This is a genomic window from uncultured Mobiluncus sp. (assembly GCF_947254095.1).
Classification (GTDB): Bacteria; Actinomycetota; Actinomycetes; order Actinomycetales; family Actinomycetaceae; genus Mobiluncus.
In genome coordinates this window covers 57,672-115,342 of the sequence record NZ_CAMYBV010000003.1, presented here as the reverse complement: position 1 = coordinate 115,342, position 57,671 = coordinate 57,672, and the positions used below count along the sequence as shown (strand labels likewise).

The 57,671-nt window shown below is 59.5% G+C and carries 49 protein-coding genes (2 of these 49 cut by a window edge); 32 read left to right on the top strand and 17 right to left on the bottom strand.

What is annotated here, in order from left to right:
• The 7 genes from smc to Q0X47_RS01780 form a co-directional block, all read left to right on the top strand.
• Positions 1-1,612: the final stretch of a chromosome segregation protein SMC gene (gene smc, locus Q0X47_RS01810; protein WP_297722132.1), read on the top strand. It extends 1,976 nt beyond the left edge of the window; the window shows 1,612 of its 3,588 coding nt (coding positions 1,977-3,588); the start codon falls outside the window, past its left edge; the stop codon is at positions 1,610-1,612.
• Positions 1,613-2,341: 729 nt separating this feature from the next.
• Entirely contained in the window at positions 2,342-3,460 is a 1,119-nt protein-coding gene (ftsY, locus tag Q0X47_RS01805) for a signal recognition particle-docking protein FtsY (RefSeq protein WP_297722168.1), read from the top strand.
• Between the two features lie 125 nt (positions 3,461-3,585).
• Positions 3,586-5,262, top strand: coding sequence for a signal recognition particle protein (gene ffh, locus Q0X47_RS01800; RefSeq protein ID WP_297722129.1), 1,677 nt, complete (start codon positions 3,586-3,588; stop codon positions 5,260-5,262).
• A complete protein-coding gene (locus Q0X47_RS01795) occupies positions 5,262-6,464 on the top strand; it encodes an amidohydrolase family protein (RefSeq protein WP_297722126.1) in 1,203 nt (400 codons plus the stop codon). Before ffh ends, Q0X47_RS01795 begins: the two co-directional genes overlap by 1 nt.
• Positions 6,457-7,485, top strand: a complete 1,029-nt coding sequence (locus Q0X47_RS01790; protein WP_297722123.1) for an Fpg/Nei family DNA glycosylase — start codon at positions 6,457-6,459, stop codon at positions 7,483-7,485. Before Q0X47_RS01795 ends, Q0X47_RS01790 begins: the two co-directional genes overlap by 8 nt.
• A 149-nt stretch (positions 7,486-7,634) precedes the next feature.
• Positions 7,635-8,774: a flavodoxin-dependent (E)-4-hydroxy-3-methylbut-2-enyl-diphosphate synthase gene (ispG, locus tag Q0X47_RS01785; RefSeq protein ID WP_297722165.1), complete on the top strand. Its 1,140-nt coding sequence runs from the start codon at positions 7,635-7,637 to the stop codon at positions 8,772-8,774.
• Between the two features lie 201 nt (positions 8,775-8,975).
• Entirely contained in the window at positions 8,976-10,085 is a 1,110-nt protein-coding gene (locus tag Q0X47_RS01780) for a Dyp-type peroxidase (RefSeq protein ID WP_297722120.1), read from the top strand.
• 10 nt (positions 10,086-10,095) lie between these two features.
• Here the strand turns inward: Q0X47_RS01780 and Q0X47_RS01775 are convergent, their stop codons facing one another.
• Positions 10,096-10,650, bottom strand: coding sequence for a hypothetical protein (locus Q0X47_RS01775; RefSeq protein ID WP_297722118.1), 555 nt, complete (start codon positions 10,648-10,650; stop codon positions 10,096-10,098).
• Between the two features lie 264 nt (positions 10,651-10,914).
• On the opposite strand from Q0X47_RS01775, the gene glyA reads away from it, so the two are divergent.
• Together glyA and Q0X47_RS01765 are read left to right on the top strand one after the other, a co-directional pair.
• Complete coding sequence (glyA, locus tag Q0X47_RS01770; RefSeq protein WP_297722115.1) at positions 10,915-12,207, top strand: serine hydroxymethyltransferase; 1,293 nt, start codon at positions 10,915-10,917, stop codon at positions 12,205-12,207.
• Positions 12,204-13,109 (top strand): bifunctional methylenetetrahydrofolate dehydrogenase/methenyltetrahydrofolate cyclohydrolase, encoded by a 906-nt coding sequence (locus Q0X47_RS01765; protein WP_297722113.1) that lies wholly within the window; start codon positions 12,204-12,206, stop codon positions 13,107-13,109. The genes glyA and Q0X47_RS01765 overlap by 4 nt, the downstream gene beginning before the upstream one ends.
• A 70-nt stretch (positions 13,110-13,179) precedes the next feature.
• Here the strand turns inward: Q0X47_RS01765 and Q0X47_RS01760 are convergent, their stop codons facing one another.
• The 4 genes from Q0X47_RS01760 to Q0X47_RS01745 form a co-directional block, all read right to left on the bottom strand.
• The gene (locus Q0X47_RS01760) at positions 13,180-13,452 is read right to left on the bottom strand and encodes a hypothetical protein (RefSeq protein ID WP_297722110.1); all 273 of its coding nucleotides are present in this window, start codon (positions 13,450-13,452) and stop codon (positions 13,180-13,182) included.
• Between the two features lie 154 nt (positions 13,453-13,606).
• Positions 13,607-14,491 (bottom strand): exodeoxyribonuclease III, encoded by an 885-nt coding sequence (locus Q0X47_RS01755; protein ID WP_297722107.1) that lies wholly within the window; start codon positions 14,489-14,491, stop codon positions 13,607-13,609.
• A gap of 3 nt (positions 14,492-14,494) precedes the next feature.
• Complete coding sequence (locus tag Q0X47_RS01750) at positions 14,495-15,652, bottom strand: YihY/virulence factor BrkB family protein (protein WP_297722105.1); 1,158 nt, start codon at positions 15,650-15,652, stop codon at positions 14,495-14,497.
• A 9-nt stretch (positions 15,653-15,661) separates the two neighbouring features.
• Positions 15,662-16,252 carry a 2'-5' RNA ligase family protein gene (locus tag Q0X47_RS01745; RefSeq protein WP_297722102.1) on the bottom strand — a complete coding sequence of 197 codons (591 nt, stop codon included), beginning with the start codon at positions 16,250-16,252 and terminating at the stop codon, positions 15,662-15,664.
• A 62-nt stretch (positions 16,253-16,314) separates the two neighbouring features.
• Between Q0X47_RS01745 and Q0X47_RS01740 the strand changes: the two genes are divergently transcribed.
• From Q0X47_RS01740 to Q0X47_RS01725, 4 genes are all read left to right on the top strand, one after another.
• Positions 16,315-17,391 carry a mannose-1-phosphate guanylyltransferase gene (locus Q0X47_RS01740; protein WP_297722099.1) on the top strand — a complete coding sequence of 359 codons (1,077 nt, stop codon included), beginning with the start codon at positions 16,315-16,317 and terminating at the stop codon, positions 17,389-17,391.
• Between the two features lie 82 nt (positions 17,392-17,473).
• A complete protein-coding gene (locus Q0X47_RS01735) occupies positions 17,474-18,196 on the top strand; it encodes a TIGR00730 family Rossman fold protein (RefSeq protein WP_297722095.1) in 723 nt (240 codons plus the stop codon).
• Between the two features lie 118 nt (positions 18,197-18,314).
• Positions 18,315-18,482, top strand: a complete 168-nt coding sequence (locus tag Q0X47_RS01730; protein WP_004008170.1) for a DUF3117 domain-containing protein — start codon at positions 18,315-18,317, stop codon at positions 18,480-18,482.
• Positions 18,482-19,141, top strand: a complete 660-nt coding sequence (locus Q0X47_RS01725; RefSeq protein WP_297722093.1) for an O-methyltransferase — start codon at positions 18,482-18,484, stop codon at positions 19,139-19,141. The genes Q0X47_RS01730 and Q0X47_RS01725 overlap by 1 nt, the downstream gene beginning before the upstream one ends.
• A 64-nt stretch (positions 19,142-19,205) precedes the next feature.
• Here the strand turns inward: Q0X47_RS01725 and Q0X47_RS01720 are convergent, their stop codons facing one another.
• A complete protein-coding gene (locus Q0X47_RS01720; protein WP_297722091.1) occupies positions 19,206-20,342 on the bottom strand; it encodes an Mrp/NBP35 family ATP-binding protein in 1,137 nt (378 codons plus the stop codon).
• A 90-nt stretch (positions 20,343-20,432) separates the two neighbouring features.
• On the opposite strand from Q0X47_RS01720, the gene Q0X47_RS01715 reads away from it, so the two are divergent.
• Positions 20,433-22,574, top strand: a complete 2,142-nt coding sequence (locus tag Q0X47_RS01715; RefSeq protein ID WP_297722089.1) for an acyltransferase family protein — start codon at positions 20,433-20,435, stop codon at positions 22,572-22,574.
• Here Q0X47_RS01715 and Q0X47_RS01710 read toward each other — a convergent pair.
• The 5 genes from Q0X47_RS01710 to Q0X47_RS01690 form a co-directional block, all read right to left on the bottom strand.
• Positions 22,571-23,449, bottom strand: coding sequence for a PHP domain-containing protein (locus tag Q0X47_RS01710; protein WP_297722087.1), 879 nt, complete (start codon positions 23,447-23,449; stop codon positions 22,571-22,573). The genes Q0X47_RS01715 and Q0X47_RS01710 overlap by 4 nt on opposite strands.
• 109 nt (positions 23,450-23,558) lie before the next feature.
• Positions 23,559-25,073, bottom strand: coding sequence for an aminopeptidase P family protein (locus Q0X47_RS01705; protein ID WP_297722085.1), 1,515 nt, complete (start codon positions 25,071-25,073; stop codon positions 23,559-23,561).
• Positions 25,074-25,198: 125 nt separating this feature from the next.
• The gene (locus Q0X47_RS01700; RefSeq protein WP_297722082.1) at positions 25,199-25,702 is read right to left on the bottom strand and encodes a transglycosylase; all 504 of its coding nucleotides are present in this window, start codon (positions 25,700-25,702) and stop codon (positions 25,199-25,201) included.
• Entirely contained in the window at positions 25,702-27,279 is a 1,578-nt protein-coding gene (locus Q0X47_RS01695; RefSeq protein ID WP_297722162.1) for a DEAD/DEAH box helicase, read from the bottom strand. Before Q0X47_RS01695 ends, Q0X47_RS01700 begins: the two co-directional genes overlap by 1 nt.
• A gap of 136 nt (positions 27,280-27,415) precedes the next feature.
• Positions 27,416-29,623: a cell wall-binding repeat-containing protein gene (locus tag Q0X47_RS01690; protein WP_297722079.1), complete on the bottom strand. Its 2,208-nt coding sequence runs from the start codon at positions 29,621-29,623 to the stop codon at positions 27,416-27,418.
• A 79-nt stretch (positions 29,624-29,702) separates the two neighbouring features.
• On the opposite strand from Q0X47_RS01690, the gene Q0X47_RS01685 reads away from it, so the two are divergent.
• Positions 29,703-30,326, top strand: a complete 624-nt coding sequence (locus Q0X47_RS01685; RefSeq protein WP_297722076.1) for a ferritin-like fold-containing protein — start codon at positions 29,703-29,705, stop codon at positions 30,324-30,326.
• Positions 30,327-30,332: 6 nt separating this feature from the next.
• Here the strand turns inward: Q0X47_RS01685 and Q0X47_RS01680 are convergent, their stop codons facing one another.
• Positions 30,333-30,554, bottom strand: a complete 222-nt coding sequence (locus Q0X47_RS01680) for a DUF3107 domain-containing protein (RefSeq protein ID WP_297722073.1) — start codon at positions 30,552-30,554, stop codon at positions 30,333-30,335.
• A 129-nt stretch (positions 30,555-30,683) separates the two neighbouring features.
• Between Q0X47_RS01680 and Q0X47_RS01675 the strand changes: the two genes are divergently transcribed.
• Entirely contained in the window at positions 30,684-34,109 is a 3,426-nt protein-coding gene (locus tag Q0X47_RS01675) for a PD-(D/E)XK nuclease family protein (protein WP_297722070.1), read from the top strand.
• Positions 34,106-37,648: an ATP-dependent DNA helicase gene (locus Q0X47_RS01670; RefSeq protein WP_297722067.1), complete on the top strand. Its 3,543-nt coding sequence runs from the start codon at positions 34,106-34,108 to the stop codon at positions 37,646-37,648. The genes Q0X47_RS01675 and Q0X47_RS01670 overlap by 4 nt, the downstream gene beginning before the upstream one ends.
• Positions 37,649-37,903: 255 nt before the next feature.
• On the opposite strand, the gene Q0X47_RS01665 is transcribed toward Q0X47_RS01670, so the two are convergent.
• Positions 37,904-39,061: a macrolide 2'-phosphotransferase gene (locus Q0X47_RS01665; protein ID WP_297722064.1), complete on the bottom strand. Its 1,158-nt coding sequence runs from the start codon at positions 39,059-39,061 to the stop codon at positions 37,904-37,906.
• A gap of 252 nt (positions 39,062-39,313) precedes the next feature.
• Here Q0X47_RS01665 and Q0X47_RS01660 point away from each other — a divergent pair, with 252 nt between their 5' ends.
• Genes Q0X47_RS01660 through Q0X47_RS01630 form a run of 7 tightly spaced genes read left to right on the top strand, consistent with a single transcriptional unit; the run spans position 39,314 to position 43,805 of the window.
• Positions 39,314-40,387: a CpaF family protein gene (locus Q0X47_RS01660; RefSeq protein ID WP_297722061.1), complete on the top strand. Its 1,074-nt coding sequence runs from the start codon at positions 39,314-39,316 to the stop codon at positions 40,385-40,387.
• Positions 40,380-41,267, top strand: a complete 888-nt coding sequence (locus tag Q0X47_RS01655) for a type II secretion system F family protein (RefSeq protein ID WP_297722058.1) — start codon at positions 40,380-40,382, stop codon at positions 41,265-41,267. The genes Q0X47_RS01660 and Q0X47_RS01655 overlap by 8 nt, the downstream gene beginning before the upstream one ends.
• A gap of 3 nt (positions 41,268-41,270) precedes the next feature.
• On the top strand, positions 41,271-42,182 hold the full coding sequence (locus tag Q0X47_RS01650) for a type II secretion system F family protein (protein ID WP_297722055.1): 912 nt from the start codon (positions 41,271-41,273) through the stop codon (positions 42,180-42,182).
• Between the two features lie 32 nt (positions 42,183-42,214).
• Positions 42,215-42,400: a hypothetical protein gene (locus Q0X47_RS01645; RefSeq protein WP_297722053.1), complete on the top strand. Its 186-nt coding sequence runs from the start codon at positions 42,215-42,217 to the stop codon at positions 42,398-42,400.
• Positions 42,384-42,839 (top strand): TadE/TadG family type IV pilus assembly protein, encoded by a 456-nt coding sequence (locus Q0X47_RS01640; protein ID WP_297722051.1) that lies wholly within the window; start codon positions 42,384-42,386, stop codon positions 42,837-42,839. Before Q0X47_RS01645 ends, Q0X47_RS01640 begins: the two co-directional genes overlap by 17 nt.
• A complete protein-coding gene (locus Q0X47_RS01635; RefSeq protein ID WP_297722049.1) occupies positions 42,836-43,300 on the top strand; it encodes a pilus assembly protein TadE in 465 nt (154 codons plus the stop codon). The genes Q0X47_RS01640 and Q0X47_RS01635 overlap by 4 nt, the downstream gene beginning before the upstream one ends.
• Entirely contained in the window at positions 43,290-43,805 is a 516-nt protein-coding gene (locus Q0X47_RS01630; RefSeq protein WP_297722047.1) for a pilus assembly protein TadG-related protein, read from the top strand. Before Q0X47_RS01635 ends, Q0X47_RS01630 begins: the two co-directional genes overlap by 11 nt.
• Before the next feature lie 12 nt (positions 43,806-43,817).
• On the opposite strand, the gene Q0X47_RS01625 is transcribed toward Q0X47_RS01630, so the two are convergent.
• From Q0X47_RS01625 to Q0X47_RS01610, 4 genes are all read right to left on the bottom strand, one after another.
• Entirely contained in the window at positions 43,818-46,532 is a 2,715-nt protein-coding gene (locus Q0X47_RS01625) for an FtsX family ABC transporter permease (protein ID WP_297722044.1), read from the bottom strand.
• A 3-nt stretch (positions 46,533-46,535) separates the two neighbouring features.
• On the bottom strand, positions 46,536-47,381 hold the full coding sequence (locus Q0X47_RS01620; protein ID WP_297722041.1) for an ABC transporter ATP-binding protein: 846 nt from the start codon (positions 47,379-47,381) through the stop codon (positions 46,536-46,538).
• Positions 47,382-47,499: 118 nt separating this feature from the next.
• Positions 47,500-47,973, bottom strand: coding sequence for a MarR family winged helix-turn-helix transcriptional regulator (locus tag Q0X47_RS01615; protein ID WP_297722038.1), 474 nt, complete (start codon positions 47,971-47,973; stop codon positions 47,500-47,502).
• Between the two features lie 189 nt (positions 47,974-48,162).
• Complete coding sequence (locus Q0X47_RS01610; RefSeq protein WP_297722035.1) at positions 48,163-49,143, bottom strand: hypothetical protein; 981 nt, start codon at positions 49,141-49,143, stop codon at positions 48,163-48,165.
• Between the two features lie 119 nt (positions 49,144-49,262).
• Between Q0X47_RS01610 and rimP the strand changes: the two genes are divergently transcribed.
• The 8 genes from rimP to Q0X47_RS01570 all read left to right on the top strand — a co-directional run.
• On the top strand, positions 49,263-49,790 hold the full coding sequence (gene rimP / locus Q0X47_RS01605; protein ID WP_297722033.1) for a ribosome maturation factor RimP: 528 nt from the start codon (positions 49,263-49,265) through the stop codon (positions 49,788-49,790).
• 23 nt (positions 49,791-49,813) lie between these two features.
• A complete protein-coding gene (gene nusA, locus Q0X47_RS01600) occupies positions 49,814-50,800 on the top strand; it encodes a transcription termination factor NusA (RefSeq protein WP_297722030.1) in 987 nt (328 codons plus the stop codon).
• 287 nt (positions 50,801-51,087) lie between these two features.
• Positions 51,088-52,335, top strand: a complete 1,248-nt coding sequence (locus Q0X47_RS01595) for a cell wall-binding repeat-containing protein (protein WP_297722026.1) — start codon at positions 51,088-51,090, stop codon at positions 52,333-52,335.
• 358 nt (positions 52,336-52,693) lie between these two features.
• Complete coding sequence (infB, locus tag Q0X47_RS01590; RefSeq protein WP_169755895.1) at positions 52,694-55,462, top strand: translation initiation factor IF-2; 2,769 nt, start codon at positions 52,694-52,696, stop codon at positions 55,460-55,462.
• A gap of 96 nt (positions 55,463-55,558) precedes the next feature.
• Positions 55,559-55,996 carry a 30S ribosome-binding factor RbfA gene (gene rbfA / locus Q0X47_RS01585; RefSeq protein WP_004008140.1) on the top strand — a complete coding sequence of 146 codons (438 nt, stop codon included), beginning with the start codon at positions 55,559-55,561 and terminating at the stop codon, positions 55,994-55,996.
• Positions 55,980-56,111 carry a hypothetical protein gene (locus tag Q0X47_RS01580; RefSeq protein ID WP_013188610.1) on the top strand — a complete coding sequence of 44 codons (132 nt, stop codon included), beginning with the start codon at positions 55,980-55,982 and terminating at the stop codon, positions 56,109-56,111. Before rbfA ends, Q0X47_RS01580 begins: the two co-directional genes overlap by 17 nt.
• Entirely contained in the window at positions 56,104-57,168 is a 1,065-nt protein-coding gene (gene truB, locus Q0X47_RS01575; RefSeq protein ID WP_013188609.1) for a tRNA pseudouridine(55) synthase TruB, read from the top strand. Before Q0X47_RS01580 ends, truB begins: the two co-directional genes overlap by 8 nt.
• A 54-nt stretch (positions 57,169-57,222) precedes the next feature.
• Positions 57,223-57,671 carry the 5' end (the start) of a cell wall-binding repeat-containing protein gene (locus tag Q0X47_RS01570; protein WP_297722019.1) on the top strand. It continues 1,471 nt past the right edge of the window, so only the first 449 of its 1,920 coding nucleotides appear in the window; it begins with the start codon at positions 57,223-57,225; the stop codon falls past the right edge of the window.

Genomic DNA, 57,671 nt, shown 5'->3' with positions numbered 1-57,671 from the left:
GGGGATTTTGCGGCGTGCCTCAGAATATGACGAGGCGGCGGCGCAGGCTGAGGCGGCGGCCGCGGCGGCAGATAAGGCCGATGGCCAGTTGGCTCAGGCCAAGACCGAGCTGGCTGCGGCTCAGGAAGAATATGACGAGGCGGCGGCTCAACTCAAAGCCCAAGATGCGGCCGCGGCTGCGGCCACCGCGGCGGTAGCAGCCGCCAAAGCGAAACGCGGGGCGGCCCAGGCGGAAGTCGAACGTGCCGGAAAACACTTGGAACAGGCTCGTGCGGAAACGGAGAAACGCCAGGCGGCTCTCCGGGAAGCGCAGGAAACTTTGGATGCCAGCCTGAAAGCCCAGGACGCAGGCACAGACGACGAGCCGGACTTTTCCGCCGAACTGCAAGCCGCAATGGAAGCTTTGTCCACGGCTCAAACCGCCAAATCGGACGCCCATATTGCGGCGCATCTGGCCCGCCAAGAACTGGAATCTTTGGAATCGCGTGCTGCCTCGCTGCAACGGAACATTGCGGCGGAAAAGGCTGCCGCCCAAGCGGCAGCCAGCCGGGCGCTGGTGCGGGAACGGCGCCGGAAACGGTCTGTCTACGTGATGGAACAGGCTGAAGCTGCCCAGCGGTTGGCACACGCGGCGGCGGCCAGTGCCCAAGCTCAGCGTCAGGCCAGTACCGTCAGTCGGGAGCAGCTGCAAACTGAGATGGAGACGCTGCGCGCCGCTGTGGATGACCTGAGCCGTCAGCGGACCGACCTCAAGGATGCTTCGATGCGTGATGAGGTCGCTTTGGCCGAGGTCAATTCCAAGCTGGCACGGTTGCTGGAACAAGCCCAGCAGGAATGCGGTTTAGATGAGACCACGCTGTTGACTCAGTACGGTCCGCACAACCTGGTGCCCGTATTCGATGAAACTGGTGAAACCATCGAGCACGTGCCCTTCGTGCGTGTTGAACAGGTGGAGCGAAAAGCCCAGGCACAAACCGAACTGAAACGGATTGGCAAAGTGAACCCCTTGGCTTTGCAGGAACACGAAGCCTTGGTGGCGCGCCATAAATTCTTGGCTGACCAGGTGGCTGACTTGAATAAGTCTCGTGAAGACCTGATGAACGTGGTGGCGGAAGTGGACCGCCAGGTCGAGGACGTATTCGGCAAAGCATTCGCGGACGTGTGCGCCGCTTTTACAGATATTTTCCAAGTCCTGTTCCCCGGCGGGGAGGGCAGGCTGACTTTGAACAATCCGAAAGACTTGTTGAACACCGGCATTGAAATCGAAGCGCGCCCGGCGGGAAAGAACGTGAAACGGATGTCCCTGCTTTCCGGCGGGGAACGTTCCTTGGCGGCGCTGGCTTTTCTGTTCGCGATTTTCCAAGCGCGGCCCTCGCCGTTCTATGTCCTTGACGAGGTCGAGGCTGCTTTGGACGACGTAAACCTGTCTCGACTGCTGGGGGTTTTCGAAATTTTGCGTGAAAACTCGCAGTTAATCATCATTACTCACCACAAACGCACGATGGAAATTGCTGACGCGCTGTACGGAGTGACGATGAAGGAGGGCACCACGGCGGTGATCTCGCAGCGCCTGGTGAAAACCCCTGGCGAAAACGAGGAATCTATACCGTGAAGTACAGCCGTAAATTAGGTAAACCTAGCGAGGTTAGAGATAAGATAGCAACGTACGTTCGAGCCGACAACAGACGTTCATGCGGTGCTATCAGAGACGTTTTGGATGGAATCAATGAATATCCTCAGTGCGACACTAAATAACTCCCAGGGTCTGGAAGGCTACACTGATCCGCTCATTTTTATGATTCCGTTGGCTATCGCTTTCATAGTTATCGTTATCGTCGCCAGCGCCTCCCAGATTGACTCGAAGCAGCGCAAGATCCGCAACGAGGATCGGCTTTTGGACACGTTGGAGCGGATTCGTGAGGACAGCAGTGAGGGCGGAGAGGGAGCTGACGACGCTGCGCCCCTCCAGCTCAAGCAAGGCGAAAAAGAACTTCGAAACATCATCGAAAAGGCGATTCAGACTAATAGCCACAGCGATGATGAATACCCTGATGATGACGTAGAAATCGAACCGACGACCTCAGAGAGTGGCCATTTTACGGATGAGGTCCCGACCGAAGAGGACGACCTGGCTGAAACGGAGGACTGGGGCGAGGAGGACGAAGACTTCGATGAGGAAGAAGTCGTCGTCAAGCCCGATGGGGTCTATTGCGACCCGGACGGGCTGTGCTTTAAGCCCCTCCCTGGTCAGAGTGTTGAGGAAGCCCGAGCTGCGGCTCGAGCTGCTATGGCGGCGGCGGATGCAGCTCTGGCGGCGGATATGGCCGAGGAAGACGCCGCTTTGGAATCGGCGGCGGCGGAGCAACCCGCAGCGGAAGTTTCCGAGGAGCCTGAGAGTTCCGAGGCTGCAGAAACTGCTGAGAAAACCGAGCAACCCGAGCCGGCCGCACCGGCTGAAACGCCAGATTCTGACAGTTCCGAGCCTACCGAGCCAACCGAACCTGAAGTTGAGGAAATCGAAAAACCGGAATCCAAGACCTCCCGGATGCGCCGCTTGAAGGAACGCCTGGCCGGTAAGGGCAAGTTCGGGCGAGCCATTCTCAATGTGCTGTCCAGCGCGGATTTACAAGCCGCCGATTGGGAGGCTATAGAAGACGAGCTGCTGGCTGCCGACATGGGCGTCGAACCAACCGTAGAGCTCATTGACAAACTGAAGGTGAAACAAAAGGTCGCGGGCGAAAAGGACGCTGCGCAGGTGCGGCGTATGGCCAAGCGGATGCTCACCGATATGCTCGACCGCAAGGCCGAACGTGGTCTCAACCTGGAAGTTCCCGAGGATTCTCCCACCCAGACCGCCGGTATCTTAATGGTTGGTGTCAACGGCGGCGGTAAGACGACCACGGTGGGCAAGCTGGCGCGCCTGCTGGTGGCTGACCGCAAGTCCGTGGTGTTGGGCGCGGCCGATACGTTCCGTGCCGCCGCCGGGGAGCAGCTGCAAACTTGGGGCGACCGGGTAGGTGTGCCGGTGGTGCGCGCCGAAAAGGATCAGGCCGACCCCGCCTCCGTGGCTTTCGACGCGGCGAAAACTGCCCGTGAAGCTGGCAGCGACGTGGTTTTGATTGACACCGCCGGACGTTTGCAAAACAAAGTTGGTTTGATGGACGAGCTGGGCAAAATCAAGCGCGTGGCTGAAAAACAGGTGCCCATCACCGAAGTTTTGCTGGTTATCGATGCTACTACCGGCCAAAACGCTTTGAGTCAGGCGAAAATCTTTACCGAAGCGGTGGGTGTGACCGGTATCGTTTTGACCAAGCTGGACGGTTCCGCCAAGGGCGGGGTCATCGTGCCTTTGCAGCGGGAGCTGGGGATTCCGGTGAAGCTCGTTGGTTTGGGTGAAGGCCCCGACGACTTGGCGCCCTTCGTGCCCGGCGATTTCGCTGACGCCCTGCTGGATGCCTAGATTTGTCAGGCGCCCGGGGTCTTTTGAAAGTTTTCGGCGTTTGCCGCTGGTTCCGGCACCACTCACGGCACGCCCCAACAACCCCCACTTTTGCCCGAAATCTTGCCTCACTATAAAATCGACGTGTGTTCAATAGCCTACAAGACCGCCTGACAGAATCATTTAAGAACCTTCGCAAGAAGGGCAAGCTGAAGGAATCCGACGTTGACGCCACCGTCAGCGACATTCGCCGCGCCCTGATTGAGGCTGATGTGGCCTTGGAGGTCGTCAAGGATTTCACTGCCACTGTAAAGGAAAAGGCCTATGGGGCGGCCCGGTCGGAGGCCTTGAACCCGGCCCAACAGATTGTGAAAATCGTCAACGACGAGTTGATTAACATTCTGGGCGGCGAGGACCGGGAACTGCATTTCTCTAAACCCGGCAAAGGCCCGACCGTGTTCATGCTGGCCGGCCTGCAGGGTGCCGGTAAAACGACTCTGGCCGGCAAACTCGGCAAGTGGTTGGCGAAAGAGGACCGGAAAGTCCTGCTGGTCGCGGCGGACTTGCAGCGTCCCAACGCGGTCAACCAGTTGCAGATTGTGGGTGAACAGGCCGGGGTCACCGTCTTTGCTCCCGAACCCGGCAACGGGGTGGGCGACCCGGTCGATGTGGCGCGACGCGCTTTAGCGCTGGCCTCCGGTTCAGGCTATGACGTGATGATTGTCGATACCGCCGGCCGACTGGGCGTGGATGAGGAACTCATGGCACAAGCCCGTTCCATCCGCGACGAGGTGCAGCCCGACGAGGTCTTGTTCGTCCTGGACGCCATGATTGGCCAGGATGCGGTGCGAACCGCGCGAGCTTTCCAAGAGGGCGTGGATTTCACCGGTGTGGTCCTGACCAAGCTGGATGGTGATGCCCGCGGCGGCGCAGCCCTGTCAGTCCGGGGCGTCACCGGGGTTCCGGTGCTGTTCGCCTCGACAGGGGAAGGCTTGGACGACTTTGAGCGATTCCATGCCGACCGGATGGCGTCGCGGATTTTGGATATGGGCGACCTGCTGAGCCTCATTGAAAAGGCTCAGGAAACGTTCGATATGGAGCAGGCCGAAAAGCTGGCCGGCAAGATTCAGCAGGGCCAGTTGACCTTGGAAGACTTCCTCAGCCAGCTGCAACAGATTCGCAAACTCGGTTCGATGAAAAAGCTGCTGGGCATGATGCCAGGGGCGGGCAAAATTCGGGAACAGCTGGATCAGTTTGATGAGCGCGAAGTCGACCGGATTGAAGCTATCGTCCGCTCGATGACACCCGCGGAACGCCAGGATGTAAAGATTCTCAACGGCTCGCGCCGCGCCCGGATTGCCGCCGGATCTGGCACCACGGTCGCGGACGTGAACGGTTTGGTCGACCGGTTCCAGATGGCGCAAAAGATGATGAGCGGCGGCGGCATTCCCGGTATGGGCGGCGGCGCTGACGGTATGGGGATGATGCCCGGATTCGGCCGGATGCCGGGCATGGGCAAGCATTCGAAAGCGAAACAGGCGGTAAAGTCCGGCAAGAAATCTAAAGCCCAGCGCAAGGCGAAATCCGGCAATCCCGCTAAGGCAGCCCGTCAAGCTCGGGAAGCGTTGGAGGGGATTTCCGCCGCCTCCCAGAGCGGGGCCGGAGCAATGCCTAACCTGCCCGGTGCTTTGCCGGCGGGGATGGGTGGCCTCAACGGCTTGGGCGGTCTCGGTGGGATGCCGCAGAAGTCCGCTCCGGCCACCCCCGCCCTCACTCCTGACGATTTGCCTGACGACATCAAACGTATGTTGGGCGGCTTGTGATGACACCCCTAAGGGCGACAGACCCGGATAATCTGCACTTTACCGGTGCTTTTTTGTGGTCGGAAAACCCCAGTGTGGAGGGGGAATACACCGGTCAGGCGACGACAGCGTCTTGTGAATCTCGGTGGGTACACGGCGACCTGTATATTCACGACGGCATCGTGAGCCGAACGGCGAAACCCGCGCTGACCTACCGAAAGGTCAGCGGCTACGCGATTCCCGGACTGGTGGACGTGCATTGCCATGTGGGTGTGACCCACGCGGGTAACGTACCGGTCGAAACCCAGCGAGAACAGGCCGAATTGGCATTGAGTAAAGGCACGCTGCTGATTCGTGACTGCGGGGTGCCCTCCGATACCCGCTGGATTGACCAGGTGGCCGAGCTGCCGAAAATCATTCGCTGCGGCCAGCACCTGGTGCGACCCAAACGCTATATGCGTTACTACGGGCTGGAGCTGGAGAACGAAGCGGATTTGCCCGCAGCGGTTGCCCAACAGGCTCAACGCAGCGACGGCTGGGTGAAAATCGTGGGGGACTGGATTGACCGCTCCGACGGGGCTGAATCTGATTTGCAGCCGCTGTGGTCCACAGCGGTGCTGCGTGACGCGGTGGCGGCCGCTCACCAGAACGGAGCGCGGGTGACCGTGCATACTTTCGCCCACCGCACGATAGAGGGCCTGTTAGATGCCGGGGTGGACTGTATCGAACATGGCACCGGCATGGATTCGGACGAAATCCTCGAAGCGCAACGCCGCGGTATCCGCGTGACTCCGACCATGCTGCAAATCGCCCGGTTTTCCGATTTTGCCGCCCAGGCGGGGACAAAATATCCGGTGTATGCCGCCACGATGACCGCTTTGGATCAGTCCCGGGTGGCCCATCAAGCCGCGCTATATGAATCGGGAGTCCAGCTGCTGCCGGGCACCGACGCCGGCGGCTACCAGCGTCACGACGCCCTGCCCCAAGAGCTGCGGCAATGGCTCGAACTGGGGATTTCGGCTCCGGAAATTATTGACCTGGCCACCTGGAGGGCTCGGGATTTCCTGGGTGCCCCCTCGCTGTGGGAGGGTGCGCCCGCCGACCTGGTGTGGTACGACTCCGACCCGCGCGCTGACCTCAACGTTTTGGAACAGCCCGCCGGAGTGGTTCTGCGCGGAGCTCTCGTGGCCGGGGCGGTCAGGGAGGCTGCGCACCGTGCCTGAAGGCCATGCTATTCACCGGCTGGCCGCTCAGTTTGCCCAGGTCATGAGTGGCGAGGTCGTCGCGGCGTCCTCTCCGCAGGGGCGTTTCGCCGCGGGCGCCGCCGAGTTAGACGGCCAGCGTCTGGTCGACGTGCAAGCCTATGGGAAACATATGTTCCTCGGTTTTGCTCCGTGTCAGAACGAACCTGCCGCGACCGTTGCCGACTGCGCCCCGTCCCTGACCTGGCTGCATATTCACTTGGGAATTTATGGTTCCTGGCGATTTTACGGGGATTCTCAGTTCATCGCCCGGCACACCGACACGGTGTTAGACCTAGCCGAAACTGCGGAGCCAGCCGCGGAAATCGTAGAGATTCCGGTGCATACTCACCGCGATGATTCCGCTTTTGCGCCCCACGAACATTTCGCGGATCGCTGGTTTTGGACCCCCGCGCCTTTCCAGGCGCCCCCGCCCTACGGGACGGTGCGTCTGCGCTTAATCACGGCGCACGGGGCGGCCGACCTGTCCGGGCCAAACACTTGTGAACTGCTGGATGAGGAGGGCGTCGCCGCGGTGTTTGCCCGGCTGGGACCCGACCCGCTGCGTCCCGACAGCGACTTTAGTGAGTTTGTGAAACGTTGCTCCACCCGTCAGAAGGGTATTGGCGAGGCTCTCATGGACCAGTCCGTTATCGCCGGGGTGGGCAATATTTACCGCGCCGAAGTGCTTTACGCCGCGCGTCTGAACCCGTTTACACCGGCTCGTGAGGTGACGTCGCGCAAACTGTGCCGAATCTGGAACTGGCTGGAAGAATACCTGCCGCTCGGCGTGGAATCGGGACGAATCACCACCGCGGACCCTGACGATTACGCGACCTTCGTGGAGCGCGAGCTGGCCGCGGGGCGTGAGCCCCAGGCTATAGACTCCCGCTACTACGTCTACCAGCGCCAAGACCGCCCCTGTCTGCGCTGCCGCGCCAGCATCAAGCTCAAAATCGTGGGGGGACGAAAACTCTACTGGTGTCCGCGCTGCCAACGCTGAGGAATACGCGAAACCGCACCCTCGGCAAAACCCGAGCCGGGAAACCGCAACTTCCGGCGACCCCGCCGACGACCCCGCTCGTGACCCGCCTGGTGCGAGCGCCACACAAAGGTGGAATAATCGAGGACGTGAGTGAAGTTAACCTGGGGATGCCCACCAAGTCTCTGTCCGCCCGCGAACCGTTGGCGCCGCGCCATCAGACCCGCCAAATCCAGGTCGGCAGCGTCGCCGTAGGGGGAGACGCCCCGGTGAGCGTCCAGTCCATGACCACCACCCTGACTTCTGACGTGGAGGCAACCCTGCAGCAAATCGCCGAACTAACGGCCGCGGGCTGCGACATCATCCGAGTGGCCTGCCCTTCCGCCGACGACGCCGCGGCGCTGCCCGAAATCTGTAAACGCGCCACCATTCCGGTGGTGGCGGACATTCACTTCCAGCCCAAGTATGTGTTCCAAGCCATCGAGGCCGGCTGCGGGGCGGTGCGGGTGAACCCCGGCAACATTCGGGCTTTTGATGACCAAGTGCGCGAAATCGCCCGAGCCGCCACCGACCACGGCACCGCGCTGCGCATCGGGGTCAACGCGGGGTCTTTGGACAAGCGGCTGTATGAAAAATTTGGGGGAGCCACCGCAGAGGCGCTCGCCGAGTCCGCCATGTGGGAGGCGTCGCTGTTCGAGGACGTGGATTTCCATGACTTTGCCATCTCGGTGAAACACCACAACCCGGTGACGATGATTCAGGCCTACCGCCTGTTGGCCCAGCACGGGGACTGGCCGCTGCACCTGGGGGTGACGGAGGCCGGCCCAACTTTCCAAGGTACTATCAAATCCGCGACTGCTTTCGGCGCGTTGCTCTCCGAGGGAATTGGCGACACGATTCGGGTTTCGCTGTCGGCCCCGCCGGTTGAGGAGGTCAAGGTCGGGTTAGAGATTTTGCGTTCTCTGGGCCTGCGGAAACGCAACTTTGAAATCGTGTCCTGCCCGTCCTGCGGACGTTCCCAAGTCGACGTTTACACGTTGGCTAATGAGGTTACCGCCGGGCTGAAAGACATCACCTACCCGCTGCGGGTCGCGGTGATGGGCTGTATCGTCAACGGTCCGGGCGAAGCGCGGGAAGCCGATTTGGGCGTGGCCTCTGGCAATGGCAAAGGCCAGATTTTCATCAAGGGCCAGGTCATCAAAACCGTGCCGGAAGCTGAGATTGTGCCGACCCTGATAGCCGAAGCGAATCGATTGGGCCAGGAAATGGGCTTGGAAACGGGTGAGCCCCAGGTGAACGTGGCCTGTTGAGGCCTCACGCCGCGGCGACCGTTTTCGTGGGGGCCGCTCGGTGATTAGTCTTCCCAAGCGGGGTTGGCGGGTTATCCGCGGAGGTTACGTAGCTCAGGGGCACCAGGCCGGTCGGGCTGGGGTTCCGGTTTGGTTCAACCAGGAGATGGCGAGGGGCTAGGATAAGAGTTACTGCTTAGATTTACCGAGGAGTTATGGAAAATGTGTGAAACCGCGTTGCAAAAAGCTACTATTCCTTTCGATGGTCGGGTGCAGTCCGGGGTGGAACAGCCCCCGCAGGCGCATCTGGAAGTTTTGGGGATGAACCTGGAACCCAGCTTGGACAAAGCGGCGTTCATTGAGCTGCTAAAAGACCTGACTGCCACGGCCCGCCAGCTGACCCAGGGCAACCCAATTCCGAACTTCTTGGCTCCGGAAATGGTCGCGGTCACCGCCAACCTGACCATCACCTGCGGTTTCGGGGAACGAATTTTTGATTTCTTGGGTAAACCGGAACTGAAGCCTGAGGGCTTGCATGACATTCCTGCTTTCAAACTCGACCAGCTGCAGGAACGCTGGGGCCAGACCGATTTGGTGTTCCAGATTTGCTGCGACGACCCGGGCACCTTGTTCGCGGCGGGTCGCCTGTTACTGGCCAAGTGTCAGGGCAAGGCCACGTTGTTCTGGATGCAAAAGGGCTTTACGTACGCCTACGGTTCCGCCCCGCGCGGCACGACCCCGCGAAATCCGTTCGGCCAGGTAGACGGCACCGTGAACCCGTCCAACGCGGAGGAATTCTCCGAGCAGGTGTGGCTGGACGGTACTGGAGACCAGGCCTACCTGGACGGTTCTACCATTATGGTGCTGCGCCGGATTCAAAACTTCCTCGACCCGTGGGAGCTGCTGGACCGTCCCGCCCGCGAGCGTGTCATCGGCCGCAAACTTGCCGATGGCGGTCCGTTGAGCGGCGGCGGCGAGTTCGACGAGGAGGACATGGACGCGGTGGACGAGGCCGGTAACTTCATCATTGATCGGCGTTCTCACCTAGCGCTGTCCCGCGAACATGAAGACGATGGTTCCGATAAGCTGCGTCGCCGGGCTTTTGCCTACGACGACGCCCCGGAACCGGGACAGTCTGACCTGACCAACAGCGGTCTGGTGTGGGTGTCTTTCCAACGAAACCCGGAACTCCAGTTCACGGCTATTCAAAAGCGCCTGGATATGCATGACTTGTTGAACAAGTTTATTTCCCACATCGGTTCGGCGGTTTACTGGATTGTTCCGGGAACCAGCGCGGAAACCTACTGGGGACAGGGTTTGCTGGAAAAATAGGTCGGCGCGTTTAGGAATTCGCGTCCGTACCCAGGGGTAGGTTTTCAGTCCCGGTGGCGATGGATTGGCGAATGGCGCGCAGCAGGCCGCGCTGGGAGGCCTCGAGTTCCTGCGCTAAGCCGTGCAGACGGCGCAGCGTTTCTGCGTTGCCGGCGTCCGTCAGCGTTTCCGGTGCGGGATTTTTCCCCAAGGACTCCAGGAAAGCCATTTCACCAGCCCATTCGCGCCGTTTGTCCCGCCACAGTTGCAGCGGAGCGACCAGGTTCGGATCCCTCGGGATATAGCGCACCGCTTCAATGACTTGGTTATCCCGCACGACGACACGGTCCGCGGCAGAGAGAGTCTCTTCATAGATGAGTTTGATTTCTTCGTGACGGGGAGCCGTGTCTGGAATGATGGGGTCGCCGTGAAAACGGCGAACCAGCCACACGACACCCAAGGTCAGCGCGATGGTGCCGACCACTATCAGGAAATAGACCAGGTTTTGGGTGGCGGTCCACTTGTCCTGGGGGATGACCTGAACGGGTACCATCATGACCCCAAACGGCACCAGCAACGAACTCATGACTGGATTTTAACAAACTTTCGCCTCCTTGCGGCGCCCGTGGAGCCGGTTTGCCTCGGTAACCCAAGTTTTCGCTCGAACCGACGGAATTAACGGGGTGTGGGGGGAGATAAATTTTTTGATAACCTGTAAAGGCAGCGACTGGCGATGTCTACCCGACCCCGGATTGATTCGCGGGGACAGTGGGCAGGAGGAATAACCCTCCGGGGAGCGCATTTACACAATCGGACGCCTGGGTTGTGCTCGCAAAACTATGGAGGAACTATGACTGAAGTCATGAACCAGCCCCTTTCTGAGGTTGATCCGGAAATTCAGGCCGTGCTGGATGCTGAACTGAACCGTCAGCGCGACACCCTGGAAATGATTGCGTCGGAAAACTTTGTGCCCCGCGCCGTATTGCAATGCCAGGGCAGCGTCTTGACTAACAAATATGCCGAGGGTTATCCGGGCAAACGCTATTACGGCGGCTGCGAAAACGTGGACGTCGCCGAGACCCTGGCCATTGAGCGGGCCAAAAAGCTGTTCGGAGCCGATTTTGCGAACGTGCAGCCCCACTCTGGAGCCCAGGCGAACGCGGCGGTGCTTTCCGCGCTCATTAAGCCCGGAGCCAAGATTATGGGCCTGAGCTTGGCGCACGGCGGTCACCTCACTCACGGCATGAAGATCAACTTTAGCGGTCGGCTCTACCAGGTCGCGGCCTACGGGGTGGAACAGGATACCAAGCGTATCGACATGGATCGGGTGCGTGAACTCGCGTTGGCTGAGCGCCCGGATGTGATTATTTCCGGTTGGTCCGCCTATCCGCGACACCTGGATTTTGCGGCTTTCCGCTCTATCGCGGACGAGGTCGGGGCCTATCTGTGGACCGATATGGCGCACTTTGCGGGTCTGGTCGCCGCTGGTTTGCACCCCTCCCCGGTGCCTTATGCGGACGTGGTTTCCACGACTATTCACAAGACCATTGGCGGGCCGCGTTCGGGTCTGATTCTGTCTCGTGATGGGGAAAAGTTCGGCAAGAAGATCAACAGTTCCGTTTTCCCCGGTCAGCAGGGCGGACCCCTGATGCACGTGGTCGCGGCGAAAGCGGTGGCGCTCAAGATTGCCGGCACCCCTGAGTTTAAAGAGCGCATGCAGCGCGTCATTCAAGGCGCCCAAATTTTGGCCGAACGCCTGATGGCGCCCGATTGCCAGGCGGCGGGCATCGACCTTTTGACCGGCGGCACCGATGTTCACTTGGTACTGGTTGACCTGGTTAACTCCAACCTGGACGGGCAGCAGGCCGAGAACCTGCTGCATGAAGCGGGCATTACCGTGAACCGTAACGCGGTGCCGTTCGATCCGCGTCCCCCGGCGGTCACTTCCGGTCTGCGTATCGGCACCCCGGCTCTGGCTACCCGCGGCTTCGGCGAGGCGGAGTTCCGCGAGGTCGCCGACATCATCGCCTCCGTGCTGGTGGACGGCGCCGCGAGCGAATCCGCGGTGGACGTGGCCAAGTATCGGGCTCGGGTGGCGAAACTGACCGAAGCCTTCCCGCTCTATCCGGGACTGGTGCAATGAGGGCGCCCTGGGAGGGACCAGCTCAGGTCCTGGACGGCAAAGCCACCGCTGGCGCTATCAAAGCCGAGCTGCAGGCGCGTGTCGCCGCGGTGCGTGAGCGCGGGGTCATTCCCGGACTGGGCACTATCCTGGTCGGCGAGGATCCCGGTTCCGTAACCTACGTGGCTGGTAAACATCGGGACTGCGCGGAGGTCGGCATCGAGTCCATTCGGGTCGATTTGCCTGCCACCGCCAGCCAAGACGAAGTCATGGCGGCGGTGCAACGGTTGAACCAGGACCCGGCCTGTACGGGATATATCGTGCAGCTACCGCTACCTAAGGGTATGGACACGAACCGGATTTTGGAAGCTATCGACCCGGATAAAGATGCCGATGGCCTGCATCCCACGAACCTGGGTCGTCTGGTGTTGCGGGTGTCAGAGCCGATAACTTCGCCTTTGCCCTGTACTCCCCGGGCTGTCATCGAACTAGGTCGTCGTTTCGGTCTGGATTTCAACGGTAAAGACGTGTGCGTGGTGGGCCGCGGCACTACGGTGGGTCGTTCCATCGGGCTGCTGCTGGGACGTAAAGATGTCAACGCCACCGTGACTTCGTGCCACACCGGAACCCAGGATTTGGCCGCGAAATGTCGCCAGGCGGACATCATTGTGGCTGCCTCCGGGGTCGCGGGCATTATCACCGCGGACATGGTCAAGCCCGGCGCTGCCGTGTTTGACGTGGGAGTGTCTCGGGTTATTGACCCGGATACCGGCAAGTCTCGATTGCACGGTGACGTGGCGGACGGGGTCGACCGGGTGGCCGCCTGGTTGACGCCGAATCCCGGCGGGGTCGGGCCCATGACCCGGGCGTTGTTGCTGGTCAACGTGGTCGAAGCTGCGGAACGCGCGGCCGGATTGGCCTAGTTATTCCCATAATTCAATAGTGTTCCCGATCGGTTTTCCGATCGGGAACACTATTTTGTAGGGTCTGTGGTTAGCGGCGAGCCCGGCGGCGAGACGCGACCATCATGGCTCCGCCGGCGAGGAACACAATCATAGCTCCGCCAGCCAGCGTTTCGGCAGACGAACCGGTAGCTGCCAAAGCCTTATCCGGCCCTTGTGTCACCGGAATTCGGGGAGTTGCCGGGGTAGTCACGCCCGCGACCGGAGGCTCGGGAGTTGCCGGGGTAGTAACGCCCGCGACCGGGGGCTCGGGCTCTGCCGGGAGGAACCACAGTCCCTCCCGGAACGGGACCGGGGACGACACTCGGCGTATCTTTTTCTTAGTTCGCCTGGGCGTTTTCAGATATTTCCCAGATGATTCACACCACGTTCTCTCGTAACAATCGTCAGTTTTCTCGAGTTCTTAGAAATTTGTAAGAAATGGCCGAACATTTTTAAAAACAGCCGAATATGTGAGTTTACTCAGGGAAATCGTAGGCTACCGCGAGGGGGGTATGATCCGTGAAACGGGCATCGTAAGCCGGTGCGCGATACACCGCGGCCGATAGGGCTTTCCCCGCCAGTCCGGGGGTAGCCATGTGGTAATCCAGGCGCCAGCCGGCGTTATTGTCATAGGCCTTACCGCGCCACGACCACCAGGTGTAAGGACCGTCCGTGTCTCCTGCCAAGGCTCGTCCTACGTCTACGCAAGGCAGCCCGTCCCTCCCGGACAGTGTGTCGGCCATCCACGCGTCTAAGAACGCAATCTCTTCGTCCATAACTCCGGAAGTCTTATTGTGATTAGTCTTCCAGTTCTTAATGTCGCGGGCGGTGCGCACAATGTTGAAATCCCCGCAAATCAGGGCCTCCTGTGGCGTGTCGTGGTCCGCTCCCGCCATAGCACGTGCCCCCAGCTGGTCCACCCGCTTGCCCACTCGATTGAGGTAAGCCAGCTTTTGCTCCTGCTTTTCCGTGTGCAGCTCTCCGGAATGCAGATAGGCGCTGACCAGGGTAAACGTCGCTCCGTGGGGTCCGTGAATCACACCCTCCAGCCAGCGCCCGGAATCCACGTCCGGTTCCCCGCCAATCTCTGCATAACACTCCGGAGGCAGTCCCTCGGTAACCTGACCAATCTTCCAGCCGGAATCGCGCCGAGCCCCCAGCGCCACCCCGGCGCGGCCTTTCACCCGGCAGGGCCACACGCGCACGTCCCAAGCCGGACCGAACAAGTCTTGGGTGTCTTGTGGGGTGGCCCGCACCTCTTGCAGGCACAATAAATCCGAATCGTCATTGTCCAGCCAGTCCCCAAACCCTTTGCGGAACGCCGCCCGAACGCCGTTGACATTGACAGTAGTTACTTTCATGCATTACCTCCGATTCTGTTTCCGGGACGTAGTGCTGGGGGCTACTGGGTGTCCCGACAGGGGTTTGTTGGCCGCGGTTTCCCGGCGGTCTCGGCTGCTCCAAATGACCTGCTGAGACAGCCGCCAAGCGGCTTCTTCCTGGGCGGGGGACCAAATCCGGCCGGAAAGTGGATCGTGGGGCCAAGACAGGCTGGCGGGAGCCGAAACGGTCACAAAGTTTGGACGCTCGGAAAAATGCGGGAAGTCCCTCATCGGTGCCGGAGCCACCGGGGGGTTCGCGATCCAGCACGACATATACAAGAACAGGCGACCCAACACGTTAACCCACAAGATAATCGTCAAAATTAGGGTAAACGGGGCGTAGGCGGGGGGTACGCTGGAGGCCAGATAGGCTCCTGACATCTGCAGAGCCGTGGACAAAAATCCCAACGCTCCCGTCCCGATCCACAGATCGCGACGCGGAGCCCGCACCAAAGCCAGGTAGCGCAGCGTGAAAGCCAGAATCAAAGTCGCCAAGATACTGGTCAGGACGAAAGCTCCAACATTAATCAGCCCGGGAGGAACCGGCAGAGCCAGCGGTAGCCGGCGATGCAAGGCACGCACCGCAACGATGGAACCCGAACCCAAAACCGAAGCCACAATTCCGCTGAGGAACAAAACCAGAAACATACACACATCTCGCAGCGCGTTTTTCCATCCCGCCCCGGGGCGTTGCGGTAGTCCGAAAACAGTTTGGATACAGACACGCAAAGCCGCGACGACCCGGATTCCCGCCATGATGGACACAACCAAAACCACCAAAGTTCCCCAGGTAAAGCTGGGAGTCGCAATCGCGGCGGGGTCAATCAGACCCGGCTGCCCATCGACCTGGATAGCTCCGGGAATCCATTGATTGACGTCCTGGAAAATCGTGTGACTGGTCATGGGGAAAGCAAAAATCATGACTTGTGCGGTCATGATAATCAAGGTCACTATCCCTGCCATAGAAAACAGGGCGGTATAGGCGATGCCGCCAGCCAAGAGGTTTGCAGAAGCGTTTTGATAGCGCAGGTAAGCCCGCATAAATCGCGTGGTGTTGAGCCACTCCAGGAAAGCCTTGCTGAGTTCCACCACCCCCGCGGGTGTGGCGGGCTCGGCTGGTTGGGAATCAGGTTGTTTCATCACGGGGCCTCAGCATTTTCGAGTGTGCAACTGAGGGTGGGCGAAAATTTCGGGTATTTCCCCGGTGACGCTTTCGGGCACTCCCGATCCCAGCTGGAGGATAGCCAACTGTTCGACATGGTTCGGCTCGAGCAGGGAACAGTCAACGCCGTCAACCATGAAAAAGCCGTGCGAACGTTTCGACAGAGCCGCGACCCGATCCAGGTCCTCATTGGTGACGTTCGTCCCCAAAGTAATGTGCGGATAGTAGGGGAAGCGTGATTCAGTATCTAAGGGTCCGAAGCGGAGCCGTTTTGCCAGTTCTTTGCAGGCCTCGTGCCCGCGCTGCACCTCGATATAGACGACAGGGGACACGGGTCGAAAATCTCCGATGTTGCCGAAACTAATGACAAAGGGTGAAAAGGACCGGCAGATTTCGGCAGCCTGCGCCTGGATGTCCGGGACCTGTTCCCGGTCCACCGCACGCGGTTCCACGATGGTGACATGCGGAGGTACGCCGTCAGTTTTCGTGACTTTTTGCAGCTCGCCAGCATAGGGTTCGGGCACAGGAATAATCATGCCCAAATAAACCTGGCCTTCTTTACGAGGAGGTAAATACACGAGGCCAAGCCTACTCTGTTCAACGTAAAAACTCACGCCTAGCCTCCGGTAGAATTTGTGTTGTGGAAATTCATGCGATAGTGCCTGCCGGGGGGTACGGGCGGCGGCTGTGGCCCTGGTCGACTGCGGCAAAACCAAAGTTCCTGCTCAACATCAACGGGACGCAAAGCCTGGTGCAACAAACCGCGGCACGTTTGGCGCCGCTCTGCCAGTCCCTGACTTTCGTAACCGGCGCGCCCCACCGCAAGGCTTTAGACGCACAAGCCAGCGCCCTAGGTTTGTCGGTTCCGGTGCGTTGCGTGGCGGAACCTAGCCCGCGGGATTCGATGGCGGCCATAGCCCTGGGGGCCGCCCTGATAGAGCAACGTGACGGGACCTGCGTGGTCGGGTCTTTTGCGGCGGATCATCTCATCGCAAACCCCGCCGCGTTTTGTGAAGCCCTGGCCCAGGCTGTTCCGGCTGCTGCCGCCGGATGGCTCACGACCATCGGGATTGCGCCGACCGAACCGGCGACCGGGTTTGGTTATATCGAGGTGGGTCCTGCCTTGGATGGAGAGCTTAGCGGGGTACATCGGGCGCAGTCATTTACGGAAAAACCGGATGCGGCCACCGCCAGCACTTGGCTGGCCACCGGTAACTACCTGTGGAACGCGGGTATGTTTGTGGTGCGCAGTGACGTCTTGCTCGATGCCCTGGAGGTGCGAGTGCCGGGGTCGGGCACGGCGGTGCGAAAACTGGCTGCGGGATGGGAAACGTTGAGTCCGGACGCGAAAACTGCATTGTGGCAGGGTGTCGTTGCGGCGCCGATTGATACCGTTTTGGCTGAACCGTTAGCACAAGAGGGGCGAGTTGCGGTGGTGCCGGCCCGACCGGACTTGGGATGGTCAGATGTGGGGGACTGGGAAGCGGTGCGCCACGTCGTCAGCAACGCCTCTGAACTGGCGAATCTGAGCCCGGAAATTCCGGTCTATACAGATGCCGCTCCTGCCGCCCTAGTGAAGGCGGAAAACCTCAGAGGCGTCGCGATTATCGGCATTCCCGGCGCGGTGGTGGTGGAATCCGCAGGTCAGCTGCTGGTGACAACCCGAGAGTTTGCTCAAAACGTTAAAGTTGCCTCCAACGCTGCTGATAATTGGTGATACGGTTGCCAAGCAAGGAAAAATCGGCAGAAAAGCCAGGGCCGGAGGCCACGGGCAAAAGAACCGAAACAAGGATTTACTAATGAAGACTTTTTTTAACCGACGCCCCCGTGGCGGGGTGCTGCACCAGGAACTGGCGGACCAGGCTCTGCTGCGCTCGAAAGTCGATCCGAAGTGGACCGAAGAGGACCCGTGGCGAGTCCTTAGAATCATGGGGGAGTTCGTCGACGGTTTCGAGTCACTGGCCGATGTCGGTAAAGCCATCACCGTGTTCGGTTCCGCGCGGGTCGAACCCGGTACGGAGTACTATCGCCTGGGCGAGGAAATCGGCAAAGTTTTTGCCCAAGCCGGGTTCTCCATCATCACCGGCGGCGGTCCAGGGCTGATGGAGGCCGTCAGCAAAGGAGCCCGCCACAACGATGGACTGACCATCGGCCTGGGAATCGAATTGCCCCACGAGCAAGGAATCAACGAGTACGTTGATTTGGGGATTGACTTTCGCTACTTCTTTGTGCGGAAAACCATGTTCGTGAAATATGCCCAAGCCTTCGTGGCTCTACCGGGCGGTTTCGGAACCTTGGACGAACTTTTTGAATGCGTTACGCTACGTCAAACCAGCAAAATTCAGCAATATCCCATAGTGCTGGTCGGGCACGATTTTTGGGACGAGCTCATAGGGTGGGTGCGTCATCACCTGGTAGAGGAAGGTATGGTCAGCCCCGCTGAGGCCTCCATCATTCAGGTGGTAGATACCGCCGAAGAAGCTCTCTATGTGGTACAGAACACCCTGCCAAAGACGCTTTAATGAAAGCTGATTTCCCGTCCCGGCGCCCAGTGACGCTTGGATAAAATAGGAATTCCTTATCAACGCCGGAACTTCCCGTATAATAGAGGGGTAAAGCCGTTTTCGAAAAGAGGGACAAATGGCAGCCATGAAACCCCGCACCGGGGACGGACCCCTGGAAGTCACTAAAGAACCGCGCTGTAACGTGATGCGTATTCCTGCTGATGGGGGCGGTCGTTTGGTGATTGAACTCAACGATGAGGAAGTCGCTACCTTAGCTAAGGAACTAGAGAAGTTTTTGAAATAGTGCCGCGTTTCAACGAATCTAAAATTTCCATCGATAAGACCGCTAGCTGGTCCTATGCGGAAGAATTTTTACCGGAGTCCGAAACTATCGCCATCGCCAGACAGCGGGGTCGGGAACTCGGTTCCGTGCCGGTGTCCCCCGGAGTAGGGGCGGCGCTGCGCATGCTGGCCGGGGCTTCCGGAGCTCGTTCCGCACTGGAAATCGGGACCGGAACCGGAGTGTCCTCCCTGTGGACGCTGGCCGGAATGCCCGCGGATGGGGTCTTGACCACCATTGATGTCGAGCCAAAGCTACACGCGGTCGCCAAGGAAATCCTGACGGGAGCGGGTATCTCCCTCACGCGGGTGCGCATGATTACGGGACGTGCCCTGCAAGTCCTCACACGCCTCAGCCGGGGAGCCTACGACATGGCCGTGGTGGACGGGGACCCTGGCGAAACCCAAGCCTATGTCGAACTGTTAAACCCGGCTCTGCGCCCGGGAGGGTTGCTGGTACTGGTCCACGCCATGTGGAACGATTCGGTAGCCGACCCCGCGCGACGTGAACCGGACACCGTGGCGATGCGCGAAGTGCTGCGCCACATACAGGAATCCGTGGAATGGACTGAGAACCTGCTGCCGGTCGGCGACGGGCTACTGGTGGCAATCAAGAACCGCTAGCAGCGTTTCGACCGCCTAGACGTCGAGTCGGAAAGCTTTCCCCGAACTGTAGGGGTGCGGGGCGCTATTTCACGGTGACGTTCAAACGATGACCCTTGAGGCTGCGCGCCCGCTGAGTCAAAGTCGTGGCCGCGGAACGCAAAGCGGCCCCGGCAACGGATTGTCCGTTCTTGGCGGCCTCGCTGATAGACAGGGGCTCACCGCCATCGGAGGCTTCCCGATAGGCAACTTCCAGCGGAATCTGAGCCAAAAGCGGAACTTCGTAACCCAGAATCTGAGACAACCGAGAGGCCACTTGTTCGCCGCCGCCCGTCCCAAAAACCTCGATACGAGAACCGTCCGGCCCGGTCAGGTAACTCATATTCTCAATCACACCCACGACCTTTTGATTCGTACCCGAAGCTATCGAACCGGCACGTTCGGCGACTTCGGCCGCGGCCAGCTGCGGGGTGGTCACGACGATGATCTCCGAGTTCGGCAGCAGCTGGGCCACCGAAATCGCTACGTCGCCGGTGCCGGGGGGCAAGTCGAGCAGCAGCACATCCAAGTCTCCCCAGAAAGTCTCGGACAGGAACTGTTCCAAAGCCCGGTGCAGCATCGGGCCGCGCCATACCACCGGCTGTCCGTCAGGGACGAACATGCCCATAGAAATAACTTTCACCCCGTGAGCGGTGGGCGGCATCATCATGTCTCCCACCGGGGTGGGGGCCGCGTCATCTAGGCCGAGCATACGCGGAATCGAGAACCCGTAAATATCGCAGTCCAAAACCGCCACTTTCAGGCCGGAATCCGCCATCGCGGCCGCCAGGTTAGCGGTGACCGAGGACTTGCCGACCCCGCCTTTTCCAGAAGTAATCGCATAAACGCGGGTCAGGGAGTCCGGCTGAGTAAAAGGAATGACCGGCCGAGCCCCCAGCAACTTTTCCTTCACCCGGTCGAGTTCCTCGCGGCTCATGACGCCCATTTCCACTTCCACGGAAGTCACGCCGGGAACTTCCGCCAAGCGCGCTTTGGCGTCTTGCTCAATCTGAGCCTGCAGGGGGCATCCCGCTATAGTCAGGGCGATGCGGGCAAAAACATGGCCCGATTCGTCAATTTTCAGTTCCTGGACCATATCCAAATCGGTGATTGACCGGCGAATCTCGGGGTCAATGACCTTTTCCAGGGCTTTCATCAGTTCATCTGTAGTGGGTAATGTCATATCTTCATGCTAATGCCAGCGCTGGGTTTTTTCACACTAGGGCGTTAGGCTTAACGCTTGTTGTATTCGCGGCTGTCATGAGGAGATAAGGTGCTTTTTCGATTCGGCAAGTCCCAGCCGAGGGGGCACACCCGTCCCGCCACACCGGCCCCGTCGCCGCAAAGACCTCGCCCGAAGCAGCCCGCCACACCGGGTGAAACCCCCGCTACTGACTCTCAGACCAGCGAACAGACCCCCCGCGTGGCCCTCCAGAGTACTGCGCCCGAGCAGCCCCACAACACTGTGCAATCCCCGGCAGACCCCGCTTCAACAGACCCGAAACTGCCGCGCTACCAGCTACGCGGCCTGGACGGGATCCGTGCTTTGGCAGCGTTGGCGGTGTTGGTTTACCATGTGGCCCCGAACTGGCTGCCGGGAGGATTCCTGGGCGTCGACGTATTCTTTGTGCTGTCGGGATTCCTGATTACGGCCCTGTTAGCGCGCGAAAAGCGCCTCACGGGGCGCATCAACATCGCTGCGTTTTGGCTGCGACGCTTCCGGCGACTGGTTCCCGCCGTAACCTTGACCGTGCTGGTGACCGTGCCGCTGGCAGCCGTGGTCAACCGAGATTTCCTGGTGGGCATCTGGTATCAAGTCCTGGGAACCCTGACCTACACCTATAACTGGGTCAACGTGGCTTTTGGGGGCTCCTATTTTGACCGGACCAACCCCCAGTTTCTCGCGAATATGTGGACCCTGGCGGTGGAGCAGCAGTTTTACCTGGTGTGGCCCCTGATTTTGCTGCTCGCTTTCCTGATTCCCACCCGGCATCGGTGGCTGGTGCCAGCGGTGCTGGTCTTGGCTTCCGTGAGCGAAATGGCGGTGCTGAAAGCTGGAGGCGGGAACCTGACCCGCATCTACGAAGGCACCGACACGCACGCGTTCGGGCTGATGCTGGGGGCGACTTTGGCGTTGCTGTTCCCCTTAGCGTTGGAAAACACCCCACATTATCTGGATCGTTCCACCGCTCGGCTGCGTGGCTTGGCGGCTTGGGTCGGCATGGTTGGGGTGTTCGTGAGTTTCCTGATGCTTCGCGACAGCGACCCCTTCACCTATCCGTGGGGCGTGCTGGCGGTTAGCGTGCTGACCATCGGGATTATGCAGGCTTGCTTGGAGGAAGTGGCCGGGGTGAGCGGACCGGGTCAGATCCTGGTCGAACTGTTGTCGTGGCCTCCCCTGCAATGGCTAGGCGTGCGCTCCTATTCCCTCTACCTGTGGCATTGGCCAGTGTTCATGCTGGTCAACAGTCTGTGGCGGGATTTGCCGCAGTGGGCGGCGCTGGTGATTATTGCCGTGGTATCGATTTTGGCGGCTTCTTTGAGCTACAAGTATGTCGAAAATCCCATGCGGCGCAACGGTTTAGTCGTCACCTGGAAACGTTGGTTTGCGCCGCGCCCGCAAAAGGGCGTGAGCCCGGCGGTTTCCTCCCGGCTGCGGGTGCCGTGGCGGCGGCGCTCCCTGGTGTGGATGGCGGCTGTGGTGGCGGTACTGCCGCTGGTCATCTCTATAGCCATAGCTCCGGAAAAAACCGCTGCCGAACAACTTGTCGCAGCCGGAGCGAACTTCATCCATAACGAAAAGTCGGGGGACAGCCACCACCCGAAAACTGGCGCGGAAGCAAAACCACCCGCGCCAACCCCCCAAAAAAAGCCAACCACGTCAACCAAACCTTCTGAAAATAGTAAGCCAATCAGCGGGGACCAAGTCGACATTATCGGGGACTCAGTGACCCTCGCCGCAGCGCCGAAACTCGCCGAAACGCTGCCCGGCGCCACCATAGACGCGGCGGTATCACGCAGTTCAGCGGCAGGTGTGGGCATCATGCGGGCTCGCCAAGCCCAAGGCACGCTGCGCCCCTACGTAGTGTTTGCCCTCGCTACGAATTCGACGTTTCGAGCGCGAGACGGCGAAGCCCTGCTCGCCGAGTTCCCCCAGACAAAATTTGTGTTTGTGACCGGTCACGGTCGGGCCTCCCAGGAGTGGATCCAAATCTCGAACCAAACCATGTATGCCCTGGCCGGCGCTCATCCTGACCGGGTGAAAGTCGCCAGCTGGGACAGCGCCATTGCCGGGCACGTGAACCTGTTAGCCAGCGACGAAGTCCACCCCGGTCCAGCCGGGCAGGACATCTATGCCGCGACCGTCCACGACGCACTGCAGCAGTTCGCCACCAAACCGGCCGGTCGTTCCTAACTCAGCGGCAGCTCACCTAACAGCGGGCTGGCGCCCGCGGCGAGAATCTGGCGCAGGCTGGCTTCGGGCATGGTATTTTCCCCCAGCTGATTAGGTTTACCCGCCCCGTGATAATCCGAAGCCCCAGAGACAAACAGGTCGAGTTCCCGAGCCAAATCCGCGGCCATTTGGCGGGCGGGAGCGTCATGTTCGCGGTGGTTGACTTCGATGCCCCGCAGGCCGTTCTGAGCGAATTTGCGCACCACGGCAGGGTCTAGCCTCCGTTTGCTGCGGGTCACCGAGAACGGGTGAGCCAGCACGGGAACCCCGCCATCAGCCAGGATAGCCTCGAGGACGGCGAAACTGTCCACAATCGGGCGCGATACGTAATAGGGGGAGCCGGGATTGAGGACCTTTTCGAACGCCTCGGAACGGGTCTGAAAATAGCCCCTCCGCACCAGGGCGTCGCCGATATGCGGACGACCCGGGGTTAATCCGGTAATCTCCGCCTGGACATCTGACCACGTCAGCGGATAATCCTGGTTAATCTTTGCAACCATGCGCCGCATCCTCTCCAGGCGGTCGCGGTGAGCGTTCTTTAAAATTTCCCTCACCGCGCCGCGGTGGGGATCCGGCAGATAGTTCAACAGGTGAACAGGGCAGCGGTTCACGCTTGTGGAGATTTCCATACCGAAAATAATGGCGGGGGGACGAGTCCCTTCGGCTGTCAACGCGGCATGGGCGGCGCGAAACGGCTCCCAGTGCTCGAACGTATCGTGATCCACCGCCCCAATCACGTCCAAACCGGCAACACGTGCCCTTTTTAACAAATCACGCGGAGAATCCGTGCCATCGGAGAGCGCGGAATGCACGTGGGGGTCGATTTTCAAGGCCATATCCACATCCTTACGATTCGCTGGCGGATCAGGCTGTGACGTTTCGAGTCACCAAAAATTACTGCGGGGGGGGGAGTCGGAACCGCCCAAAATCGGGACAGCCGCGGCGCTATTCCGCCTGCACGCGGGCAATCCAGGCTTCCACGTCAGCTACGGTGCGGGGGATATGCTGCGAGATACGCTCGCATTTGCCGCCCGGTCCTACCAGAATGTCGTCCTCGATGCGCACGGAAATGCCCCGATATTCCGGGGGAACCGCCAAGTCGTCCTTACGGAAGTACAGTCCGGGTTCAATCGTGAAAATCATGCCGGGTTCCAGCCTGGCCCCGTTGTACATTTCACGGCGCGCTTGGGCGCAGTCATGAACATCAATGCCCAAGTGGTGTGAGGTGCCATGCACCATCCACCGGCGGTGATACTGACCGTCCTCCTGCAGCGACTCCTCCCAGGAAACCGGCAGCAGACCCCACTCGTCAAGCCTCTGCGCGATGACGCGCATCGCGGCGCTATGGACATCGGAGAAAATACAGCCCGGTTGATTCGCCTGTTCAAAAGCCGCGTCGGCAGCATCCAAGACCGCTTGATAAACCCGCCGCTGTACCTCGTTGAAACGACCATTAATCGGCAGGGTCCTGGTGATGTCCGCGGTGTACAACGAATCGAGCTCCACCCCGGCATCAATCAAGATGAGGTCGCCCTCCCGCACCTGGCCATCGTTGTTAATCCAGTGCAAGGTCGCGGCGTGCTCCCCGGAAGCCGCAATCGTGTCATAGCCCAGGCCGTTGCCGACTTCCCGAGCCCGCGCCCCGAACGCACCTTCCACCACGCGTTCACCGCGAAAATGCTTCACCGCCCTTGGGAAAGAACGAATTGCCTCTTCAAAGCCTTCTTTGGTGGCGGCGACAGCCTTGCGCATCTCTTCGATTTCCCAATCGTCCTTAATCAGGCGCAGTTCCGAAGTCGCCTCCTCAAGCAAATCATCTAACTTCTTGGCGTCGTCCGGGTCAATCCCGGCTTGCTCACGAACCTGATTCACCACTGCCGCGGCCTGAGAATCGGAGGTAGGAATCATAGCAATCTGCAGCTGACCAGCATCTTTAGCCAAAACGTCGGGCAGCGTCTCCAGGTGGGCACAGGGAATCCCACACATGCGCTCGAACTCCTCCAGCGAGGGACGCACCCCGACCCATAGTTCACCGTAACGTGAATCGGCGTAAAACTCTTCAGAAGCGCGTGACGCGCGGGGACGGAAAAAGACGGTGGCGATGTGGGTCCCCCCGCCCTCACCGGTTTCCCCCTCGGGCACCGGGTTCAAAACCAGCACAGCATCGGGAATCAGGTCAGTGCCCAAGCCGGTCAGGTGGGAAAAAGCGGAGTGGGGCCGGAACCGGTAATCGCAGTCATTGTTGCGCACCACTAGGGCGCCAGCGGGAATGACCAGCCGCACCCCCTTAAACTTTTCCCCCAGCTTCACGCGGCGTTGCAGCGCGTAGGGAGCGGCGCTGGAACGTTCGTAGCCGTCGGTGGGACGCGGACCCCAGTTTTCGCCGATAAACTTCTTAAACTCTTTGGACTGGGGCTGACGGGAGCGGTTCTTACCGCGGGATTCTTTTTGATCACTCATGCCCTCAAGTCTACGCGCTCGGCACTAGCCCGCGGTCGTTTTCCCGTTTGTCACCATCAAAACCTCTGTCTTCGTGCTGTCCTCGTGACGTCCTCGGCCGGGCAGGTGACTGTTGTGTTAGGTGTCTAGGGCAAGTCCGGGGCGTCCTCAGGAGGAACTTCATCTATCGGTGCGCCAGCCTCTGACGCGGCTTCATCTAACCCGTGCAGGGGAGCGGCTCCCTCGGATTCGTCAAGCTTCGGGGCGGCCTGCTTCGCTGCTGCTTCCGGGTCCTCCGGGGGCTTGCGAATCAAAGCGTTCAAAGCCGTGCCGACTAAACCGGCGATGCCGATGCCGATAATGAAAGTCCAGATGACCCGGTTTCCGCCGTCTTTGCCCAAGTCAGAAAACACAAAGAACTTCATCAAACCGGCAATCAGCGCTGCCACGAAGGAGATGACATATAGACCCCCGGGCTCGCGATGCACCAAGGCGCGCACCAGCGCAATGACCCCGCCCCAAAAACCGGCCGCTAACAGGCAGGCCCCCACCGTCTGGGTGTTTTCCTCGGCCGAGAGCATCGAGATGATGCCCATTCCGATTAAAGCGCCAAAAATAACGCCTTCGTAAGGGGTGAGGTGATCAATCATCAGTGAGCTCCCTTACTTTTTCCATCCTTATCGGACTTGTGACGACGAGTGCGTTTGCGTTGGCGTTCCTTCTTTGCCGGTTCCGCACCGTCCTTGCGCTCTGCTGTTTTCCCGCCATCTTTGACGTCGTGTTTCTTTTTGCCGTTCTTGCGTGGTCCACGGCCCTTCTCAGATTTCCGGCGTCCCGAACCGGAGCCTTTCCTGCTGCGACGTTGCCCGGAACGCCCCGGGTCGCGTCCGCCCAAATCCTCCAGTTCCTCGGCTTCCAATCCGGCACGAATCCGGCGGGACCGCGGTAAGTTTGCGGTGGCGTCAGCGGGAATATCCAGGTCGGAATAGAGATGCGGGGACGTGTGGTAGGTCTCTTTCGGTTCGGCAAAATCCAAGTCGAGAGCCCGGTTAATGACCCGCCACCGTGTCAGGTCCTCCCAATCCACAAAAGTAATGGCACTGCCCTTGTTGCCGGCGCGGGCGGTGCGCCCAATGCGGTGAATATAGGTCTTATCGTCCTCGGGGCATTCATAGTTAATCACGTGGGTCACGTCATCCACGTCAATGCCTCGAGCCGCCACATCAGTAGCAACCAGCACGTCCACCTTGCCGTGACGGAAAGCCCGCAAAGCCCGCTCTCGTGCGTTCTGACCCAAATCACCGTGGATGGCGCCGGTGGCGAAACCCCGATCGGAGAGATCGTCGGCCAGCCGTTGGCAGGTCCGCTTCGTGCGGGTAAAGATAATCGTCAGACCCCGCCCCTGAGCTTGCAAAATCCGGGCGACGACTTCCGTCTTGTTCAGGGAATGTACCCGGTACACGACCTGTTTGACCTGCCGCACGGTCTGTGAGGAGTCAGCCGGGTCGGCGGCACGAATATGTGTGGGCTGATCCATGTAACGGCGCGCCAGAGCAACTACCGGTCCCGGCATCGTGGCCGAGAACAGCATGGTGTGGCGGTGTGTGGGAACCTGGGCGATGAGTTTTTCCACATCAGGCAGGAACCCCATGTCCAGCATCTCGTCAGCCTCATCCAAAACCAGGGTGCGGACCCTCCCCAGTTTCAAGGTACCCTGATCCATCAGGTCGATCAGACGTCCCGGAGTGCCGACCACCACCTCGACCCCCTGGTGCAGCGCGTCGACCTGGGAATCGAAACCGACCCCGCCGTAAATCTCGACAATTCGAGCCACCCGGTGGGCGCCGGCGGCTCGAATTTCCGCCGCAACTTGTTTCGCCAGCTCGCGAGTCGGCAAGACCACCAGGGCTTGCGGGGCTCCCGGATCGGGAATCTCGTCCCAGCCTTCGTCGCCGGGACCGATAATGTCGTGCAGAATCGGGATGGCAAACCCGAGGGTCTTGCCGGTACCGGTCTTGGCCTGACCGATAATGTCCCGACGGTTCAACGCGACCGGCAGGGTCAGGGCTTGAATCGGGAACGGATGAATGATGCCTTGATCTTGCAGGGCCTCAACGATTTCGGGTTCCACATCGAAATCGGCGAAAGTTTTGTCTTGGTTCGCTTCCAAGTCGTTAATACCGGTGATGTCCGCCGCAGTTTCCTCGTCAGTTCCCGCGGTTTCCAAGGTATCTTCGCTTCTCAATGTGTATCTTCCTTATCGTTGTCAGTGTTCAAAAGTCGTTTGTGTACATCTTTCATTGTAAACCGCGCTGGCCGGGGGATGTGTTTTTCCTGCCTGGTTCACCACTACAGGCAACCGCCTAGAACTCGGTGACGTTGTGGTTGACGTAGTCTGGCCACTGCAGCGCGCTCTGTAAGGTTTCTTCACAGATTGCGCCGTATCCGCCCAGGGCGGTCACCTGGAAAGCGTTGAGTTTTGCCAAAGTGTGCAATGTGTTCTGGTCCAGGGCTGTGCAGCCACGCGGCACCAGCAAAATCGGTCCGTTGCGCAGGTGGCCTCCCGAAACCGCGTCGGCAAACACGTCGCCGCGGGCCAGGTAGGCGTGGGTTGAGGGCTGCAGACGCGCGGATTCCAACGCAATTTCCCGCGATGTTTCGTAACGATCCCGGCCTCCCAGACGGGTCGCCGCTTTGCCGTTGGCTACACCTTCAAGTACCGCGTCCGACACGGCCGCGGGCCCTCCCAGGGCAACTACCCGGCTCACCTGCAGGTCCGTCGCCAGTTGGCGAATGGTGGCGATAGCGGGGGAGGACGAGTTGACCAGGACGATAGGTCCGTCTCCCAAGGCAGCGCCGGTCAGCGCGTCCGGTGAGACACTGCCGCCAGGCCCGTAGGCGTTGGCAATGTAGAGAGAATTTGCTTTGGAAAAGGCTCGGCGGGCAATCATCACGGAAGTATCGACCCGATTGGCTCCGCCCACCCGCAGGGCGCTGCGTCCCCCGGCGAGTTCATAGAGACGGGCGTCGGAAACCGCTCCGGTTCCCCCTAAAGCTATGACCTGTGTGGGCCCCAGAGAGTGCAGAGTGTCGGTAATCACGGGCGGTACCGAGGACGTATCGGGAGGAACCAAAAGTACCGGACCGTCCTTGAGAACCCCGCCTACCAGGGCATCGGCGAAAATATCGGAGTGAGCCAGGTAGACCACCGCGGGACGGGAGTCTGACGCCTTAGCGATAGCGGCGGAAGTTTCGAATCGGTTAGCCCCGCCAATCCGATTAGTGTGCAGGTCAGGGATGTGCGGGCGGGGATCCAGCGAGTTCGGGACCCCGTCACGATCCGCATCGCCGTTAGGGTCGGCGGGCCAATCCGAGTTGAACAGGTTGATCTGGTAGCTGGTCGAGGTCGGTACCGGCTGGCAGTTTGGGGCGGTGCGGATGTTAGAGATACTGACGGTATATGGCGCCACGTTGTAGAAGTCGGGAATAGTCAGCTGATCCAGGGGAACTTTAAACAAAATTGTGTCATATCCGCCGTATTCCCACGGTGTCAGATTGGGGTCAATACCCGGTTGCGAACGGCGAACGACCTGCAGCGGAATCTCTCCTGCGGGGCCGGTCACATGGACCTCGGCAGCCCGCAGGTCGGCGCATTGACCGGAGTAAGACCAGCGGGACACATTTTCGCCCGCACCGGTAGGCAGGATACGCGAGGGGAAGTACCCCGCTGCTGGCCACGCTATGCTCGGTGGCTGAGGATTTGTGGGATTCCAAAAATTGGGGTGGGCCGGCCGGCCGGCGGCCTGGTAAGTCGTGTCGAAAAGCTGGATGGAAGTCGCGGTAGGGCCGGAGGTTCCGATGGAAACGGCTCCGATAGCGGCGTTTGCCTGAACGGGTGAGAACATCTGGAGACGATGGCCCAAGTTATCGTTCATGTTCGTGGCGGAGGCTTCGGTGATGTAGCGCAAGATTTCTGTGGCCGGGGTGACGATGCCGTCCAAACGGGAAATGACCCCCGAACGGGAGGCGAGTTTCACGTCTTCGTTCAGGCAGGTAGCGCCGGGAACAGAGTCGGGGGTTGGCGAAGCAACCGGTCCTGCCGCGGCGGTGAGGGCTGCCGCTTGCGCCGGGCCTTGCGGAGCGTAGTCGGCAGGCAAACTGACGGGGGTGAGACCGTTTAAAGAGCGTAAATAGTTCCAGGTCGAAAGCATCTTTTGGACGGCTTCGGGCTGCGCCGTGCCGGGGGTGCACGAAGAAATGACCGTCCCGGAAGAAAACGGGGTGACCTTGTCTGTTACGTTCCACAAGGATTCAAACTCGGCGCGTGCCGCCGTCTCGCTGTTCCCCGGTGCCGCCTGCGCCACGGCGGGCTGACCGGGCGCAAAGTTCGTTCCGGGGCTACCCGCTATCAGCCCGGTGGCGGCCAAGCCCACGGCTGCCAGCGTCACACCGGCTCGCCGCCAGAGCCGGCCTTCAGACCAAAAGCTAGCGGCAGCCCGATGACGGGAGGCCGACCGGTGACGGGAGGCGGCTCCGGCTGGTGCTGAGTTTGGAAAAAAAGAAATCCCCATCCCCCCATTTTGACAACTTTTCCAGGCAATGTCTTGAGTTTCGCATTCCCTACCGCAGCCCAGCGCTTAGAATGAACCTATGGAAATTTCGGAAGAACGCACGGCGCATATGCTGGGTTTGGTGGCTTTCACGCGAATAACGGCCTATGCGAGGCTGGCTCGGGATGTGTCCCAGACCACTGATTTTGCTGACCAGCTGGCGTTGGCGCGGATGGGGGTTTCCTTCGTGACCGCCATCGATGATTTGGAAGCGTTTGCTAACCGGCGGGGCTTAGATTTGGCGGACTTGACCCAACCTTACGTGGGCTTCTTTGACGACATGGAGCTGCGCACCCGCCCTCGTGACTGGTGGGAACGCATGGTTAAGAGCTACATTTTTGTGGGAATTTTGGCGGATATGGAGGATTTGGCAGCCCAGTTCGTGGGGGCTGACATGATTGAGATTCTGGGGGTTTCTGGATCCGCCGGACTGACGCAGTGGGTGCGAGCGCGGCTGCGTGACGGAATCGCGGCTGACCCGACGGTAGAGTCGCGCCTGTCCATGTGGGGGCGGCGGGTCGCGGGAGAGGCTGTAGCCGGGGTCAGAGCTATTCTGGACACCTACCCTCTGCTCCTGCCCGAGGGCATAGACGCCAGCGACAAGGTCGAGGAAATCCAGAAGCAGCATTCCCGCAGGATGGAAGACTTAGGGCTGGCTTTTTAGAGACAATCAGATGGCGAAACCAATCCGGTTTTGGCGTTCCGGGGCAAACTCGACGTAGGCGATGTTGCCCGCGTTCAGGATGGTGTGCGACTCGCGCTTGTCCACCAAATCAATGATTTCCCCCTTGGTGATGGCGTCTTTGAGCAGCTTTTGCAGTTCCTCGGGGGACTTGTCGATGTCCAGGGCGATTTCGCGAGCCACGGACTTCATTCCGATTTTGATTTCCATTAATGTTCCTTTCCGACTGTCCCTTTATTCTAGGGGTTTTGGCCGATGAGCGGGAATTATATGTTCGAGGATGGGGCGAGTTTTAAACTCTAAAATTTTCGTCTCCGGGGGGACTGGTACTCTCAAGGTATGGAGAGTTTCGATGAGTTAGCGAGTCAGGTTCGCCAGTCGCTTAATCACGGTGAATCTGTACTGTTGGCGGGGGTTCCAGCCAGTGGCAAAACCACGCTTTTAGCCCAGCTGCTGGTGGATAATCCCGAGATGCTGGTGTTGAGCGCGAATGCGGGTGCTGCCCGACGGTTGAGCGAGCGAGCCTTAGAGCTTCGCGCCCGCTCTGAGACTCCGGGTTGCCCTCTGGGCGTTAGCAAAGGTTTCGTGGCGGAAGTTTTTGCGCGTTTCAATCAATGGCGTAAAGCGGAGGGCCTGCCGGAGGTGCGACTGGCTACCGATGCTGAGGTTATGGTTCAAATCCAGGATTTCCTGGCCGAAATGCCCCTGGAGGAGGAACTACGCTCGGCTCTGGAAACCCAGGGATTCCGGCGTGATTTGGTGGACGGAATTTTCCGCGTTCGGGCTTTTGCTGGCGCCGCCTTCTCAGACCCCGCACCATCCCCGGTTCATCCGCTGGTGATCCGGCTCATTCAGGCCATGCAAACCGACCGGGAGGCGCAACGCCTGCAGGCTCGCCAATCTGCCTGGCCCCTGGACACGGCTTCCCTTTTCGAGGAATACCTTTTGGCAGTGAAAGCGGGAGCCCCGGTACCGGAACTGGTGGGGGTCGATGACCTGCAAAACCTCAACGGATTGATGATTGACATCCTCTCGCTTTGGGCGGCGCATGGGACCACCCTCGTGGCCTGTACCCTGCCCGAAACCTGCGTGAACACCTATCGCGGAGCCAGTCCGCACTTGTGCGAAAAACTGTGGGAACGATTGGGGAAAATTCCCGGCAAAACCGTCACCGAGATTCTGCTCAGCCGGGAACACGTCCCCGCACCGTTGAGCCGCTTGTGGCGCACTGCTGTAAATCGTCTGGGGGTACACGGCATCAGCGCACGATTGTGGAACGCGCAGGGGGAGCCGTCCCCGGATCCGGCACAGCCAGAACCAACCGCCGCCTCGGACTGCCCAGACCACGTTATTTTGGTGGAAAAACCCAACGACACGGCCCAATACCGTGAAATCGGGACGCTCCTGCAAGACGCCCACATTTTCTCTGACCACCCCCTGCAATACTCTCAGATGGCAGTTCTGACCAGGTCCTCCCTGGAAGCCCGCCAAGTTGCTGAAGTCTTGGAAAACATGGATATTCCGGTGGTGGTTCCGGGAGCCGCCGGTCAACTCAACGAAGGGCGTCTAACCCGCTGCCTGCTTCAGATGATGCAGGCCGTTTGCGTGGAAAACCCCGACCAGGTAGAGCTTTCGGACCTGGATTTGGCCGGATTGCTTTCCTCTGCCCTGGTGGGCTGGGACGTGTGGCGAATGCGGCGCATGGACACCTATCTGCACGACCTGACATTGCTGCCTCCGGGGGAAGTCGGGGATGGTGACCAGCGGTCCCCCTCCGCAATGGAATCCGGCAATGCCGCTGATGATGAGCAAAGCGCTTCCGACACAGTTGGAATCCTGCCTTACATCCGTCAGTTTTTACGTACGGTGATTTCCGGTCAGGATTTCTTTGGGCGCACCCTCGCTGAGATAACCGCCGAATTTCCTGATTCGAACCAGCTGGCAGACCTCGCACAGGCGCTCCGTTCGGGATGGCAGCAATGGAAAGCCGATTCAGGGTCGGTGCAGTTGTTGCTGTGGAAGCTTTGGGATGGTCTGGGACGCGCTGAACTTCTCCAGGCTCGAGCCCTGCAGCCCGGCTTGGTCCCCATGGTGCGTTCTACCCTCCAGATAGACCTGGATTTAGTGATGGACTTGTTCAAGGCGGCGGACTGGTTCGAGGCTCGAAATCCGGGCCAAACCGCGGCGGATTTCGCCCGGGGAATGCTGGCTCGCGATCTTCCAACCGGCACCGTCGCCCCGCACCATCTGGTACACGACGCGGTCACGGTCACGCCTGCCGCGGCCTCTGTCTCGCAGCATTGGCCCCTGGTGGCAGTAGCGGGACTGACTGACGGAAGCTGGCCGGCGATGCGTTGGCCGGGTTCAATCTTGGGTGCTTCCACGTTCGAGCTGGAAGATTGCGGCGACCCCGTAAACTCCAGCAGCGCCGGTTACCTGTGGAACTGGCAAAACGAGTACCGGCATTTCTTTACCGCCTTGACCCGTTGCACTGAACGTTTAATTTTGGGCACCACCGCTCAGGACGGAGTCGGACGTTCCACTTTCCTCACGCCGCTGGTGCAGACTTTACAGCTAGAGCCGAAACAGCATCGACCTTTGCCCACGAACCTGCGTGACTTCGTAGCCTACCTGCGCTCGGCCTGCTTGGGTGGGGAAACCAGTTGGGGAACTCCCACTATCGATGCTCCTACCGCCGCGGGTCTCTTGGCGAAACTGGCAGCGGGGGATTGTCCAGCCGCTCACCCGGACAATTGGATGGGTGCCTTGCCGATCAGCGGAACCAATCCCGAATCCACCAATCTAGAATCCACCGAAGTGCACATCTATGCCTCAGGGCTGGAACGTGCCTTGGAAAATCCTTTGGATAACGTGCTGAGCTGGTCCGGCTACTCTAACGATGAAGATGACCCGTATGCGGCTAATAAAGTCGGGAACATTGTTCACGCAGCCGCCGAGATCCTGGGACGCAGATACTGGTGGAAGGACCACGGGCCTCGAGATGACTTGGAATATGACCAAATCCTGACCGAACTACGCAACGAGGTGCGCAGTCTTCTGGGCCCCCTCTCCGGGGACACGTGGGTGGAATGGAACTTCCGGCGTCGAATCGAAACCTGCCTGGTGCCCCTGGCGACTTTCTTGGTCAATCATCAGTATCCCTCTCTTTTCGAGGTGCGTTATCCCGCTCGGTTGCAGGCCAGTTCCGGGGCCGGCGCCCTGGTGTACAACGCCCGAATTGACCGGGTGATGTTTGCGCATGGACGAGTCATCTTAATCGACTATAAGACCGGAGCTCTTACTAAATTCAGTGCCCCCCTGGTGGCGGGCAATCTGCAGTTAGCTCTCTACCAGGCAGCCTATAACGCCTCTGCGCTAGGCCAGCAGCAGCCCTGCGATCTGGCGGAAATTGTGGCCCTCCTGGTGCCGCCAAACTCGGACGAACCGCTGAACTCCGAAGTCATCGAAGAGCCGCGAGACCCCAAGATCTGGGTCCAAAAAGCCCTAGCTTCAGAAACGGAAACGATTACCCTCCCCAATCCGTTCTCCGCTGAACAACGGCAAATTCTCCTTGACCCGCTGGCCTGGCTGCGCGGTGAAGCCCCGGGAGCGCCCGATCCGGAAGCCATGCTGTTGAAAGACTATTTACAAGACCGTGTGGACTTAGCGGTGGCGGCGTTCAGCGGACCGAATTTGACACAAATCGAATCCCTAGGAGCTTGGGGTACTGGGAATAATCTCGGAGTGGAAGTGAGACAACGATGACTACATCTAAACCAGAGAAAGAACTGTTTTCTGCGGGTGAACTAGCTATTTTGACGGGGGCTAACCCGCCGACCGAGGAACAATCCGCGGTAATCACGGCTCCGCAGGGACAACTCCTGGTGGTCGCCGGGGCCGGCAGCGGGAAAACGGAAACCATCGCGAACCGGCTGGTTTATGGGGTCGTCAACGCGGGCATTGTTCCTGAAGCCATCCTGGGTTTGACCTTTACTCGCAAGGCTGCGGCAGAAATGGCAGCCCGTTTCGCGTTGCGTTTGGAACGTTTCGCGAGCCTCATGGAGTCGGTGCAAGACCGGCAGCAAACTGCTGAGGTCACCGCGGTGTTAAAAGCCGCAGACCTTGACCTTGACCAGCTGCGTCAGCGTTTCGAGGCCCTCGCCCAGCGGGGGATGACCTCGGAAATGCTGCGCCACCCGGTCAGTGTTTCAACCTACGATTCCTACGCGGGGACCCTTCTGACGGAATTCGGAAACCTGGTCGGGCGGGAATCGGGTTTCACCACCATCACCGACGCAGCCAGGTATCAAATCATGACTGACGTGGTGCAAAGCTGGACCGGAGCGCTGGGGACGAAACGCGAGGGTGAAAACACCGAAAACCTGATAAAGATCCTGCTGTCCCTGGCTAACGACACGAATTCGCATCTCGTAGATCTGGCTGAAATGAAACAGACCTACCGTTCCTATCTGTCTGTTGCCAAACACCTGCGTGATACTGAAGGTTCAGAGCTCAACGCGACAGCGTTACGCCATTTGAAAACTGCCCTCACCACTATGGAATTCGGGCGTAACGCCACAGACGTCATCCAGGCTTTCAATGAACGCAAACAGGAACTCATGATGGCAGACTTTTCTGACCAAACTCGGGAAACGGTCCGCTTGGTCGAACAACTGCCGGTTGTCGGGGACAGCCAGCGGGAACGATTCCAGCTGGTGTTCCTGGACGAATTCCAAGACACTTCCGTGGCTCAGATGCGTTTTCTTTCGGGAATTTTCCGCGATTGTGCGGTTACTGCGGTGGGCGATCCGAACCAAGCCATTTACGGTTGGCGGGGGGCTTCCGCGGCCTCTATGGAGGATTTCGGCACCATGTTTTGCTCGGATCCGCAACAGCTGCTCACTCGGACTTTGTCGACCTCGTGGCGCAACGATGAGGCCATCCTCAAAGTCGCTAACCGCATTTCTGCCGAACTGGCCACGGCCCCGTCCCCGGGCGCGAGGGGGAAAGGCCGGCGGGATCAGGGTCTCCAACCCGCAGTCAGTAAACCCCTGCGGGCACGGCCGGGGGCGAATCCCGGCATCGTCTACGGAATTCAAACATTGACCGATATCCAGCAAAGTCAAGCGGTGGTGAACTTTCTTCGGCTGTGGCAAGCCCAGCGGGTCAAGTTGCAAAGCGAGGGGATGCCTGCCGAAAAGCTGCCTACCGCCGCGGTGTTGTGCCGTGCAAAAAACGCTATTCCCGGCTTGGTTGAGGCACTGCGCCGAGCTGGAATCCCCTACCAAACCAGGGGGATGCAGGGTGTTTTGGAGGATCCGGGGGTGCGTTTGGTGCGAGCCGCTCTGGAGGTCACTGATAATCCTGAAAAAAGCGCCAGCCTGCTGATTTTGCTCGATCGATACCGATTGGGACTGAGCGATCTACAGGCGGTGGGGCAAAATCCGCACCGTTTCACCCCCTACCAGATAGTGATGGAGGGCGGGGCTCAAGTCTCAGCTGAGGCAGCCCTCCGCCTGGAAAAACTGCGCGGAATCCTCACGGAACTTAGGGAAAATGCCGTGTTCGCGACCCCTCTTGTGCTGGCGCGTTTGGCGCATCGACTGCTCGATTTGGATATTGAACAGCAGCTGCCCGGTTCCCCGTGCCATGCCGCGGCCTATGTCGAGTTCTTAAACCTGGTTCGCGATTTTGGGCAGACTCCCGGAGCGACGTTGAGCGGATTCCTCAACTGGCTGAGTGCCGGTGAAGATGAGGAAGCCAGCTTTGCTGACCTGGACTTTGAGGTTGATAATGCGGCGGTTCAGATTATCACCATGCACGCAGCAAAGGGCCTCGAATGGGATTGGGTGGCGGTTCCGAACCTGAACAAAAAGACTTTCCCCTCTACTAAAAGCAGCATCTGGGTCACGCAACGTGACGTGCTGCCCTATCCACTGCGCAGTGACCGGGCCCATCTGCCCGAGCTGGAACTAAAGACCCAAACCGTTTTGACCGCGAAAGGAAAAGTATCATCGAAAAAAGGTCTGTTGGAGTCGTACCAGGAAGAGGCTGGCCAATACACCCTGCGGGAAGAATCCCGATTGGCCTACGTGGCTTTCACCCGCGCTAAATCGCGGCTCTTGCTGGGGCACTGCTGGTTCGAACGGCAGAATAGGACAGAACGTTTGCCCAGCAAGTTTTTCCTGGTGGAACAGGACCCGCACCAGCACATCTTTACCGATGCTGAGGTATCGGGTGCCGTGGACGGGACGGAGGTGCAGGCCTCGGGGGGAAGCACGGCGGAAACCGAAAACCTGCTGACCCCGTTCAACGCTGAGACGTTTGCACAGGAAGCCACCCGATTGGGCATAGCACTCCCCAGTGTCGAATGGCCCGAGACCGAAGTCACCTCCATTCCTGAAAAAACTCAAAACCCAAATCAGGGCCGGTTCGATGCGGGCGTTTGGCCGGCACTGCCGTGGACCCAGACTCGCCAGGACTTCGCTCACGCGGTTGCAGCCACCGAGGCTGCCCTGGCCAGCGGCAAATTCGCAGACGGAATCAGCCAGGACGCCGCGGAAGAAACCGAGCGCCGCTTGGGTCAACTGCTGCACCAGCCGCAAACACGCCTGGGGACAGGCGATTTGCTGGGACGAATTTCTGCTACCGGGATGGCGCGTTTGGCGCAAGACAGCGAGGGATACCTGCTGCAGCGTCTGCGTCCCCTGCCGCAGGAACCCAGCGCGGCGGCCCGTTTGGGAACCTATATGCACGCTTGGATTGCCAGCCAGCTCGAAAACGAAGACGTGCTCATTTTTGATGCCGGAATGGAAAACGGATTCACCTCCGAACAGCGTAAGCTGCTGCACAAATGGCAGCAGCACTACGCTGACCTGGAACTGCTGCGGCGCCTGCGCCGTCCACGAGTCGAATTCAACGGTGAGCTTTATGTTGAAGAAGCGGGCGGTGCCGTGATTCCGCTGCGGATTGATGCACAGTTTGTCGAGGCACAAACCGGAAAAATCTGGATTCTGGACTGGAAAACCGGTCGGCGTCCGACCCCGGAAAACTATGCTCAATGGCTTCACCAGCTGGGCATCTATCGTCTCTACTGGCTGCAGGCTCATCCCCAGACACCCGCCGAGGACATCGTGTGCGCCTACGTGTTCCTCAATGAGGACAGTCCGGAGCGCCAACTGCTCACCCTCCGGGACATCCTCGATGAGCTGGGCATAGCCGAATACAGCCGAGACCTTTTGGTCAGTAACTTGACGGACCGTGGAAAGGAGGCGGACGAAGTCTTAGAAAAGTTTGGGTATTGAAGCCGTCGCCGGTTTGCCTAGGTTATGTGCAGCCCGAGCTTTGCGGAGGAATTTCGGGCTGGAAAACGGTGTTCGCCCCGGCGAGGCGCCGCCCCAGGTTATGTAGGGGTCTGTGGTTGAAGGCGGTGTCTGTCTCGGCCGTGTGCCGCCATAGGAGGGGGAGAAGGGCTGGTCGGAGCCGTGTGCCGGGCGGTTGCCCTAGGGCTCCCTGGTCGCCGCGGGAAACCTGAAACTTCTTGGTCTCAGGCGCCGGCCTCAGGCGCTATCCGGGGATGGCGAGGAAACCTCCGAGCTCGATTCTGAGGGAATTTCAGCGGTTATTTCCGAGGGAATTTCGGCAGTAATCTCCGCCGTAGTTTCTCTCGCCTCCGCATCGGTTTTGCTCGCTTCTGCGTCGCTCTCGCTCGCTGGCACGGCAATTCCGTTCGCTTCCGCGCTGTGGTCGGGGGCACTGGTGGTCTGCTCCTCATAGAGGGGACGGCCCGTTAGTGACAGGTCTCCGTCCAGCCGCTCCAGCTGCTCGTTCAATAAGTCTTGGGCATCGGCAATGATCGAGGCATTCCCCTGGTCAACTCCCCAATTGAGCCAATTGACCAGCGCCAGCTCGATATACAAGTCGGTACGTTGACGCAAGAACGGGTCTGCCCCCTCTGCGCGTCCCAAATGGTACGCGTCAAAGACTAGGTCCACGGCCTCGTCGGTCAGCTCCGAAGCCACCCAAGACAAATCCTGGGACGGGTCACCCACGCTGACCTCAGCAAAACCGGAAATCCCCAAAATCCGGGAATCCGCGACCAGGACGTGCTGGGGCTCCAGCGAACCGTGGACAAACGTGGGGTGGAAATGCCACCAGGCATCTTCGTCAAGAGCTTGTTCCCAACGAGCTTGCAGAACCGGGGGAACCAGACCGGTCGCGACCGCTCGGGAGAGGTTTTTGCGCAGGCCCGCACGAATGTCATCTACGCTGGGGGTGGGAAAGCCCACGTGAGCGACCAGGTTGGCGGGAATCTCGTGCAGAGCCGCGACGGCCTTGCCCAAGGCGCGCAGCAGGTCTGGATCCTCTGCCAGTTCGTTGAACTCCAACGGGTTGCCTGGCAATTGGCGATAAACAATAATAGAAGTTCCGTCTTTCGAGGTGGCTCTGCCCTCGATGCGGGGCACCTCAAAAGGAATCCGGTGCGCATCGCGGTAATTGGTCAGCATGGTCAAAATTTTTTGTTGCTTGTCCAAGGCCGCTTCCGCATCCGGATGCTTGGCTCCGATGATGCTCCACCGGGCTGAATGATTATCGAGGACGCCGACCCAGCGGAAATCGTTATCTTCGCCCAGCGGGGGGCACAATGACTCAACCTCAAGGTCTGGAACCGCTACGGTTGCCAAAGCCGCCAAGGTCAGGAAATCGGTATCGCTCATTTTTCAATTTTATGTCACCCCGGGAGCTAAACCGACAAACCGCTCCGGAAAGCCGGAAATCCGGTCATTAAAGCCTCTCTCCGGGTGGGACGGCGGACGCTACTGAGGGAGCCGCGTCGACTTTTGGCAAAGGTACGGCAAACCTCAGAAAAAGCTGAGTATTACATGAATGTAAGATGGGAATTTTCCTTTCGGGAACCGGGGTTTGGCGCTGTAGCAATAAAAAAAGCGCTTAAACTGACCGTAATTTTATTGGCTCTCAGACATGAGGGAGTTGTCAACTTGGGCTTGAGTTACGGGAAACTGCAGCCGCTGATGGATGATCCGGCGGTGGAAGAAATCTGGTTGAACAGCCCTTCCCAGGTTTTTTGTTCCCGCGACGGACAACCCCACCTGACCAACCTGTTGCTGGCCGAAGACGAGGTAGAAGCCCTGGTAGAGCGAATGTTGAGAGCATCGGGACGGCATCTGGATTTCGTCAATCCCTGCGTGGACGCCACCTTGGAAACCGGAGAACGTCTGCACGTCGTCATTCCGCCCGTGACAGCCACCTGGTCTATCAATATCCGTAAGCACAGTGCGAAAGCGGTGCGGGTGCGGGATCTGGTTCGGCTCAACATGATGCCCGCGTGGATGGCTCGTTTCCTGGCCGAAGCGGTGCGTATCGGCCTGAATATCGTGGTGGCCGGGCCGACCCAATCGGGGAAAACCACCACGGTTCGCGCCCTGTGTGGTGAGATCCCTCCTGACCAGCGCATCATCACTTGTGAGGAAGTGCTGGAACTGAATCTGAAAGCCCCGGACGCCGTGGCGATGCAAACCCGCAACGCCTCGATAGAAGGCCAAGGCGAGATTACTCTGCGGGATTTGGTTCGGGAAACTCTGCGGATGCGTCCCGACCGGCTGATTATCGGGGAGGTCCGCGGCGCCGAAAGCCTGGATATGCTCATCGCCCTGAACTGCGGAATCCCCGGCATGTCTACGATTCACGCCAACACCGCCCGCCAGGCGATTACGAAACTGTCGACCCTGCCGCTGCTGGCCGGGGAAAATGTGACCGCGGCATTCGTGGTGCCGACCGTAGCGGGAGCCATAGACCTGGTGGTGCAGCTGCGCGGAACCTGGCAAGGCAGCCGTGCGGTTACGGAAGTGTTGGCTTTGGACGGGACGCTGCGCGACGGTCAGGTTGTGGCGCACCCGCTGTACAGTGCGCCGCCCGATGGAGCCCAGCCAGCCAAGAATCCCGCGGATTTCGATTTTCTTTCCGCTTTCGGTTCTCGAGCCAGCCAGTTGGCGGCTATCTGGCGGGAGGCTCCCGATGACTAGCCCCCTGCTGACCCTGGCGGCAGCCCTCAGTGCGGCGCTCGGGATTTTCCTGGTGACGTTGAGCCCGAAACGGCATTCGACCCGCCGAGAAAGCTCCCTGAAACGCTATTGGGCACAAAAATGCGCCCGCTTCGACGACATCACCGCGGTGAGCGGAACACCCCTCGGGCTGGGACAGTTCCTGGCGATATCCCTGTTGGCGGGGTTGTCAGCAGGAATTGGCCTCGCCTTGATCACTGGGCTGGTGATGGTCGGGTGGTTGGCGGGGCTGCTGGCCGCGTATCTGCCATTTTTGGGGCTGCAGGGCAAACTGCATTCCGTGCAGGGTCAGCGCGGCAAAGCCTGGCCAAACCTGGTGGATAACCTGGTTTCCGGGGTACGAGCGGGGCTGAGTTTGGGCGAAACGCTCCTGGAAGTCGCCGCGCGAGCCCCGAAGTCGCTGCGAGTGCCTTTTGCGCACTTCGCGGCCGATTATCGGGCGGGCGGCAACCTCGACGCCTCCCTAAAAATCTTGAAACATGAACTGGCCGATCCAGTGGGGGATCGCATCGTGGAAGCGTTGCGTTTAGCTGCACAAGTGGGGGGCAACGACTTGGTGGTCCTGCTGGAGGATTTGGGGGCGATGCTCCGCGCGGAGGAACGCACCCGCGGGGAAGTGCTGGCACGCCAATCTTGGACCGTGACCGGGGCGCGCCTCGCTGCCGCCTCCCCGTGGATTATCCTGACGCTGCTGTTGAGTCGTCCGGGCACATTAGAGGTGTATTCCACCCCGGTAGGCTCCATGATTTTGCTGGTGGGGGCGCTAATTTCGGCGCTGGCCTACATCTTGATGCTGCGCTTGGGCCGCCTGGAAGTCAGCCCGCGCACGATGCGGGAGTAAACCGTGGAAGACCTTTTGACCTGGATGATCGGCGGCCTCGCTATCCTGGCTGGGAGTGGACTTATCGGGCTGTGCCTGGGTCCCTGGATTCGTCAAGGCGCCTTTCCGACCTGGCGAATCACCCCTTATGTTCAGGCTGACCTCATCGTCATGGCAGCCTACCGAGGAACCGGAGTGCGGGATACTCCGTTCGCCCATAACAGCCTAACCAGGTTTCTCACGTTTATCAGCCCCTCCAAAGATTCTGTCGAGCGCAGGTTGCAGTTGGCGGGTTTACCTCGGGACGTGCTCGGATTTCGTCGTTCCCAGCTGCGATGGGCCGTTTCCCTGGGGATAGTGGCGGCGGCATTGAGCCTCCTGGGGTTTTGGGGAAAAACCTTGCCGATACCTGGAGCCTTCGTGATGCTGACCTGTTTTGTGCTGGCGGGGCTGTTGATTCCCGATTACCGGCTCACGGGCGCGGCGCGGCGTCGCCAACTGCATTTGAATCAAGAACTGCCTGACGTTATCGAGCTGTTGGCGCTGGCAGTGGGAGCCGGGGAACCTCTCTACGGGGCTTTGCACCGCGTCTCTGCCCGCTGCACCGATGTCGCCGGTCAGGAGTTGGAAAAAATCTTGGCGGCGGCCGACAACGGAGATTCTCTGGCTCCCAGTTTGACCGCGGCTCGGGCCCGCAATGATTCCGAAATCCTCGCGCACCTCATAGATGCCATTGTTTCCGCGTTGGAACGCGGTTCTCCCTTGGCGGGCGTGCTGCGTTCCCAAGTGGCGGATTCACGAGCCGTGGCGCGAACCCAGTTGCTGACGGAGGGTGGAAAGAAAGAAGTCCTCATGATGGTGCCGGTCGTGTTCCTAATTTTGCCGCTCACCGTGGTTTTCGCACTCTATCCCGGCTTGGTGGCGCTGCAGCTGTAAAACGTCAAAATCACAATCGAAAGGATAAAAATATGCAAAAACTCCGCGCTTTGCGAAACTTTGTGTACACCCGCTTGCAAGCCGAAGACGGCGACGTTCCCGGCTGGGTGATGGTCACCCTAATGACCGCGGGGCTGGTGGTGGCACTCTCGGCGGTGGCCCTGCCGGCCTTGACGAATCTGTTTAACGATGCCATCGCCCATGTCTCGACCCTGTGAGTGCCGTGAGTCTCTGGCTCGGCGCGCCCGACAGCGCTGGTGGGGGGAATCCGGCTCGGAACCGGCCAGTTTCGCCCTCGTCATGCCGCTGGTGCTGATTCTGGTGCTGGGATTGCTGCAGCTGTCGCTGGCGCTGTGGGTCCACACGACTTTGATTGACGCGGCCGGGGCGGGGGCACACGCCGCAGCGCTGTCGGGTGCGCCCACGAGTGCCGCCGATGACACCGTGCGCGCTGCCCTCGCCTCGACTCTGGGCCCCGGCTATGTGCATACGGTCAGCGCCGAGCGTGTCACCGTAGCTACGCTGCAAGGTTCCTATTCCACCTCGGACCTGGAAGTGATGGAAGTGCAGGTGAAAGCCCCTATGCCGGTTATCGGCCTGTTTGGGGTGGGGGACTTGACCGCGGTGGGTCACGCGGTGATAGAGGAGGGGCCGTGAAGCGCCCGTGCAACCGGAAGTGGCCGAGGTTCGTTTCCCGCTTGGCTCGGGAAGAGTCCGGGGAGGCCACGTTGGAGTTTGTGGGTATCACCATGATGCTTTTGATTCCGCTGGTGTACCTGATTTTGGCTTTCTTTCAAGTTCAATCCGGCCTGTACGCAGCGGAGGCGGGGGCGGCCGGGGCGGCGCGTATCCTCACGCTACACCCCGAAACGGGGGTCAGTTCGGCCAGCTTGGCGGTGCAGCTAGCGGCCGCTGACCAGGGTTTACCGGCGGGACAGGCGCGCTACTCTCTGGATTGCGTGACCGGATTGTGTCCCGCGCCGGGTTCGCGCGGTATCGTCCGTGTTAATCTGCAAGTTCCCCTGCCGCTGGTGGGAACCATGCTGCAGGGTTCCTTTCCTGCCTCGTTGCCGCTGAGTGCGGAGCACCCGATTCAGTGGGGCGAGCATGGGGCTTAGGAAATGGCACAAGGGCGGTGCGTCGTCACATCGGTTTGTCGCCCGCTTCGACCGTCTCGGTGACGAGGACGGTCGCATCATGCTGTTGGGACTCGCCGCTTGTGTGCTGCTTTGTGTGATTATCCTGATGAGTATGGCGGTCTCCGGGGTGTATCTGGAACAGCGGCGCCTGCAGCGCTTGGCGGATCAAACCGCCTCTATGTCGGCGGCAAATATGGCGGATACGGCCTATTACCAAGATGGCATCGTGGACGGCGTCCCCCTGAAAATCGAACCCTATCACGCCTCAGAACGCGCTGCTGAATACCTATCAGGGGCGGCAATAGGCGCGAACTCTGGCCTGTTGGGAATTGACTTGGTTGACGTAGATGTGGCTTCGACCCGGGTGCAGGTGACTTTGCGGGCGACCGGGAAAATTCCTCTGGTGCTCCCACTCATCAGTCCCCTGACCCAGGTCGAACTCACCGCTACCGGAGCGGCTTCGCTGAAGTCCAGCTTCGGCTAGCCGCCCGCCTACTCAGTCGTGAGCCAGCGCCTCCACTGGCGTGACCCGCGCTGCTGCCCGCGCCGGGCCAATCGAAGCCAACAGCGCCACCACGATGGTCAGCGCCGCAGCCGCGATAGCTAACGGGGGTACCACAATGATTTGTGCGGAGGCGAGTTCCGTCACCGGCAGGGCATTGATGCCGGCTATCGCGTAACCCAGACCGGCTAATACGCCTACGACCAGGGCCCCGAGGGCCGTCAACAGTGCTTCGATGGCGAGCATTCCTTGCAAACGTCCTTTCGTCATGCCTAGAGCGCGCAGCATTCCATTTTCCCGCCGGCGTTCCATCACCGAGAGAGCCAAAGTGTTCGCCACCCCAACCAGCGCAACCAACACGGATACTCCCAGCATCGCGAAAGCACCCCACATCAACCCTTGTGCTATCTGGGTAAACATGGCTCGGTCGGGTGCGGAACCATTGATGTAGGCGTCCTGCTCGGAGGCGGCCGGAATATCCGAAGCGAGCTGCTCAATGTCAGAAAAGCTGCAATCCGGGGAAATCCGCATCAGCAGAACACGAGGCGCCAGCACCGTGGCATTACGCTCAAGTTCCTGGTCAGCATCGGTTTGTGCGGGACGGACCACCTGGGTGGAACTGGCCAGGCCAGCCAAATCCTGAGGGTTCACGGACACGAAATTTAGGCGAGTTTTCTCAGCCGTGAGTTTCAGCACCTTATCCCCGCTACGGACGGCATAAGGCTTGCCTACTTCCTCATCGCTCAACTGCGGGATTCCCACGTGGCCGGGCGTAATCACGGGAATGCGGCTGTGCGAAATGGCCGAGAAATCTTTAGATTCCAACAGCATTTCCTGAGTATACGCGTCGGGGTCACAAGGCTCGTTCGTTGCGGCAACGATACAGCCGCCGTTTTCGTCTTGGGTCAGTTTTTCCGGCTGAGACAATAATTGCCGGGTTTTTTCGTACTCGCCCCAGGGAACAGCGCTGCCCAGCAGCCCATTTACGGCGATGGTGTGTTCCAAACCGGAAGTGGATTTCACGTTGGCGATGGTGGATTGGCTCAGCGGTTCGTCCTCCGAAACGAGCTGCAGGTCTACCGGAGTATGTTCGTCGATGACTTTTTTGCCGGTAGCGTCTACCGAGGCCGCCCCGACCAGCAGCAGTACCATCAAGGTAATACCTAAGGTCAAGGCCGCGCCGGTAGCTCCGGTACGCCGCGGGTTACGCCCCGTATTCTCCGCCGCCAAACGCCACGTCACCGCCGCGGGGGAACTGAAAACGCCCAAAGCGGAAGTTACGTAGGGCAAAACGATGGAAGTCAGCAGGACCAGCCCCAGGAAGGAAATCATTCCGGCAAACATAGCTGTCAGGAAGAAGTTGGAGGTGTAGGTATCCATGTCTCCCTGCTCTGAGACGCTCGTCATCAACTGATGGTTTTGTACGGTGGCGTAGACCATGGTGGCGGTGCCGCCAAAGAACAGAATGGAACCAAAAATGGCGCGAACCGTCCGATGCTTGCGCCGCCGACTGAGCTTGTCCTCCGTCGCCAGAGCCTCAATCGGGGTGACCTGGGCGACCCGGCGAGACGGGGCAAATCCGGCCAGGAAAGAAATCATGGTACCACAGAGGAATCCCGCCAGCAGGCTTTGCCAGTTCAAAACGGTGAAAGCCTGGCCCCAAGTATCGGCGAGGTTGGCAATCCGGCACGCTATGGCCGAAAAAATCACGCCCGCCAATACTCCAATCATCGCAGAAACGGCGCCTACCAGTAACGTCTCGCGGGCCACCAGGGAACGGAGCTGACCGGAGGTAGCACCGACCGCCCGCAACAGAGCCAGTTGGCGCCGCCGGCGGGCAAACAGTACGTTGTAGGTCACCGACACGACAATAATGGCAGTAACGCCGGCGATGAGCGGGAACACCAAGGCCAACACGAGCAGGACGTCCTGTCCGCCCATCATGGTATCCACGGCTCGATCCAAGTATTGATCTGCAGTGAACACCTCATAGTAATCTGCGTCAGGAATGTGGGAAATCAACTCTTTCAGTTCGGCTTTGGCTGTGTCCAGGTGTGTGGAGCCGACCCCCGAAACCAGCAAGATGTCAGCCAAATAATCGTCCCCAGCCCAGGCTTTCACCAGGGAATCGGTAACGTAGCTGGTGGGGAACGCGCCGGGGCGGGCTTTATAGATACCGCTGACCTTGAGTGGCACCGTCTTGGTGTCATCGGTGGCAGGATCGTAGATTCCTGCGTTGAGGGTGTCCCCGACTTTGACCCCGAGGGTCTTGGCGTTGGACTGCTCGATACCGATTTCAGTTTCAGAGCTGGGGCGCTTTCCCTCAACGACCGAACTGGGGTCGAACACGGGATTGCCCAGCCCCAATACCGAGGCAGACACGGTTTTGCGATTTGCGGACAAATCCACGCTCATGGACGTGCGGGTCAGGATTTTCCACTCCGGGTGGGCCTTATGGGCTTGGTCCGCGACCTTTTGCAGGTAGTCCGGTTCGGGTCCCTCACCGTCGTAGGGAACCCCGTTGGGAGCCGTGACAATCAGGTCAGCGCCGGCAGCTTCCTCCGTAAGGTTGCGAGCCAAAGTCGTCTTGAGCCCGGCGGTCAACCCAAGGCAGGTCAGCAGGAACGCTACCGCTAGGGCAATCGCCAAGGCGGTAGCGGTGTAGCTTTTCACGTTTTTGCGCAAATCTGCGCGCAGAATTCCTTTCATCTCTCACGCCACCTTCGCGATGTCTGCAGGTTCGGGGTGATGCAAATCATGCACAATCATCCCGTCACGGACAATCAAGACCCGGTCCCCGGTCGTGGCGGCGTGCTGGTCGTGGGTGACCATCACCACGGTTTGCCCGAAGTTATCGACCGCGGCGCGCAGCAGGTTCAGGACTTCTGCAGAAGACGCCGTGTCCAGGTTTCCGGTCGGCTCGTCAGCGACCAGCATGGCGGGGCGGGACAGCAGGGCGCGGGCGACCGCGACGCGCTGCATCTGCCCGCCGGACAGCTCGTAGGGCTTGTGGTTCAGTCGGGTCGTGAGGTCCAGCCCGGTGACGATTTGGTCGAACCAGTGCCGATCTATCGGTTTATTCGCCAGGCGCAGCGGCAGTTCGATGTTGGCCCCCGCGCTCAAGGTGGGAACCAGGTTAAACGACTGGAACACGAACCCTACGTTGTCGCGGCGCCACAGAGTCAGCGGCTTGTCCTTCAGCTTTGTAATGTCCATACGGTTGACCGTGATGGAACCGGAAGTGACCGCGTCCAAACCGGCTAGGACGTGCAGCAACGTGGATTTACCGGAACCGGAGGGGCCCATGATGACCGTGAATTCGCGGGCGTTGATATCGACGTTAACTCCGCGCAGAGCCTCGACGCGCGTGCCTTTTTCCCCGTAAACCTTGGTGACATCTCGCAGCTCGGCTACCGGGACAGTCGGTAGGTTTGTCTCTGCATTGGTCACAAGGGGGGAGGGGGACGTTTCGGGGTCGGCAGAAGCTGACCCCTCTGGAGACGTCAAAGGAGCAAACGGCGTTTCGTCGGGTGCGGCGGGACTATTCGGGGAGGACATATTGATCACCTTTCGCTAGAGTTCTTAACTGAAATCCAGCGTAGCCAGCCCGAAACTAACAAGCTATGGGGGTTTACCCTGAAAAAACCCCGAGGCGTCCCTGAGGCGATTGCGGTCTCTAGAATTCCGGTTTTTCCAGGTGGGTACGCATACTGGACAGCACGCGGCGCATCGCGTTTAGATCCGGTTGCGAGACCCGACCGGCGAACAGTTCGCGCACGGCTTTCATCTGTACTTTCGCCGCAGCTTCGTAAGCGTTCAGCCCTTTGGTCGACAGGCAGGCATTGCGAGTGCGTTTATCCGCACCTTGGCACAGTCGATTCAGCCAGCCCTTTTTCTCCATCTCACCGAGGCGATAGTTCAATCGAGAGGGTGAAAACACCGTTTGTCTGGCGAGTTCCCCGAGCTGCAGCTTCTTTTCTGGAGCGTTGGCTAATGCCGTCAAAATTGAATATTGTGGCAGGTCGAAGCCGCACTCTTCCTTTAGGGCACAGTCAATCTCGAGGTTGAGCATCTGGGAGAACTTAAAGAAGTCGTCCCAGATTTCTTCGGGCGTGGCGTCCGGCGTGTCTTGGTAATCGGTGTGAGCCAACGGAAATAGCCTCTCGGAACTCAGAAAATCCTAACGGGTGTGAAGATATTGTGCTATAAACGGGGCAGTTTTCCAATCTCTTGCCTCGGTATTTGTAAAACGTTTAACTTTTCTTTAGATGTGGCCGGTACAAAACGCGCTGTGCCTCACTAGGGCGGGCAAACCGACCGTAACGCCCTTTTGCGCTGGTTAGGGCCATAGCTGCACGAAAATCTGGGAAGGAGGAACACCGAAACGGTTCTGCGACGCGACATCGCCTTTCGCCGCACTAATCCAGTGTTGACGCCGCGCCGAGAGGGTTGGGTCTGGCGATTTCTGCGGCGCTGCGCCGGCGGGCGAAATCATTCCGATAATCTCTAGGTGAGCCGCGAACGCGTCGGCATCAGCCTGATTGATGAGGCGGATCGCGTCCGGAGCTGTCTTAATCTGGGAAAAATCCAAAGCGTATTGGCCAGCACGCACGTCCTCGACGCCCCCGTCCACCAGCGACTGTACGTCCCAAGCCAGGGAATCCGCCCTTTGCAAAGCCCACTGCCGGTCATCCCCGCTGAGGTGCGCCGCCGCCACGTCCATACGGAAACGGGCAAAATCCAGGGCGGTCTGAGCCTCTTTAAGTTTCTGCAGGTTTTTCCGTTCAGTCAGCGGTGCGGTGGGGCCTTCCGGATTCGTGCCTGCCGGTTCGTCCACCGGCACCTTTGGCTCGGGGAGCTTGCTGCCCGCGGCCCCCGCCACGTGAGAGGCGTCAAGTTGTTGGGCGGCGCACAAGGCCGTGAGGAGTTGCGCGTCGTTAGCTTGGGGGGCACGGGCCCCCGCCTGGCAGGACGTAGCCGCTGTATCCACCAGGAGCTGCAGCAAGTCCGCCACGCTGTCCGGAGTCGGGGAAGGTTGCGGTCCGGGGTCGGCTCCCTCGGGTGTGCCCTGCGGCCACGGTTGCCAGACCCCGCCCAGGGCCGCTAGACGGGTCGCTGACAGGTCGCGTACCGTCCCGATTGTGGCCCGCACCCCGGGGGCTAGCGAGGCATCGTCAGCCATCTTTTCACTGCCGGCGTTGATGGCTGCTTCCGCGCGGGAAACGGCGGAAATCCCGGCTTGTCCGGCATCCAGTTCCGGCAGGGCGTCGGGGGGAGTATCGATGCGCAGCCCGCACCCAGCCAGCGCAACACCCGCCATAAGCCATAGACTTAGTTTCAGGAAACGGGACGGGGGTAAAAACATAGAACCATTGTTTCACAACCCCATCCCATTCACGCGCTCAGGCAACCCTGAGGGAACGAAAAAAGGGGAGACTATTGCAGATAAAAGCACAGGCACAACCGCATACGTCGGCAGACCCCGGTGTCGCCGCGATTATTCAGGTCGTCAGCCCGGTGGTGGACGCAGCCGGACTGTATCTGGAAAAAATTGCCGTCACCGGCCCGAAACATCAGCGGGTCGTGGCGCTGAGTTTGGATTTACCCGACGGTGACGCCGATTTGGGCAGCGCCCAGCTAGAGGAAGTCAGCCGCGCCATCGGCGCTGCCCTGGACGCAAGCGATCCGGTGCCGGGTGCATATACCCTTGAGATTTCCACGCTCGGGGCTGAACACGAGTTGACGAACCTGCGGCTGGCGCGCCGCGCCTTGGGTAAAGACGTGGAAGTGCGTATCGACGGGCAGGTTCGCACCGGAATCTTGACTGAGGTTACGGAAACCGGGCTGAGCGTAAATGATGACGGAGACGTTACGGTTTTTCCTTTTGAAGACATAGAATCGGTACGTACCGTCATCTTGTTTGGGAAGCCTCGGGGGTCCCAGCACAACGGACGAAAAAATAAATAGCGACAAATCAATACGGAGGAATTATGCAAATTGACATGTCTGCATTGCGCCTGGTGGAAGCCGAAAAAGGCATGGATATGAACTCGCTTATCGACACGGTCGAGCAAGCGCTTTTGAAGGCATACCGCAATCAGCCGGGTGCCGAAAAGGAACATTCACGGGTTGAGGTTGATCGCAAGACCGGCGAGGTGCGGGTTTTGGTCAAGGAGCTGGACGAGGACGGCAATGAGCTGGGCGAGTCCGAGATTACTCCCAAAGATTTTGGGCGCACCGCCGCTGCCACGGTGAAATCCGTGATTATTCAACGTTTCCAGGAGGAAGAAGATAAAGCTGTCCTCGGTGATTTTAAGGAACGCGTTGGGCAAGTCGTTTCCGGAGTGGTGACTTCCGGACGCGATCCGAAGCTGGTGACCGTGAATCTGGGGGATGTGGAAGGCATCATTCCGCCCGCGGAACAGGTTCCCGGCGAAAAATATCAGCACGGAGTGCGGCTGCGGATGTATGTTTTGGCGGCATCGCGCGGCTTGAAAGGCCCGCATATCGAACTGTCCCGCACCCATCCCGGCTTGGTGCAGGGCTTGTTTAGGCGCGAAGTTCCTGAGATCGAAAAGGAAGAAGTCGTCATCGAGTCCGTGGCTCGCGAGCCGGGGCACCGCACCAAGATTGCCGTGCGGGCGACCGAGAAAGGCATCAACGCCAAGGGGGCGTGCATCGGTCCGAACGGTTCTCGGGTCCGGGCGGTCATGAACGAGTTGAACGGAGAAAAAATCGACATCGTCGATTGGGCCGAAGATCCGACGGTTTACGTGGCCAATGCGTTGAGCCCCGCGAAAGTCATTTCGGTGCGGGTCATTGACGAGGCCAAACGGTTGGCGCGAGTGGTGGTCCCGGACTTCCAGCAGTCCCTGGCTATCGGCAAGGAGGGCCAAAACGCTCGCCTGGCTTCGCGCCTGACCGGTTGGGGTATTGACATCCATTCCGATACGGAAAATGGTGGCGCCCCAGCCTAGAGTTTGAGTCCCTGAGGCTTACACTCAGCCCTCCGAGGTGCTTCCTCGGGGGGCTGAGTTTTTCTGTTCACAAGGGGTGTCCCCGGCGTTTCCGGTGGGGAGCGGCGACGTGCGGAACCGCCCTTGTGAAGACATACCCCCAGGTGAGAGCCTTTGAAACCACCAAAATGGACACGGTTGTTACCAAACCGTTATAATCGGTGAGTCGCGGCGAAGGGTCGCGAAACGTCCGAAAAAACGAGGAGGGCATTTGGCTGGGTCAAATGAGCCGGCCGAATATTTGAGTTATGCGTATTACTAAACTGATGGCAAGTTCATTTGCAATCGCTGGAATCGGTGTAGCGGGGGTTGCCCCGATTGCCAATGCGGAAGACGAAAATTCCGCAACCATTACAAATCAAACTGTCAGTGCCAACGTTCGTTTGGCTGGTGTTGATCGTTATGAAACTTCTCAAGCTGTGTCCGCGGCGACAGCTCTGGAACCTGTATTAGTTAGCGATAAGTCGCCTGACGGGCTCATTGGTTCCCTGCAGGCCGCTAACGATGATAAATCCGCGGTCATGAGCCCGAATGCGCCCTCGCTGGGGGGTGCCAACCGTTACGAGTCGGCCGCGAAGGTCGCTCTGGAAGGCGAAGCGGATGCTCCCGTGGTTATCGCCAACGGTAATTCGCAGGTAGACATTTTGGCCGCCACGTCCTACGCGGCGAATCTGGAAGCGAACCTGTTGCTGTCGGAGCCCGAGCAGTTGGGCGAATCCAGCTCGGAGGCCCTGGCGAAGTTGAATCCCCAAAGCGTCACGATTATTGGGGGAACCGGGGTCGTGAGTGAGCAAACGAAAGCTCAGGTTGAACAACTGACCGGTAAGAACGCCGCGCGGCTAGCGGGAAATAACCGTTACACCACCGCGTTGGCGGCCGCTCAGGCTATGGGTTCGCAAAACTACCTGCTGGTCAACGGCAAGAATCCGGTAGACGCCCTGACTTTGGCGCCTTTGGCGAAGCAGAATAAAGCTTCGGTAGTGTTGGTTCAGACTTCCTGCGCGCCCCAAGCGGTGCTGGGAGCCTTGGCTGGTAAACATCTCACCGCTATCGGCGGTACCGGCGCTATTGCCGACAACTTTGCGGCGAAAACCTGTGAACAACAGGCGGCTGAACAAGCCGCTGCCGCCGCTGCCCAGGCAGCAGCTGAGAAAGCGGCACGAGAGGCCGCAGCTCGCGCGGCGAATCCGTGGGGTGCCGGCACCGCGCAGGGTATTGCCTACGATATGTTGGGCCAGTACGGTTGGGGACCGGATCAGATGCAGCCTTTGGTCAACCTGTGGAACCGAGAATCCGGGTGGCGCACGAATGCCGGACGCCGCGGCGGTCCTTACGGTATCCCGCAGGCTAATCCCGGCCGCAAGATGGCTTCCGCCGGGGCGGACTGGGCTACAAACCCGGCCACTCAAATCCGCTGGGGCTTGAGCTACATCAAGGGTCGCTACGGTAGCCCCGCTGCCGCCTGGGCGAAATTCTGTGCCCGCGGCTGGTATTGATTGAGAATCTGCCAATAACTTCGGGGTGGAGCCGTCATGGACGGTTCCACCCCAATGTTTTGGCTGGTGGTTTTGCACGGCTGGGGGCTCCGATTCAAATGCATAGAGAAAAGTCGGGTATAATCGGGAGCGTTGCTTTTCGCGGCTCCAACAGCCGCGTTTGAGTACATGAACTTATTGGCTGAGGACACCATGCGGCTGGTGGATTTCATTAATCCCCAGGCACTGTGTTCGCAATGACCTAGGAGCGGGTTGGAAGATGTTGGGCACCCGATGAGTACCCGATGAGTACCAACGATTAATCCATTCTCACCCTTCGCCGGGTGGAGTGGCGAAGGACAGGAGAAAAGTGGCACGAATGCGCGTGCACGAGCTTGCGAAAGAGCTCGGTATTGAATCCAAAGAAATGCTGGCGTATCTGAAAGACGCTGGAGAGTTCGTAAAATCTGCATCCTCCGTGGTGGAAAGCCCCGTAGTGAAGCGGATGATGGAACGCTTTGCAGAGGAAAAACTGGGCAAGTTCAGCCCGGAAGCCGCTGAGAAAGCCGAAAAAGCGACCGCGAAAGCGAAGAAGCCAGCTGTCAAGACGACTACAAAGAGTGAAACTGCGGATGCGGATCCTGCGGAAACAGAATCTTCATCACCCGCCAGTCCTGTTGAGCCAACGGCTCCAGAGACGGCGGTCACTCCGGATGACGCAACTCCAGAAACACCCGAAGCGCCGGAGACTCCCGCAGCCCCTCAACCGACCCCGGAGAAAACAGACTCGAGTCCCAGCCCTGCCAAACTGCAGGCGAAACCGAGTGCTCACCCTGATATTCCCAAGCCAGGAGCCGGGATTCCCAAGCCGGGCGCGCGTCCAGGCAACAACCCGTTCGCTTCTGCGCAGGGAATGCCACGTCCCGGTGGTACCAGTGGGATTAAAGCCAAGCCGGGTCCGCGCCGAGGGCGGCTGGGCAATAACCCGTTCGCTTCTGCGCAGGGAATGAGCCAAGGTATTCCCCGTCCCGGTCAGGGCGGCGGTCCGCGTCCCAAGCCGGGAGACCGCATGGGTTCCCCGCGCGGTGACTCCGGTCCCGCGGGTCGCGGTGGGCGTGGCGGGCGTGGTTCTCGCCCCAGCCCTGAAGCATTAGCAGGGGGCGGTTTTGGCGGCGCTCCGGCTTTTGGCGGTCCGCCTTCGCCACCTCGCGGTCGCGGTGGGCGCGGCTTTACCCAGGGCGCTTTCGGTCACGGCAAGTCCCGGAAAGGCAAGAGTCGTCGGGCTAAACGTCAGGAAATCGAAGAGCAAAATGCACCCGTCATTGGCGGTGTCACCGTCCCGAAAGGCAACGGTCAAGAGGTTCGGATTCGTTCCGGAGCGTCGGTTGCCGACTTTGCAGACAAGATTCACGTCAATCCTGCTGCGTTGGTGACGGTGCTGTTCCACATGGGCGAGATGGTCACTGCCAATCAGTCCTTGGACGAAGACACTTTCAAGCTGCTGGGAGCGGAACTCGGCTACGAGATTGAGGTGGTTTCACCGGAGGATGAGGACCGCGAACTGCTGGAATCCTTCGATATTGACCTAGAGGCAGAAGAACTCGATGACATCGAGGCAATGGAACCCCGACCCCCGGTGGTGACGGTGATGGGTCACGTCGACCACGGTAAGACCAAGCTGTTGGACGCCATCCGCAATACTGACGTGATTGATACCGAGTATGGCGGGATTACCCAGCACATTGGCGCTTACATGGTCACGTTGAAAAAGGCCGATAAGGGTCGCAAACTCACCTTTATTGATACGCCGGGTCACGAAGCCTTTACCGCGATGCGTGCCCGTGGTGCTCAGGTCACTGACATTGCGATTATTGTGGTCGCCGCTGATGACGGCGTGATGCCGCAGACCGTGGAGGCAATCAACCATGCCAAGGCTGCGAACGTGCCGATTGTGGTGGCAGTCAACAAGATTGATAAACCGACCGCTAACCCAGACAAGGTCAAAGCGCAGATGTCTGAATATGGGGTGCTGCCCGAAGAATACGGCGGTGACACCATGTTTGTGCCGATTTCAGCTAAGCAGCGGATGGGCATTGAGGACCTGCTGGATGCGGTGCTGTTGACTGCTGACGCAGTGCTGGATTTGCAAGCCAATCCGCACGCTCCCGCCCGCGGTGTCGCTATTGAAGCGAACTTGGACAAGGGACGCGGTACGGTTGCCACCATGCTGGTGCAGCGTGGTACTTTGCGCGTCGGTGACGCTATTGTGGCGGGAACTGCCTACGGTAGGGTGCGTGCCATGTTCAACGAACGTGGTCAAAATGTAGAAGAGGCCACCCCCTCCACACCGGTGCAGGTGCTGGGGCTAACCTCGGTGCCGCGAGCTGGTGATAACTTCCTGGTCGCTGAAGACGACCGGACAGCGCGCCAAATTGCGGACAAACGCGCTGCTGCGGAACGTGCAGCACTGCTGGCCAAGCGCCGCAAGCGCGTGACGCTGGAATCCTTCGACGAAGCCTTGAAGGCCGGCAAGGTCGACATGCTGAACTTGATTATCAAGGGCGACGTGTCCGGCTCGGTCGAAGCTCTGGAAGACTCCCTGCTAAAGATTGACGTGGGCGAGGAAGTCGGTTTGCGTATCATTCACCGCGGTGTCGGTGCGATTACCCAAAACGACGTCAACCTGGCTACCGTGGACAACGCCATCATTATCGGATTCAACGTACGTCCTGCCGAGCGCGTGGCGGAGTTGGCAGATAGCGAAGGCGTGGAGATGAAGTTCTATTCCGTCATCTACCAGGTCATTGAGGATGTCGAGAACTCCTTGAAGGGTATGCTAAAGCCGATTTATGAGGAACACGAACTCGGTACCGCCGAGATTCGCCAGGTCTTTAAGTCCTCCAAGTTCGGCAATATCGCGGGTTGCTTGATCAAGTCGGGCACTATCAAGCGTGGCGCCAAAGCCCGCTTGGTTCGCGATGGTGTGGTCGTCAACGGAGAGCTGGAGATTCATTCCTTGCGTCGCGAAAAGGACGATGTCACCGAGGTCCGCGAAGGCTTCGAGTGCGGTATCGGTCTGGAGTTTAAGGACATCCAGGTGGGCGACCGCATCGAGACGTGGGAAATGCGCGAAATCCCGCGCGACTAATATTCCTAATCAACCCGGTGTCCCGGTCGGGCTGCGGCGGTTTACTGCCGGGGCTCGGCTGGGGCGCCGTGATAACACAGCAGATTGAGAGAAACAATGGACGATACTCGGCGCGAAAAAGTCGCCGCAAACATTTTGACCACGGTGGCCAGCATGTTGGCCGGCAAGATTAAAGATCCGCGATTAGGCTTCGTCACCATTACTTCGGTCGAGGTCACGGGGGATTTGCAGCACGCCAAAGTTTATTACACGGCTTATGGTAGCGACACGGAACGCACCGCTTCGGGGGCGGCTTTGGAATCTGCCAAAGGATTGATTCGCTCCCGCGTCGGCAAGAATTTGGGCACCCGCCTGACTCCTACCTTGGAATTTGTCTCCGATCCGGTGCCTCAGCAAGCCGCGGCTTTGGAATCAGCCCTCGCGGAGGCTCGCGCGGCAGACGCCGAGTTGGCAGCGCGCAAAGGCACCCAGTATGCCGGGGAAGCTAATCCTTATAAGACTCCTCGTGAAACTGAAGATGACCAGGACTCCTAACCTGGCGGGGCAGGGGACTGTCCGCGGGGAAACTTTCGTCGGGAGCGGCCCGGAGGACACCTTTGGTGGGGGACGGCTGGTTCACAAGGGTTCCGGGGCAGGTTACGATGTTTGACGCGCCAGACTTTTTGCCTGACTGCCCTGAGGATTTACCTCGGGGTGAAACTTGCCCGCCCGGACTGGTCATTGTGGATAAGCCACGGGGGTTGAGTTCTAACGCGGTAGCGTCACGGATTCGCCGGTTGGCAGGTCAAAAGAAAGTCGGTTACGCCGGCACCCTTGACCCGCTGGCCACGGGAATCCTGATCTGTGCCATCGGCAAAGCCACCCGCCTGCTGCAATACCTGACGGCTCATGACAAGGTCTATACCGCGCGGGTGCGATTCGGTATCTCTACAGATACCGATGACGCGCTGGGACAGGTTCTATCCCGTGCGGGAGCCGCCTTATCCACGGCGGAAATCACGGCAGCGCTGGAACCGTGGCGCGGAGCAGTCGACCAAATTCCAGCCAAGTTTTCTGCCATAAAAATTGGTGGAAAACGTGCCTATGACTTGGCACGTGCCGGAAAAAACGTGGAAATACAGCCCCGTCCGGTGACCATTCACCGGCTCGAGCTGCGCGGTGCACCAGTTCTCGAAACGGTGGCAGGAGACGACTCTAACCCTCCAGTGCAGGTCACCGATGCGGACATCGTAGTGGGCTGCTCGGCAGGAACCTACGTGCGTTCCCTGGCTCGAGATCTCGGCGCGGACCTGGGCGTGGGGGCGCATTTGACTGCATTGCGACGTATTTCGGTCGGGTCATACGGACTGGACCAAGCACACAGTCTATCCGAGTTCGAGACCGAAGTTCGCCGTTACGGAGTGCTGCGCCCCTTGGGTTTGGACGCCGCGATATTGGGAATCTTCCCCGAATTTCCGGGAGATGAAACTCAGGTGCGAGCGTTGTCTTTCGGACAAGCTCCAGCGCTGCGGGACTCGACCCATGCTGCCCCAAACATCCCCCTTGAGACAGCAAATTCGTGCCCCAATGCGTCCGACGGTGCGCTGGTGGCAGTAACCGAACCAGTAACTGAAACAAAAGCTGGGGATAAACGCGTCGTGGCGCTGGCGGAGCGAAATCGTGACAGGCTGAAACCAATCTGGGTGCTGAGACCTGCAAAATCTTGAGTTGTCGAGACATAAAATAGTTAAGAGCTGATTTTATTTTGGGAAAGTGAAGAAATGAAACAAAACGCGTCTCTCAAATCATGGTGGCCGATGGTTACACTCGGTTTGTTGGGATTTGTAGGTCTGCTCGCCGGACCCGCGGAAATGAGTCTCGCCAGTCCGGTTGTACCGGCGGATACTCCCGCAATTTCCAGCACGGCGGCGGCGACAGTTCCGGCTGCGGATGAAACCAGCGAGTTCCCCGAACTTCCTGATAACTTCACCTCCGCTCCCAGCGGTGAGCCTTCCGCTGCGCCCGATTCGTATCCCGGTTCGGAATTCGGCGATTTGATGATTGGGGGAGGCGCTGCCCCAAGTGCCGCGCAGGCCGGTTGGGTGGCTTTTATCAGTATCAGCAATTGGGATAACACCGGCTCACTCTGTACAGGAGTGCTCATTGATCCCTCCTGGGTTTTGACCGCGGGACATTGCGTGGTCAATAAGCCCCGATATATCAACATTAG

Coding starts and splice junctions, on each gene's coding strand:
- Q0X47_RS01795 (WP_297722126.1), top strand. CDS start 5,262: ATGACACCCCTAAGGGCGACAGACCCGGATAATCTGCACTTTACCGGT.
- ispG (WP_297722165.1), top strand. CDS start 7,635: ATGCCCACCAAGTCTCTGTCCGCCCGCGAACCGTTGGCGCCGCGCCAT.
- Q0X47_RS01780 (WP_297722120.1), top strand. CDS start 8,976: ATGTGTGAAACCGCGTTGCAAAAAGCTACTATTCCTTTCGATGGTCGG.
- Q0X47_RS01775 (WP_297722118.1), bottom strand. CDS start 10,650: ATGAGTTCGTTGCTGGTGCCGTTTGGGGTCATGATGGTACCCGTTCAG.
- glyA (WP_297722115.1), top strand. CDS start 10,915: ATGACTGAAGTCATGAACCAGCCCCTTTCTGAGGTTGATCCGGAAATT.
- Q0X47_RS01765 (WP_297722113.1), top strand. CDS start 12,204: ATGAGGGCGCCCTGGGAGGGACCAGCTCAGGTCCTGGACGGCAAAGCC.
- Q0X47_RS01755 (WP_297722107.1), bottom strand. CDS start 14,491: ATGAAAGTAACTACTGTCAATGTCAACGGCGTTCGGGCGGCGTTCCGC.
- Q0X47_RS01750 (WP_297722105.1), bottom strand. CDS start 15,652: ATGAAACAACCTGATTCCCAACCAGCCGAGCCCGCCACACCCGCGGGG.
- Q0X47_RS01735 (WP_297722095.1), top strand. CDS start 17,474: ATGAAGACTTTTTTTAACCGACGCCCCCGTGGCGGGGTGCTGCACCAG.
- Q0X47_RS01730 (WP_004008170.1), top strand. CDS start 18,315: ATGGCAGCCATGAAACCCCGCACCGGGGACGGACCCCTGGAAGTCACT.
- Q0X47_RS01720 (WP_297722091.1), bottom strand. CDS start 20,342: ATGACATTACCCACTACAGATGAACTGATGAAAGCCCTGGAAAAGGTC.
- Q0X47_RS01710 (WP_297722087.1), bottom strand. CDS start 23,449: ATGGCCTTGAAAATCGACCCCCACGTGCATTCCGCGCTCTCCGATGGC.
- Q0X47_RS01705 (WP_297722085.1), bottom strand. CDS start 25,073: ATGAGTGATCAAAAAGAATCCCGCGGTAAGAACCGCTCCCGTCAGCCC.
- Q0X47_RS01700 (WP_297722082.1), bottom strand. CDS start 25,702: ATGATTGATCACCTCACCCCTTACGAAGGCGTTATTTTTGGCGCTTTA.
- Q0X47_RS01690 (WP_297722079.1), bottom strand. CDS start 29,623: ATGGGGATTTCTTTTTTTCCAAACTCAGCACCAGCCGGAGCCGCCTCC.
- Q0X47_RS01685 (WP_297722076.1), top strand. CDS start 29,703: ATGGAAATTTCGGAAGAACGCACGGCGCATATGCTGGGTTTGGTGGCT.
- Q0X47_RS01680 (WP_297722073.1), bottom strand. CDS start 30,554: ATGGAAATCAAAATCGGAATGAAGTCCGTGGCTCGCGAAATCGCCCTG.
- Q0X47_RS01675 (WP_297722070.1), top strand. CDS start 30,684: ATGGAGAGTTTCGATGAGTTAGCGAGTCAGGTTCGCCAGTCGCTTAAT.
- Q0X47_RS01670 (WP_297722067.1), top strand. CDS start 34,106: ATGACTACATCTAAACCAGAGAAAGAACTGTTTTCTGCGGGTGAACTA.
- Q0X47_RS01665 (WP_297722064.1), bottom strand. CDS start 39,061: ATGAGCGATACCGATTTCCTGACCTTGGCGGCTTTGGCAACCGTAGCG.
- Q0X47_RS01655 (WP_297722058.1), top strand. CDS start 40,380: ATGACTAGCCCCCTGCTGACCCTGGCGGCAGCCCTCAGTGCGGCGCTC.
- Q0X47_RS01645 (WP_297722053.1), top strand. CDS start 42,215: ATGCAAAAACTCCGCGCTTTGCGAAACTTTGTGTACACCCGCTTGCAA.
- Q0X47_RS01640 (WP_297722051.1), top strand. CDS start 42,384: ATGTCTCGACCCTGTGAGTGCCGTGAGTCTCTGGCTCGGCGCGCCCGA.
- Q0X47_RS01630 (WP_297722047.1), top strand. CDS start 43,290: ATGGGGCTTAGGAAATGGCACAAGGGCGGTGCGTCGTCACATCGGTTT.
- Q0X47_RS01625 (WP_297722044.1), bottom strand. CDS start 46,532: ATGAAAGGAATTCTGCGCGCAGATTTGCGCAAAAACGTGAAAAGCTAC.
- Q0X47_RS01620 (WP_297722041.1), bottom strand. CDS start 47,381: ATGTCCTCCCCGAATAGTCCCGCCGCACCCGACGAAACGCCGTTTGCT.
- Q0X47_RS01610 (WP_297722035.1), bottom strand. CDS start 49,143: ATGGCGGGTGTTGCGCTGGCTGGGTGCGGGCTGCGCATCGATACTCCC.
- nusA (WP_297722030.1), top strand. CDS start 49,814: ATGCAAATTGACATGTCTGCATTGCGCCTGGTGGAAGCCGAAAAAGGC.
- Q0X47_RS01595 (WP_297722026.1), top strand. CDS start 51,088: ATGCGTATTACTAAACTGATGGCAAGTTCATTTGCAATCGCTGGAATC.
- infB (WP_169755895.1), top strand. CDS start 52,694: ATGCGCGTGCACGAGCTTGCGAAAGAGCTCGGTATTGAATCCAAAGAA.
- rbfA (WP_004008140.1), top strand. CDS start 55,559: ATGGACGATACTCGGCGCGAAAAAGTCGCCGCAAACATTTTGACCACG.
- Q0X47_RS01580 (WP_013188610.1), top strand. CDS start 55,980: ATGACCAGGACTCCTAACCTGGCGGGGCAGGGGACTGTCCGCGGGGAA.
- truB (WP_013188609.1), top strand. CDS start 56,104: ATGTTTGACGCGCCAGACTTTTTGCCTGACTGCCCTGAGGATTTACCT.